Annotated in this window: 48 protein-coding genes (2 of these 48 cut by a window edge); 32 read left to right on the forward strand and 16 right to left on the reverse strand. The window is 59.1% G+C overall.

The genetic code is table 11. From position 1 onward, the window contains the following. The 6 genes from IB248_RS04915 to IB248_RS04940 all read left to right on the forward strand — a co-directional run. Positions 1–27, forward strand: partial view of an ABC transporter ATP-binding protein gene (locus IB248_RS04915; protein WP_169680834.1) — the 3' end only. 1,053 nt of this gene lie to the left of the window's left edge; the window shows 27 of its 1,080 coding nt (coding positions 1,054–1,080); its start codon lies off the left edge, out of view; its stop codon occupies positions 25–27. Between the two features lie 115 nt (positions 28–142). Next, complete coding sequence (locus IB248_RS04920; protein WP_025659149.1) at positions 143–1,009, forward strand: TauD/TfdA family dioxygenase; 867 nt, start codon at positions 143–145, stop codon at positions 1,007–1,009. A 22-nt stretch (positions 1,010–1,031) separates the two neighbouring features. Next, complete coding sequence (locus IB248_RS04925; protein ID WP_192240430.1) at positions 1,032–1,685, forward strand: RraA family protein; 654 nt, start codon at positions 1,032–1,034, stop codon at positions 1,683–1,685. Next, positions 1,682–2,536, forward strand: a complete 855-nt coding sequence (locus IB248_RS04930) for a carbon-nitrogen hydrolase family protein (RefSeq protein WP_025659151.1) — start codon at positions 1,682–1,684, stop codon at positions 2,534–2,536. Before IB248_RS04925 ends, IB248_RS04930 begins: the two co-directional genes overlap by 4 nt. A 111-nt stretch (positions 2,537–2,647) precedes the next feature. Further along, entirely contained in the window at positions 2,648–3,730 is a 1,083-nt protein-coding gene (locus tag IB248_RS04935; protein ID WP_192240431.1) for an ornithine cyclodeaminase, read from the forward strand. An 18-nt stretch (positions 3,731–3,748) separates the two neighbouring features. Further along, on the forward strand, positions 3,749–5,104 hold the full coding sequence (locus IB248_RS04940) for an MmgE/PrpD family protein (RefSeq protein ID WP_192240432.1): 1,356 nt from the start codon (positions 3,749–3,751) through the stop codon (positions 5,102–5,104). Between the two features lie 66 nt (positions 5,105–5,170). Here the strand turns inward: IB248_RS04940 and IB248_RS04945 are convergent, their stop codons facing one another. Then, positions 5,171–6,529 carry an amidohydrolase family protein gene (locus IB248_RS04945; protein ID WP_192240433.1) on the reverse strand — a complete coding sequence of 453 codons (1,359 nt, stop codon included), beginning with the start codon at positions 6,527–6,529 and terminating at the stop codon, positions 5,171–5,173. Next, the gene (locus IB248_RS04950; RefSeq protein WP_192240434.1) at positions 6,511–7,209 is read right to left on the reverse strand and encodes a response regulator transcription factor; all 699 of its coding nucleotides are present in this window, start codon (positions 7,207–7,209) and stop codon (positions 6,511–6,513) included. Before IB248_RS04950 ends, IB248_RS04945 begins: the two co-directional genes overlap by 19 nt. A gap of 792 nt (positions 7,210–8,001) precedes the next feature. On the opposite strand from IB248_RS04950, the gene IB248_RS04955 reads away from it, so the two are divergent. Together IB248_RS04955 and IB248_RS04960 are read left to right on the forward strand one after the other, a co-directional pair. Then, entirely contained in the window at positions 8,002–8,634 is a 633-nt protein-coding gene (locus tag IB248_RS04955; RefSeq protein WP_192240435.1) for a response regulator transcription factor, read from the forward strand. Positions 8,635–8,853: 219 nt separating this feature from the next. Then, complete coding sequence (locus IB248_RS04960) at positions 8,854–9,570, forward strand: autoinducer binding domain-containing protein (RefSeq protein ID WP_018856392.1); 717 nt, start codon at positions 8,854–8,856, stop codon at positions 9,568–9,570. A gap of 120 nt (positions 9,571–9,690) precedes the next feature. On the opposite strand, the gene IB248_RS04965 is transcribed toward IB248_RS04960, so the two are convergent. Further along, a complete protein-coding gene (locus IB248_RS04965) occupies positions 9,691–10,314 on the reverse strand; it encodes an acyl-homoserine-lactone synthase (protein ID WP_192240436.1) in 624 nt (207 codons plus the stop codon). A 592-nt stretch (positions 10,315–10,906) separates the two neighbouring features. On the opposite strand from IB248_RS04965, the gene IB248_RS04970 reads away from it, so the two are divergent. The 8 genes from IB248_RS04970 (at position 10,907) to IB248_RS05005 (ending at position 20,780) form a co-directional block, all read left to right on the forward strand. Continuing rightward, complete coding sequence (locus IB248_RS04970; RefSeq protein ID WP_192240437.1) at positions 10,907–11,875, forward strand: 3'-5' exonuclease; 969 nt, start codon at positions 10,907–10,909, stop codon at positions 11,873–11,875. A 167-nt stretch (positions 11,876–12,042) separates the two neighbouring features. Continuing rightward, positions 12,043–13,335 (forward strand): DUF882 domain-containing protein, encoded by a 1,293-nt coding sequence (locus tag IB248_RS04975; RefSeq protein ID WP_169680820.1) that lies wholly within the window; start codon positions 12,043–12,045, stop codon positions 13,333–13,335. 598 nt (positions 13,336–13,933) lie between these two features. Next, a complete protein-coding gene (locus IB248_RS04980; RefSeq protein ID WP_169680818.1) occupies positions 13,934–14,824 on the forward strand; it encodes a substrate-binding domain-containing protein in 891 nt (296 codons plus the stop codon). A gap of 105 nt (positions 14,825–14,929) precedes the next feature. Beyond that, positions 14,930–16,447 (forward strand): sugar ABC transporter ATP-binding protein, encoded by a 1,518-nt coding sequence (locus IB248_RS04985; RefSeq protein ID WP_192240528.1) that lies wholly within the window; start codon positions 14,930–14,932, stop codon positions 16,445–16,447. Next, complete coding sequence (locus IB248_RS04990; RefSeq protein ID WP_025659163.1) at positions 16,444–17,406, forward strand: ABC transporter permease; 963 nt, start codon at positions 16,444–16,446, stop codon at positions 17,404–17,406. The genes IB248_RS04985 and IB248_RS04990 overlap by 4 nt, the downstream gene beginning before the upstream one ends. 19 nt (positions 17,407–17,425) lie before the next feature. Then, the gene (locus tag IB248_RS04995; RefSeq protein WP_025659164.1) at positions 17,426–18,370 is read left to right on the forward strand and encodes a sugar kinase; all 945 of its coding nucleotides are present in this window, start codon (positions 17,426–17,428) and stop codon (positions 18,368–18,370) included. Between the two features lies 1 nt (position 18,371). Further along, positions 18,372–19,652 carry a D-tagatose-bisphosphate aldolase, class II, non-catalytic subunit gene (locus IB248_RS05000; RefSeq protein ID WP_025659165.1) on the forward strand — a complete coding sequence of 427 codons (1,281 nt, stop codon included), beginning with the start codon at positions 18,372–18,374 and terminating at the stop codon, positions 19,650–19,652. Positions 19,653–19,766: 114 nt separating this feature from the next. Next, positions 19,767–20,780 (forward strand): LacI family DNA-binding transcriptional regulator, encoded by a 1,014-nt coding sequence (locus tag IB248_RS05005; protein WP_025659166.1) that lies wholly within the window; start codon positions 19,767–19,769, stop codon positions 20,778–20,780. Positions 20,781–20,988: 208 nt separating this feature from the next. Here IB248_RS05005 and ugpC read toward each other — a convergent pair whose 3' ends face one another. The 9 genes from ugpC to IB248_RS05050 all read right to left on the reverse strand — a co-directional run bounded on the left by ugpC (position 20,989) and on the right by IB248_RS05050 (position 30,640). Beyond that, a complete protein-coding gene (ugpC, locus tag IB248_RS05010) occupies positions 20,989–22,056 on the reverse strand; it encodes a sn-glycerol-3-phosphate ABC transporter ATP-binding protein UgpC (protein ID WP_192240529.1) in 1,068 nt (355 codons plus the stop codon). A 61-nt stretch (positions 22,057–22,117) separates the two neighbouring features. Further along, positions 22,118–23,410: a D-tagatose-bisphosphate aldolase, class II, non-catalytic subunit gene (locus tag IB248_RS05015; RefSeq protein WP_192240438.1), complete on the reverse strand. Its 1,293-nt coding sequence runs from the start codon at positions 23,408–23,410 to the stop codon at positions 22,118–22,120. After that, entirely contained in the window at positions 23,407–24,360 is a 954-nt protein-coding gene (locus tag IB248_RS05020; protein ID WP_192240439.1) for an SIS domain-containing protein, read from the reverse strand. Before IB248_RS05020 ends, IB248_RS05015 begins: the two co-directional genes overlap by 4 nt. 12 nt (positions 24,361–24,372) lie before the next feature. Beyond that, on the reverse strand, positions 24,373–25,230 hold the full coding sequence (locus IB248_RS05025) for a carbohydrate ABC transporter permease (RefSeq protein WP_037215255.1): 858 nt from the start codon (positions 25,228–25,230) through the stop codon (positions 24,373–24,375). Beyond that, complete coding sequence (locus IB248_RS05030) at positions 25,230–26,147, reverse strand: sugar ABC transporter permease (protein ID WP_025659171.1); 918 nt, start codon at positions 26,145–26,147, stop codon at positions 25,230–25,232. The genes IB248_RS05025 and IB248_RS05030 overlap by 1 nt, the downstream gene beginning before the upstream one ends. Further along, complete coding sequence (locus IB248_RS05035) at positions 26,144–27,400, reverse strand: sugar ABC transporter substrate-binding protein (protein WP_192240440.1); 1,257 nt, start codon at positions 27,398–27,400, stop codon at positions 26,144–26,146. The genes IB248_RS05030 and IB248_RS05035 overlap by 4 nt, the downstream gene beginning before the upstream one ends. Continuing rightward, positions 27,393–28,391, reverse strand: coding sequence for a BadF/BadG/BcrA/BcrD ATPase family protein (locus tag IB248_RS05040; RefSeq protein ID WP_192240441.1), 999 nt, complete (start codon positions 28,389–28,391; stop codon positions 27,393–27,395). The genes IB248_RS05035 and IB248_RS05040 overlap by 8 nt, the downstream gene beginning before the upstream one ends. Continuing rightward, positions 28,384–29,181, reverse strand: coding sequence for a DeoR/GlpR family DNA-binding transcription regulator (locus IB248_RS05045; RefSeq protein ID WP_192240442.1), 798 nt, complete (start codon positions 29,179–29,181; stop codon positions 28,384–28,386). Before IB248_RS05045 ends, IB248_RS05040 begins: the two co-directional genes overlap by 8 nt. Before the next feature lie 145 nt (positions 29,182–29,326). Continuing rightward, positions 29,327–30,640: an alpha-glucosidase/alpha-galactosidase gene (locus tag IB248_RS05050; protein ID WP_192240443.1), complete on the reverse strand. Its 1,314-nt coding sequence runs from the start codon at positions 30,638–30,640 to the stop codon at positions 29,327–29,329. Between the two features lie 101 nt (positions 30,641–30,741). Here IB248_RS05050 and IB248_RS05055 point away from each other — a divergent pair, with 101 nt between their 5' ends. Further along, the gene (locus IB248_RS05055) at positions 30,742–31,635 is read left to right on the forward strand and encodes a helix-turn-helix domain-containing protein (protein ID WP_192240444.1); all 894 of its coding nucleotides are present in this window, start codon (positions 30,742–30,744) and stop codon (positions 31,633–31,635) included. Positions 31,636–31,750: 115 nt separating this feature from the next. On the opposite strand, the gene IB248_RS05060 is transcribed toward IB248_RS05055, so the two are convergent. From IB248_RS05060 to IB248_RS05070, 3 genes are read right to left on the reverse strand one after another with little or no spacing between them, the layout of a single operon-like run. After that, positions 31,751–34,231 (reverse strand): ImcF-related family protein, encoded by a 2,481-nt coding sequence (locus IB248_RS05060; protein WP_192240445.1) that lies wholly within the window; start codon positions 34,229–34,231, stop codon positions 31,751–31,753. A 44-nt stretch (positions 34,232–34,275) separates the two neighbouring features. After that, positions 34,276–35,184 (reverse strand): M15 family metallopeptidase, encoded by a 909-nt coding sequence (locus tag IB248_RS05065; protein WP_246779209.1) that lies wholly within the window; start codon positions 35,182–35,184, stop codon positions 34,276–34,278. Next, on the reverse strand, positions 35,181–35,939 hold the full coding sequence (locus tag IB248_RS05070) for a protein phosphatase 2C domain-containing protein (protein WP_192240446.1): 759 nt from the start codon (positions 35,937–35,939) through the stop codon (positions 35,181–35,183). The genes IB248_RS05065 and IB248_RS05070 overlap by 4 nt, the downstream gene beginning before the upstream one ends. A gap of 116 nt (positions 35,940–36,055) precedes the next feature. Between IB248_RS05070 and IB248_RS05075 the strand changes: the two genes are divergently transcribed. Beyond that, the gene (locus tag IB248_RS05075; RefSeq protein ID WP_192240447.1) at positions 36,056–36,814 is read left to right on the forward strand and encodes an OmpA family protein; all 759 of its coding nucleotides are present in this window, start codon (positions 36,056–36,058) and stop codon (positions 36,812–36,814) included. Positions 36,815–36,845: 31 nt separating this feature from the next. On the opposite strand, the gene tssH is transcribed toward IB248_RS05075, so the two are convergent. Then, a complete protein-coding gene (tssH, locus tag IB248_RS05080) occupies positions 36,846–39,572 on the reverse strand; it encodes a type VI secretion system ATPase TssH (RefSeq protein ID WP_192240448.1) in 2,727 nt (908 codons plus the stop codon). Between the two features lie 164 nt (positions 39,573–39,736). On the opposite strand from tssH, the gene IB248_RS05085 reads away from it, so the two are divergent. From IB248_RS05085 to tagF, 14 genes are all read left to right on the forward strand, one after another. Beyond that, positions 39,737–41,833, forward strand: a complete 2,097-nt coding sequence (locus IB248_RS05085) for a serine/threonine-protein kinase (protein WP_192240449.1) — start codon at positions 39,737–39,739, stop codon at positions 41,831–41,833. Positions 41,834–41,927: 94 nt separating this feature from the next. Then, positions 41,928–43,091, forward strand: coding sequence for a type VI secretion system ImpA family N-terminal domain-containing protein (locus IB248_RS05090; protein ID WP_192240450.1), 1,164 nt, complete (start codon positions 41,928–41,930; stop codon positions 43,089–43,091). Further along, positions 43,088–43,624 carry a type VI secretion system contractile sheath small subunit gene (tssB, locus tag IB248_RS05095; RefSeq protein WP_018856378.1) on the forward strand — a complete coding sequence of 179 codons (537 nt, stop codon included), beginning with the start codon at positions 43,088–43,090 and terminating at the stop codon, positions 43,622–43,624. Before IB248_RS05090 ends, tssB begins: the two co-directional genes overlap by 4 nt. A 3-nt stretch (positions 43,625–43,627) precedes the next feature. Further along, positions 43,628–45,136, forward strand: coding sequence for a type VI secretion system contractile sheath large subunit (gene tssC, locus IB248_RS05100; protein WP_018856377.1), 1,509 nt, complete (start codon positions 43,628–43,630; stop codon positions 45,134–45,136). 28 nt (positions 45,137–45,164) lie between these two features. Continuing rightward, complete coding sequence (gene tssD, locus IB248_RS05105; RefSeq protein WP_025659184.1) at positions 45,165–45,614, forward strand: type VI secretion system tube protein TssD; 450 nt, start codon at positions 45,165–45,167, stop codon at positions 45,612–45,614. Further along, positions 45,601–46,362 (forward strand): type VI secretion system baseplate subunit TssE, encoded by a 762-nt coding sequence (gene tssE / locus IB248_RS05110; protein ID WP_192240531.1) that lies wholly within the window; start codon positions 45,601–45,603, stop codon positions 46,360–46,362. The genes tssD and tssE overlap by 14 nt, the downstream gene beginning before the upstream one ends. Positions 46,363–46,364: 2 nt before the next feature. Continuing rightward, on the forward strand, positions 46,365–48,239 hold the full coding sequence (tssF, locus tag IB248_RS05115) for a type VI secretion system baseplate subunit TssF (RefSeq protein ID WP_169680788.1): 1,875 nt from the start codon (positions 46,365–46,367) through the stop codon (positions 48,237–48,239). After that, positions 48,203–49,264 (forward strand): type VI secretion system baseplate subunit TssG, encoded by a 1,062-nt coding sequence (gene tssG, locus IB248_RS05120; protein ID WP_192240451.1) that lies wholly within the window; start codon positions 48,203–48,205, stop codon positions 49,262–49,264. The genes tssF and tssG overlap by 37 nt, the downstream gene beginning before the upstream one ends. Next, entirely contained in the window at positions 49,261–50,523 is a 1,263-nt protein-coding gene (gene tagH, locus IB248_RS05125) for a type VI secretion system-associated FHA domain protein TagH (protein ID WP_192240452.1), read from the forward strand. Before tssG ends, tagH begins: the two co-directional genes overlap by 4 nt. After that, a complete protein-coding gene (gene tssJ, locus IB248_RS05130; RefSeq protein ID WP_025659188.1) occupies positions 50,523–50,984 on the forward strand; it encodes a type VI secretion system lipoprotein TssJ in 462 nt (153 codons plus the stop codon). Before tagH ends, tssJ begins: the two co-directional genes overlap by 1 nt. Positions 50,985–51,000: 16 nt before the next feature. Further along, positions 51,001–52,335, forward strand: a complete 1,335-nt coding sequence (gene tssK / locus IB248_RS05135; protein ID WP_169680781.1) for a type VI secretion system baseplate subunit TssK — start codon at positions 51,001–51,003, stop codon at positions 52,333–52,335. Positions 52,336–52,339: 4 nt separating this feature from the next. Continuing rightward, a complete protein-coding gene (gene icmH / locus IB248_RS05140; protein WP_192240453.1) occupies positions 52,340–53,662 on the forward strand; it encodes a type IVB secretion system protein IcmH/DotU in 1,323 nt (440 codons plus the stop codon). A 1-nt stretch (position 53,663) separates the two neighbouring features. Further along, positions 53,664–57,191 carry a type VI secretion system membrane subunit TssM gene (gene tssM / locus IB248_RS05145; protein ID WP_192240454.1) on the forward strand — a complete coding sequence of 1,176 codons (3,528 nt, stop codon included), beginning with the start codon at positions 53,664–53,666 and terminating at the stop codon, positions 57,189–57,191. Further along, positions 57,173–57,671: the 5' portion of a type VI secretion system-associated protein TagF gene (tagF, locus tag IB248_RS05150; protein ID WP_169680775.1), read on the forward strand. 47 nt of this gene lie beyond the right edge of the window; 499 of the gene's 546 nt are visible here — the first part of the coding sequence; it begins with the start codon at positions 57,173–57,175; its stop codon lies off the right edge, out of view. The genes tssM and tagF overlap by 19 nt, the downstream gene beginning before the upstream one ends.

The raw sequence follows: 57,671 nt of genomic DNA on the forward strand, positions 1-57,671 counted from the left end.
TGTGCATTGAAACTCCTGGCCGACTGAGCAGCGATCGATAAAGCAGCCGCATCAATGCCTCGGGGTTCATATTGGAGATCTCCCAGGGGCCCGCTCTAGGATCACCGTGACCTAATCGAGAAGGTCACTATAGGAGATGAAAATGCTTACAAAGGAGCGGCTTAAGGCCATTCAGCATTCCAGCAACGTGTGTGCTGATATCGAGGGTTTTGATTTCGACCGATACGACAGCCGCGACATCGAGGCGATCCGAAGGTACTGGCTGCAGTATGGGGTAATACGGTTCAAGCAGACCCGCATCACAGACGCGCAGCAGGTGGCATTCTCCCGGCATTTCGGCGAGTTTGTCATCCACCCGAAGCAGTTGCAGGAAGGGGGACATCCAACGCACAGGGAAATTCTTGTCATCAGCAACGCAATGACCGACGGCAAGCCCAGTGGAGCCATGGGAAACAGTGAGGCCACCTGGCATACGGACACATGGTTCTACGAGAAGCCTCCGGCTGGGGCGATTTTGCGTGCAGTTCAAGTCCCTCCTTCAGGCGGTGATACCTACTTCCTGTCGACCTATCTTGCCTACGAAACACTGCCGGCGACACTGAAAGCAGCCGTCGATGGACGGCAGATCTTCTTCCAGAACGTCTATGACAAAACGGGTAAGCTGCGGCTGGGAAAATCGACCCCGAAGAGCCAGGACTATCGCGAGTGGAGCGGCGTCGTGCACCCACTTGTGCGCACTCACGGCGAGACGGGTCGCAAGGCGCTTTATCTCGGCGGAACAATTGACGGCGCATGGATCGTCGGAATGAGCCGCGACGAGAGTGAAGCGCTGTTGGCGGAGCTGTGGGATCACACTACCAGCACCAAGCAAGTCTTTGTGCAGCAGTGGGACGAAGGAGACATCATGATGTGGGACAATCGATGCACGATGCATCGTCGCGATTCATTTGATCCGGCCTTCATCCGGATCATGCACCGTACGACGACCTCAGGCGAACGGCCAGTCTGATCCCAAAAACGAAGAGCTATCCGTGACAATGTTCTATCAATTGATGGATCGCCATCCACCCCTGAATCCTGACCTGATCGAACTATTGTCATCGGTAGAGACGGCGACGATTGGCCACGTGGAGCATGTGGGATTTGTGGGAAGTCAGGTCCTTCCGCTGTTCCCGGCTCATGCGGCCGGAGTTGCCGTAACCGTCGCGGCCCCCGGCCGCGACGGTTCTATCATCTACAAGGCGATCGACCAGCTCATGGCCGGCGATATGCTTGTGATCTCTCGTGTCGACGGCGATGACATCGCCTGCGTGGGAGGCGGGGTGGCGATGGCTGCCATGGCGAAGGGCGCCGTTGGCATCGTCGTGGACGGTCCATGTACTGATGTCGAGGAGATCGTGGAAGTTGGGCTGCCGGTCTGGTGCCGGGGTGTGTCCTCCAAGACCACCAATCGTCAATTCAGCATCGGTGGTTCCTTGAATGTTCCCGTCGCCTGCGGACGTACCGCCGTGTTGCCTGGCCAGGCCGTACTTGCCGACCGCTCCGGAGTGTTCGTCGCCGATGCCAACCGGATGCGCCAAATCGCTGAAGCAGCAAGGCAACGCCAGCAAAGATCGGTCGCCGTGCGAACGCATCTGGCGGCAGGCAGATCGATTTTTGAATTCCAGCCGGAGACCGGATCGTGAAAATCGCGTTGATTCAAATGAACTCGCAACCGGACCGCCGCCGGAATCTGGTTCAGGCCGAGCGGCTGATGAACGAAGCGATGCGCGGAACTCCCGACCTGATTGTTCTACCTGAGCACTTCGATTGGATGGGAGGAACCGCAGATGACAAACGGCGCGCCGCCGATCGCGTCCCCGGGGGCGAGGCCTACGGTTTCATCGAGCGTTTTGCGAAGGACAATTCAGTCTGGATACATGCCGGCAGCTTGCTGGAACGGCAGCGCAACGACGGACCCGTGCACAACACGACGATCGTGTTTAATGCGCGCGGCGAGCAGGTCGGCCGCTATCGGAAGATACATATGTTCGACATAACGGCGCCGAACGGGATGACATACGCGGAATCGTCGGTTGTGACGCCGGGCGATGATCTTCTTATCTACGAGTTGAATGGATACAGGATCGCATGCGTGATCTGCTACGATCTTCGTTTCTCGCGCCTGTTCGATCGGTTGGCCAGCGAGATGGTCGATATCTTCATTCTCCCCGCTGCGTTCAACCGCCAAACCGGACGCGCGCACTTTGAGGTCCTATGCAGGGCGCGGGCGATCGAGTATCAGGCTTACTTCGTCGCATGTGGTCAATGTGGCAGTTACCCAACTCCCGGCGGCCCGCGCCGGGAAACGTTAGGCCGTTCTCTTGTTTGCGACCCCTGGGGAACGGTGATTGGCAAAGCCGGCCACTTTCCGGCAGTTCTCCAGGTCGAAATCGATCCGCATCGCCTTGCCGAAGTACGGCGCCTGATTCCGATGTCAGAGCATCGGGTGCTCCTTGATGGCAAGCACCTCCACATCAAGCCGGAACGCATGTAGCGCCGGCGTTTCGCAAGCGCTTTGCTTTCCCAGGAATTTATCCAAGCTTCACCCTGCCGTTTCCTCCGGATCGCTAGGTTCTTCCGATTGGCGAGAAGGAGAAACCCGTCCATGCAGGAACAGAACATTCAAGCTAGTCGCGACGTGAAATTTCTCAATTGTGAAGAAATCCGCGCCGCAGGCGCCGACCTGACCACGCAGGAGCTTCTGGACGCAACAGATGCGGCTTGGCGGGACATCCGGTCAGGAAAATCGTTTGGTGGCAAGTCCGTGCTGTCGCTGCCAGAGGAAGCCTTCTGGGAGGTCGAAAGCGTCGCTCCATTCAAGTCCCAGTTTGAGAACGAGCGGTTGGGATGGAAATTGTCGTGCCTCTACAGCGTCAATGATCAATTCGGCGGCGTCAAGATCATCGGTGCCAACGCGTTCAACCGCAATCTCGGCTTTCCGCGATCGACCTCGACCGTACTGCTGCTGGAGAAGCGAACCCTGCGCCTCGTGACGGTTCTGGAAGGAACCGCAATGTCCGCCCGGCGCACGGGCACCTATGCAACGACGGTTCTGGGCATGTTCACGAATCCAACGGATAAGCTATCAGTCTTTTTGTTCGGGTCGGGCCCAATCGCCCGCAGCGTGATTGAGTGCCTTGATTTCCGTTTCGCAGACAGGATCGAAGAGATCGTGGTGCGTGGGCGTAGCAGGGAAGGCCTTGAGGCACTGATGGCAGACATCGCGGGTTGCACGACGATCCCAGTCATCCCTGCAAGCGACACCACACGCCTACCGTTCTGCCGGTTTGTGATCACGGCCACGAATTCCAGAACACCTCTGTTTGACGATTGCGCCCTTCATCGACGCGCCATATCGCTGCATCTCGGTGGAGATGAGGTCCCAGAGACCTACCTCCAGCGAGCACTTCGATCGGGTCTTGTCGTCTGCGATGACGTAGCGACCGTCTCTCGCCGGAATTCGCAAAGTATTGCGCTGCATTTCTCCAGGCGCGGCCTTTCCCTCGAGCAGGTCGGCCCGTTGATCGGAGTTGCAGAGCTTTCGGGCTCCGGTGATTTGCACGTCGAGCAGGAAGGTCCGACCTGCGTTACCTGCGTTGGCCTCCCGATGCTCGATCTCTATGTCGCACAGGCAACCTACAAAAAATACCGTGCGTACAACGATCACATGCTGGCAACCCGGACTTGATGGAAGGGAGGCGGTTCATTGTACCTTTCCGAAATACTCGCCGAACATATCTCGGCTGTCGCCGCTCGACCTCCCCTTGCCGAGACGCGCAACATGGCAATCCGGTGTGTTCTTGATCTTATCGGTGCTGCCATCGTCGGTCATTCCTCCGACAGTGCAACGGCAGCGCGCCGATCCGCAGCTACCCTCTTTGGCAAAGGCGATACGCCGATATGGTTTTCGGGACAGGAATTGGCCGCTGTCGGCGCCCTTTTCTGTAACGCAGCAGCGGCCTGCGCCCTTGATATCGATGACGGTCACCGGGCAGCACGAGGCCATCCCGGAGCCTCAGTGGTAACGACTGCCCTTACCATCGGCTCGATGCAACAGCTTGGCGGCGACGACATCATCGCTGCAATTGTCGCAGGCTACGACATTGGAGTGAGGACGGCAGCGGCACAGAACCCGCAAACTATTTCCACGCGGCAGTCGGGACGCTGGGCTGCCATCGCATCCGCCGCAACCGCGGCGGTCTTGCTCAAGGCTTCACCAGGGGTGACTGCTCAGGCGCTTGCCATTGCCGGCGTGCTTGCCCCGAACCAGCAGGCAAATGGTAGCTCGGGTTACTCGAAGATGACCGGCAACGACGTCAAGGAAGGCATCCCGTGGAGTAGTGCCACGGGGCTTATGGCTCTCGAGCTTGCGCGTCGCGGTTTTACGGGTCCTTCTGATCTGTTTGATCACCCTGACTACTACGACCCAAGGCTGCTACTCGGAGAACTCGGTCACCGTTGGGAGATCCTCGGCACTTACTTCAAACCCTATGCGTGCTGCCGCTACATACATCCGGCTCTCGATCGGCTTCTTGAGCTTGTTGAACGCTATGGTCTGACGTCAGAGACCCTCATCTCGATCGATGTCGAGACGTTCGGCTGGGCGCTCCGGCTTGCAAATCGCACCTCGCCGGAGAACCTCGTCGATGTCCAGTATAGTCTTCCCTACTGTCTCGCGATTGCCCTTGTTGACGGCTCCTCCGGATTGTTGCCGATAACAACCAAGTGCCTTGCACGCCCGGATCTCGTTGCTGCTGCAAAGAAGGTTCAGCTCGTGGTTCATCATCAGAGCGACCGCCTCTTTCCGGCCGAAACCCTGGCACGCGTCACTGTTCAAACAAAAAATGGCAAGTTTGTTTCCGACTTGGGTGGCCCACTCGGAGATCCCGGCTTGCCGCTGCTGTGGCACGGTATAGAGGAGAAGTTCTGTCGATTGACAGCCGCCAGGCTTACGCCGGGGAAGCGACAAGCCATTGTCGACGGCGTGCTGGCACTGGCGCAGGGCGAGGCAGGACCGCTATTTGCGGAAATGCCACAGTATTTGGACATGCACGAGGATTGACAGGGTTCATCGCAATGTGAGCGCCTCATGTGGGCACACTACGTCCTGATGCTGGAACCGGACGCTTCATGGGTGCTTGGGGATTTTGTCGCTTCTCGCACCGTTCCAAACGGCGATCATCAGGTGCCGCACGCGAGCAAGGTTGTGGCTTTCGACAATCGCAACATCGGCACGCTTTCCAGGAGCGAGAATGCCCCTGTCTCCCGCAAACTCGGGGAAAATCCGAGCAACGTTGCCGGTTGCAAGCGCTATCGCGCCAGGCAACGTCGTCTGCTCTCGTTGTACCATGCGGTTGATCGCTGCAAGGATGCTGTCCCAATCGCCGCCGGCAAAATCGGTAGACAAGGTATCGACAAGCCCCTCACGGACCAGGAGGTCGATGTTGGTCGCGTCGTTGCGCCAGCGGGTTGTAATGCAGTCGAGTGTTGAAACGTCGATGACGACGCCACGCTTCTTGAGTTCGCGTGCGGAGGCAACACATTCATCCGGACGAAACGAGGGATGGTTGGCGTGAGCCGCCACAACGCGGGCTGATGGATATCGCACTGCCAGGTTCAGTAATGTTCGTGCTGTTGGGAGCGCGTGGTGGAATATGCCTGGCAGGCCATAGTGCGCACTGGCTGCGGCAATCTCCTCCAGTCCTCTCAAGGAGAGCGCGACAGGGGGCATGACGGTTTTCGTTATCAGCTCTACAAGTTTCTGGGCGGACATGATCGATAACAGACCGCATTCGGCGAGAAGTGCTTCGATCAGTTCAATTGGAGCTGCGTCCTTACCGTCGAGGGTGCGTCCAAGGACGGCTTCTTTGAGACTTCGCGCCCATTTCGGGGAGAGCCTGATGCCCGACAATGCAAATATCGCGTCCGGTATGAAGCGATAGTCCTGGGCCCCTCCCCCAAGCGTTTGACCACCGCCGGCTTCGCCAAGCGCTCGCACCCCAGCACCAATCATCGTCTCGATGGTCGCTGCATGATGACGGTCGCTGAGACCGGCGCCGTCAATTGCAAGTGCGGCACGAAGGTTGCTCGGCGTATGCGCGCTCGTGATATGTATGTCGAGAGGATGGTTGTTTCGCCCATCGTCGATTTCATCGGCCAGTGCGAGGCCGCAGACATTCAGGAGAGTAGAGGTGCCGGAAAGCAGGTGTCGGTTGCGAAAGTAATCGACGTCGCTCGACCGAAAGGGCTTGGACCCGCTCGGCATCGAGGGGCCGTGCACACACCCATGCGCATGCGCGTTGATAATGCCGGGAATGATCGTGTAGCCGTCGGCGTCGATGACAAGCGATCCCGCGGCGGCCGCAAGCTGACCCTCCGCGACCTGAACAATCGTTCTGCCGCGAACACGGACGGAACCGCGGGTGTGAACTGTTGATCCATCTCCCGTGACAACGCGGCCATTGAGGATCAAGGTTTCGTACGCCATCGCGCTCTCCTTTCGGGCAGGGAGACGGAGCCGATGCCATAGCCGATGCCGCGCACCGTACGAATGGGGTCAGGGGCTCCCTCAATCCTCAGACACCTGCGCAGTCGCCCGATGTGGACGTTCACCGTCTTGCAATCGACGTATATTCCACTTGGCCAGCACTGCCTGATGATCTCCCTGCGGTCGGAAATCCTGTCGGGCTGAAGAAGGAAGTAGCGCAGGATGGCAAACTCGATCCGTGGAAGGTAGACGGGGCAATCGGCACGCCACACGCGCCGCGCCGCCACGTCCATCTCGATGTCGCCATATCTCAGGCGCTGTGTCGTGCCTTGCATCATCAATGCCCGAAGCAGATGACTGGGCGGAACCGGTCGGGTAAAGACTTCATCGGCGCCCGCGTTGAGGAAGGCGAGACCCTGGCCATGCGCCCCCGGGTCAACCAGGGCGACAATGATGATCGCGCTGCCTGCTCGAAGATCGCAAATCTGCGCACAGGCCGAAACTGCGTCCCTGACCCGGCCGTCAATCAGAAGCGCACAGACGCTGTCTTGGCGCGCGGCGATAACGATGTCATTGGCTTCTGACTGCAGGCTCGTCGCAAAGCCGGAATGCTCTAGAAGGTGGCGGGCAATGAAGCACAGATCGCCGTCCCCTGAGCCGATAACAATCGTCGGTCTCATGGCATACTGTCGCTGTTGTTGTGTTTTGGCACCCGTACAATCTCACGAGAGAGGGTGCGCTTCAAACATTGATGTCCAACGCTCGATTAAGAAATATTTCTACGATGTTCACACGACATCTAAGAACGGGACGAAGCAGACGGCACCTGTCGGACATTACGCCTTGGTATCCCCAAGTGCTGGTTTTCCATTGATATGAATGGCCAATGAATTGATTTGTCGTGAAATTGGAGGCTGCAAAGGAACGGCTGCATAATTTTGTTCTCACCTCGTCCCCTCCGGAGAACCAGATGTGTACCCCTTTGGAAATGTCGAACTTGTCGTCGGAAGAAAGCAGACTGGAGGATGAGGAGCACTGCAATGATCCCCATGTGGCAGCAAAACCCCTACCCTGCCTGACCTGTCGCAACCTCTCCTGTAAAGGACGCAAGGCTCAGCCGCAGCTGGACGGCACCGCCAAAGGCACGGCCCCAACGAATGAGCCCATCGAGTGATAGTGCCGATCATCTTGAGTTTAGTCTTCTCGACATAAGTAACACGCAAAGGTTGCAAATTGCCTTTAAAGATTAAATCGAAATGCCTGAGAAGGCGGGATTAGCAATTATGCGAGTTGGCAAGAGTAAATATTGACCGCAACCTTAGAGGGATTATCGTCGGACCTGTCATACGCTTCCGACATGGCATTCAATCCATAAGGGCAGGCGGAGAGAACTCATTCAAGCGAAGATCATCTTTGCGGATAACGGCGGCACGGATGCTCATCCAGTCATTGCTGCAATCGAAAAGGAGGCGATGGCTGTGTCGGTGGTACACTCCATCCTTCAACTGCGAAGGCATCTCTATCGATCGCAATATGACGCGGTGATCGTCGATGCCGTTTCATCGCCAAACGAAGCAATCGACTTCTGTCGGCAAATCAGGACCAGCAGCGCCATCCCGATCTTCCTTATTGTGGAGCCCTTCAAGGCGGATCTGATCGTGTTGGCGCTAGAAGCCGGGGCCGATGATTGCATGTCACCTCCCGTCTCGATCCCTGAATTTGTCGCCAGGATCAACAACCTTCTGAGACGGGCCTCACACGCCCGCATTCCCACACATCGGCAACCGCTAGCATTCACCTTCGCCGGCTTTCGTCTCAGCGTTCTTGAACGCCAGCTTTGGGGTCCGGACTGCCAGATCGTTGATCTCACCTCTGCAGAATTCGATCTGCTGCTGGCACTGTGCCGGAACCCGGGAAGGCTGATGCGACGCGAAGAGTTGCTGACATCGACGCATGCCGGTGTTGCAGGACCCGTGACGCGCAGCATCGACGTCCACATCAGCCGTCTGCGTCAAAAGATAGAACACGATCCGCCGAACCCTCGCCTGCTCAAGACAGTGAGACTTGGAGGATATGTTTTCACGGCCTACGTGATGGCGGGCTAGGCCATGTCCGCGAACTATTAAGTTTTGTTTCCGGACACCGTTCCAATTGATGCGCGAGAACCATGCAACTAATCGTATGCACGCCTGATCGTCATGGACGGGCTGAAAGCTGGGTTGGCGTCGCGCAGGCGACGACGGGGTTCATTGAATTGCGCAAGGGTGGTCGTCGACATCAGCGTCCACATGGAGCTTTGCGCATCCTGGGGGAGCTTATCGGCTATGAATATGCGTACTCTTTTTCACGAAATGATCGATTCGACCGCGACAACGTCCACCGAGGATTCGCTTCGCGCCGCCGTTGCGAGGATCACCACCAAGCATGGTTTCGAGCGCTTCGCATATCTCAATCTCGACGCCGTAAGCGCCAGGAGCTTTGCCGTATCGAACTATCCGCAGGACTGGCAGGCGATGTATTTCGGCCGCTCATACATGGCGCTGGATCCCGTCGTCACTATGGGCAAACGGATGATGCGGGCGTTTCAGTGGTGCGTCGATGAGCAACGACGACGGGCGACGAAAGACGAGCGCGGTTTCTGGGACGCGGCGTCGCAGTTCGGCATTCGCGCAGGGGTGACTGTGCCGATACGCGTGTGCTACGGGCAGGTTGCAATGCTGACCCTGGCTTCCTCTCAAAATTTGCGTCCAAGAGAATTCTGCGAAACCGAATGCGCCGTCGCCGCAACCTCGGCGACGTTTCTGCATTCGCGTCTCGTCTCGACGAATTGTCCGACAACCCAGCGTCAGCCAGGATTGTCCGACCGCGAGGCGCTGTGCTTGGGATGGATAGCCGCGGGGAAGTCGATGCAGGACATCGCCGAGATCCTTGGCTTGAACTACCACACCGTTCGCTGGGATCTCGACAACATCCGCGCGAAACTCAACGTAAAGAACCTGAAACAGGCACTTTCCCTGGCGCTGCAACTGGGTTTGATCTGACAGTTCCTATCGAAGAACCTGTTCGGCCACCGCGGCCGAACAGTCCTTTGTCGTCTCTTGATGGCGAGATGAATACATCCCTCAAGTGCGGATGCGCCGGACGCCGATCCAATGTCTGCCTTACGCCACCTTCACCCTTTCGACGAATTCAGAATGGTAGTCGGCGGGACAGATCCGTTCGAAGGTTGCCTGGTCGGCGGCGAGAACACCCGCAACACTTGGCGTTTCGTTGATGAGGCGAGGTTCTCCCAGACGTCTCATCGGCCAACCGGAGCGATTGAGAAGTCGCTCGAGCCGGACATCGGTTACTGTGACGATCTCGTTGTAGCCGTTGAGAAAGGACCATTCCGCAATTGCGGCAAACATCGTCCGGGTCGCCAGGTGCAGCGGACGCCCCTCCATTCCGTGACAATGGTCGATGTCGACACAGAAGCGCGAGCTTTCGATCATGGACGCATGAGGGCGGAACGTGTCACCACCCCCAAGCAAGCATGAAAATAGAGTTTGCAGCATCGTTGGGCCACAGGCAGGAAGAAGGCGCGCGCAGCCAACGACATTGCTTTGCTCATCGATTGCCAGAATGTAGGTCGGCTCAAGCGCGTCGAATTCGTCGCACTCGCGCTCGCCCTTACACGCGACCCAGCCTAAGCGTTGCGCAAAGACACGGGCGCGCAGACGATACATTTGTTCAAGGAGATCTAGGTCACGGGATGTTCGGGGTTGACTGAGTGCGACTGCCTGCATGATCAAAATCCTCCGCAATTTGGGTTACGCAATCAGCGTGAACGGAGGTGACAGAGATTTGAACTCGCAGATTTGCGGGTCGAGACAAACGGCTGCGCCGAGACGGGAACCAACACTGCACGGTCCCGACATATGGCGCCGGAGTAGGAGCGATGAACTGCGTTGGCACAGACGCTGAGATTAAAATGCTGTGATCGAAATGGCCGTTCATTCTGTTGCTGGACGACGTAATCACGCCCATTGCAAAGCGCGTAACCTGTTGACGATCTGTCGGACCGTCAACATTCTGGTCGCTCCGGCTGATCGCCCGGAATAGGTCAAGAGTAACTGGATCTGGCCGGGCGCGAATGTGATGAATGCCGGAGTTCACCGAATTTCGCTCAAGGACGGACCGAAGCTGGTTGCATACGATGAGCACGGGAATTCGCAGGCGCGATCCCATTGGACGGGCCCGGTGCCCCCTGGAGGTGACCCCGTTCCATGCAGAAAAGGTGGGGATACTGTCCGTCATCGAGAAACACCTGGCTTTGCATTGATGTAATGTGGGACGGCGCCACGTTCTAAAATGCGGCTGAGCTGAACGAAGGACTGAATGACAAAACAACTCGATATGTTTGCTTCGACGCTGGCGGCCAGCGAACTGCAAATCGAGCGTATTCGCCGAACCGATCGGAAGTCGATCGGTTGGAGTGCAGAGGAAATTGTTGAATGCCTGGAGGCAACCGGGGACTACCGCGTGTTACGCAGGCTTGCTCCCCGTTCCGCTCCCACACGTCGCCGACCGGAATTTGGACGCCTGGGCGTTCTCATCGACACCGAGACGACCGGCCTTGATCACCGCAAGAACGAGATCATCGAGATGGGTGCGGTAAGCTTCACGTTCGATGACGAAGGCCAAATCGGGGACATCGTTGATGTCTATTCTGGACTGCAGCAGCCACAAACCGCGATTCCCCCGGGGATTACCCAACTGACGGGGATCACCGACGAGATGGTGGCGGGGCAACAGATCGATATGGCGTCGTTGCGGCGGATTATCGAACCGGCAGATCTCATCATTGCCCATAATGCCGGCTTTGACCGCCCTTTCTGTGAGAGGTTTTCTCCGGACTTCAAAGACAAGGCCTGGGCGTGTTCGGTCTCTGAGATCGACTGGAGCGCGCGCGGTTTCGAGGGCACAAAGCTCGGCTACCTTGTCGGTCAGGCAGGCTATTTCCACGTTGGCCATCGCGCCGTTGACGATTGCTTCGCGCTGCTGGAAGTCCTCGACCATCAGAAAGCGGAAGCTGAGAAGCCTTTCGCCGAACTGCTCAGGGCCTCCGAGCGATCGCGCGCTCGTCTGTTTGCCGAACACAGTCCTTTCGACATGAAGGATCACCTCAAAGCACGGGGATATCGTTGGTCTGACGGGAGCGACGGTCGTCCGAAGTCCTGGTGGATCGAAGTCGACGAGGATCTTCTGGCAGACGAACTTCACTTCCTGCGAACTGAAATATACCGTTGGGACGATGCCGACCCGCCGGTCCAGCACCTGACTGCGCTGGAAAGGTATAAGGCGTAAGCTTCCACGCCGGGTCACTTCCTCTACCCGCCAAGCATGCAGCAAAATGCGCATCCCCTTGGATGCGTCAACAGGTTGTTAGGACTTTGTTGACCATAATTGCCTCTCGCATGCCTGGCTTTGCAAACCGTCTGCACGCCTGCCAGGCCAAAGGGTTGAGGTTGGCCATGTCTGATGATCCGGAAAGGCGGTTGACGCCGTGCATCTTCGGTGCTGTCGGCAGAGCGCTATGGTCAATCGCCAGACGCGCTCGGCAAGCGGCGATCGCAACACTCGCCGTTCTCCTATCAGGAATGACCGCCGAGGCAGAGGATCGTGCCTTGAAGCTCTTTTTTACGCACACCGGAGAGCGAACCACGATCACGTTCAAACGCGACGGAAGATTTGATCCGAGAGGGCTCGCGCAGATCAATCGCTTTTTGCGTGACTGGCGGAAAAACGAACCCACGCGGATGGATCCGCGTCTGCTAGATCTCGTCTGGGAGGTTTATCATCGCAGCGGTGCGCGTGACTATATCCACGTTGTATCAGCTTACAGATCTCCGACGACGAACAAGATGCTGCGCTCGCGTTCTCGAAGCTCCGGCGTTGCAAAGACAAGCCAGCATATGCTTGGCAAAGCGATGGACTTCTACATCCCTGGTGTGAAACTGCAGACATTGCGGGCGCTTGCCATGCAGTTGCAGATCGGCGGTGTTGGATACTATCCCCGTTCCGGGTCCCCCTTCGTGCACCTTGACGTCGGTCGAGTAAGGGCGTGGCCGCGGATGTCGCGGCAGGAACTCGCAAGCATATTCCCGAATGGGCGCACCATGCATGTCCCGGCTGACGGCAGACCCCTTCCGGGCTACGCCCAGGCTGTCGCCAACCACAACAAGCGCATTCAATCTGGCTCGATCGAGAACGCTGCAACAGCCGACGAGGAAGATGCTGTCGAACCCGGCCAGGCGAGCCCTTCGGCCGGCCCCATTGAGGTCGCACTCGTTCCAGTCCCATCCAGCCGCGCCGAGAGGGCCCTTTCCCACCAGGCAGGCCCAAATTCGGTCACTGCCCGGGCGAACGGCCAGGCGCCAATCGCGGATCTTTCCTTGTATGCCGTTCCGATCCCGAATCTCCGGCCTCCGGAAGAGGCGGTGGGTGCAGCGATTGATCAAATTCAGACGGCATCTATCGGTGCCGCGGAACCGGAGCAAAATACACGAAAGTTCCTCCCTTTGCTCAGGGAAGGTCCGACGTCTGGCTTCACGCTGTCCGCACGGTCCGCTGCCTCGTTGCCAATGTCCGGATCGTCGGAACTTCAAGCTGGTATCGGGAGCGTTTCGGCAAGGCGGCTTTTAAGTTGGGCTCTGCATTTGCCGGACAGGGCGCCGGGCCTTTCTGCACCGTATGGTCATCGACGCCTGATCATTCTCGACTCGGATCGAGGTCCATACAACGCCTCTCTTGCGACCTCACCTTAGTTTGAAAGTGATGGTCCCAAACGTCGGGCTGCCAAGCATTTTCGGCAGCTTTAGCGAACGACGGTCATCATAGATCCCCTATTCCGTCGCCGTCTGGATGAGGACTGAGCGCGCATCGCTGGCGGACGAATTTCCGTTGATGTCAGACATCCCCTGACGACGACGATGTAGTCTTCACCATCGTCGATTGGCCAGGCGGCCGGCAAGGCCTCGGCGACTTCGCCAGGCGTATTGACCAGCCTCTATTTCGAGGGCCAGGCAAGCGTCATGTGTTGCTCCTGCGACAACAATAAGGCCGGGATCGTCAGCATTCCATGCATGACAAGCCGTCAATATCTGCATGTCGAACTCCCGACTGCCGTGGTGACGCGACGGTGCCGCTGCAACTCATGGATATCCCATGTATTGGCGCGAGGTGGTTGCCAAGGTGATGTCGCGGAAAGCTGTCAAGGAGAGCAGCTTTGTACATATGTTATCGCGCGTATCTTTTAAAGTTGACGCGCGTTAATTTTGAAAGTATCTCTCCCGCCATCCGCCGACGACAGGAGGCCCGTCTCGCGGATGTGGCTCAACGGCCTTCGTTACACTGGGGAGGATCATGTCTCTTTCTTCTTTCGCAAAATCCCTGCTTGCCGGCGCAACCTTTGCCCTTGCGGCCGCATCTGCGCATGCTGACGGAATTGGTGTGTCACTGCTGACGCAGCAGCATCCGTTTTACAACGAGCTGGCAAAGGCGATTACCGCCGAAGCCAAGGAAAAAAACGTCAACGCCGAAATCGCCATCGCCAACCAGGATCTCAACAAACAGCTGGCGGACATCGAAGACTTTATAGTCAAGGGTGTCGACACAATCATCATGTCGCCGGTCGACAGCAAGGGCGCTTTGGCCGCTGTCATGCGTGCGCAGACCTCGGGCATCAAGGTTGTCACTGTCGACGTTCCCGTCGAAGGCGCCACGGTCGCCTCCTACATTGGCACCGATAACTATGCTGGCGGCGTCAAGGCCGGCGAACTCATGGCCGAGCAGCTGGGCGGCAAGGGCAATGTCGCGATCATTGACTACCCGCTCGTGCAGTCTGTCGTGAATCGCGTTAACGGTTTCAAGGACGCCATTGCCAAGCATCCCGACATCAAGATCGTTTCAATTCAGACCGGCATTACCCGCGCAGAAGCGCTGGCCGTCGCACAGAACATGCTTCAGGCCAATCCCGACATCAACGGCATTTTCGGCTTTGGCGACGATGCGGCACTTGCCGCTTCTGTTGCCGTTAAGTCGGCAGGCCTGACCGGCAAGGTGAAGGTGATCGGCTTTGATGGCATGCCTGAGGCAATCAAGGCGGTCGACAGCGATCCCGATATGGTCGGCGTGATCCAGCAGTTCCCGGACCAGATGGGCAAACTCGCGGTCGATACCGCGGTAAAATTGAAGGCCGGCGAAACCGTTCCGGAAAGCCAACCGATCGTCCCGGGCGTCTACGTCAAGAAGTAACACTCCTCCTCCCGAGACGGCTTTTCCAGAGAAAAGGACCGCTCACTTCCGATGGCCCACGCCTTGCCGTGGGCCATCGTAACGCTCGACCTGAAGGATGACGTCATGGACGCCGCATGCGGTAGTACAATCCTCGAAATCAAGGGTGTGACCAAGGTGTTCGGCGCCGTCTTGGCGTTGAAGGACATGCAGCTCAGCGTGCGACGCGGCCGCGTACACACCATCCTCGGCGAGAATGGAGCCGGCAAATCGACGTTGATGAAGATCCTTGCCGGGGTTTACCAGCCGACGTCGGGTACGATTGTCCTCGACGGTGCGCCCTATCATCCCGCCAATCCCCAGGATGCGGCCCATGCCGGCCTAACCATCGTCTTTCAGGAACTTAGCCTTTGCAACAACCTGACTGTCGCGGAAAACATCCTCGCCACGCGCGAGCCCACACGCGCCGGCTTCATCAACGACAAGGCGCTCGTGCGCAAAGCCGCCGAGCTCGTAAATGAACTTGGCTTGCCGGTCTCCGTTACCGATAAGGTCGGGGACCTGTCGATCGCCCAACGCCAGCTGGTCGAGATCGCCAAGGGCCTCAGCATCAACGCCAAGGTCGTCATTCTCGATGAACCGACCTCATCACTCAGCGACAGCGAGGCGGAGATCCTGTTTGAGATCATCGCGCGCCTGAAGTCGCAGGGCGTCGCCATCATCTACATCTCCCACCGCATGGAGGAAATCATGCGGTTGAGCGACGACATAACGGTTGTTCGCGACGGCAGCTATATCACCACCCGCGACAAAACCGAGACGACGATCGACGAGCTGATCGCGCTGATGGTCGGTCGCGACATGAACGAGATCTATCCGCCCCGCGCCGTGCCCGCGCCCGCAATCGACGTGAAGCCGGTGCTTGCGGTCAAGGGTCTGTCGCGCGAGGGTGAGTTTCAGGACATTTCCTTCGATGTCAGACCCGGCGAGATTCTTGGTTTCTTCGGCCTGATCGGCTCCGGACGATCCGAGGTGATGAACACGCTGTTTGGCGTGCACCATTCATCGGCAGGCTCGATCGCCATTGACGGTGCGGAGGTGAAAATTGCCTCGCCTGTCGACGCGATCAACAGGCACATCGGCTTCGTCACCGAGAACCGCAAGGAGGAAGGCCTGGTTCTCAGCCACAGCGTTGAAAGCAACATATCGATGGCGGCGCTCGATGAGTTTGCTGGTCGGCTCGGCTTCCTAGCGCGCCGGCGAGAGCGGCTTGCCGCTGCCAGCGAAATCGGCAGGCTCGCGATCAAGACCACCTCGCTTGAGACGACAACTGGCTCACTTTCGGGCGGCAACCAGCAAAAGATTGTGCTCGCCAAGTGGCTTTTGACCAAGCCGAGAATTCTCATCCTTGATGAACCAACACGCGGCGTCGACGTCGGTGCCAAATTTGAAATCTACAAGATCATCCGCCAGCTGGCGGCGGAGGGCACAGCAATCTTGCTTGTCTCCTCCGAGCTTTCCGAAGTCATCGGCATGAGCGACCGAACTGTGGTCATGAGTGAAGGCCGCATGACGGCGATCGCAGACAAAAGCCAGATGACGCCGGAACAGATCATGAGCTTTGCGACGGGATTCCTATCATGAATGACAAGCTCGCGGCCAACGCCGCCTTCATGCGCGTAATGAAACAATATGGCGGCATCTTCCTGTCGCTGATCGTTCTCTGCGTGATCTTCTCGATCACAAACCAGCGCTTCATGTCGCTGGCGAACTTCCTGAATGTGCTGCAGCAGGTCGCTGTGATCGCCATTGCGGCCTTCGGCATGACCTGGGTGATCCTTCTCGGCGAGATCGATCTTTCGATCGGTTCCATCATCGCGGTTGCCGGGATGGTCGGCGCGCAATGTTTTCTATTCGGCCTCGGCTTCGTGCCAGCGGTCTTGCTAACGCTGTTCGCCGGCGCGTTTCTCGGTTTCGTGAACGGCGTGCTGACGGCGAAATTTCTTTTGCCGTCCTTCATCGTGACCGTCGCGACCATGGGCATCTATCGCGGCCTCGTCAGCCTGCCGACTAATGGCGCGCCAGCCATGATCATGGATCCGAGCTGGACTGCGATTGGCACCCAGAGCCTTCTCGGCATTCCCCTTGTCATCTGGTTCGTTGCCGTGCTTTTCGTCTTCAACCACATCCTTTTGTCGAAGACGACCTTCGGGCGCCGTGCCTATTTGACCGGCGGTAACCGCGAAGCGGCCCTTTATTCCGGCATCAAGGTGGACCGGCTGAAGATTGTCATCTTCATGATCTCGGGGATCATGGCGGCGATCAGTGGCATCCTGCTTTCCTCCCGCCTGTTCTCTGCCCAGACGAATGCAGGCATGAGCTACGAGCTTGATGCAATCGCAGCGGCTGTTCTTGGCGGCACAAGCCTGTCGGGTGGGGTCGGCACCATGATCGGCACGCTGATTGGCGCGCTCATCATCGGAGTGCTCAACAACGGCATGAACATGCTATCGGTTCCCTACTTCTACCAGCTCATCGTCAAGGGCCTGGTCATTCTCGTGGCCGTCTATCTCGACGTGCGCGCGAAGCGGGCGAAGCAATAAGAAAAGGGAAGCACCCGGCATGTCCAAGATACTTACCATTGGCGAAATTCTCGTCGAGATCATCGCTACGCAACGCGGCGATGGCTTCCGCGAGGCTGTTCCACTCATCGGACCTTTTCCGTCCGGCGCACCAGCGATCTTCATCGACCAGGTCGGTAAGCTCGGCCAGGAATGCGCGATCATTTCCCGCGTCGGCGATGACGACTTCGGCTGGGTCAACATCGACCGGCTAGAGGCAGACGGCGTCGACATCTCCGGTATCGAGATCGTGCCGCAGGGCACGACAGGCAGTGCTTTCGTGCGCTATCGCGAGGACGGGAGCCGGGCGTTCGTTTTCAACATCCGTCACAGCGCCTGCGGCACCATCGAGTTGTCGGACAACACGCTCGCCCTCATCGATACCTGCACCCACATGCATGTGATGGGGACGGCGCTCTATGCTCCGAGCGTCGTCAAGAGCATCCTGACGGCGACCGAAAGGGTCAAGGCCCTTGGCGGAACGGTATCCTTCGATCCAAACCTGCGGCCCGAAATACTTGATGCGCCTGGCATGCGCGAGGCGCTGCAAGCCGTGCTCGCAAAGACCGACCTCTTCATGCCGAGCGGCGAGGAGCTGTTCCTTTTTGCCGAGGCCAAGACAGAGAAGGAGGCCGTGGCCGAACTGCTTGCCAAGGGCATCAAGGCGATCGTCATAAAGCGCGGCGACAAGGGGGCCAGCTATTTCGACAAGGATACGTGGCTCGATCAGTCGGGCTACAAGGTCGAGGAGGTCGATCCGACCGGCGCCGGCGACTGCTTCGGCGCAGCTTTCGTGACCTTCTGGCTCGCCGGCTTGGAACCCGCAGCAGTCCTGCGCTACGCCAATGCGTCCGGTGCACGCGCCGTGACCAAGGCAGGCCCGATGGAGGGCGCCTCGACCCGCGCAGAACTGGACGCGCTCATCCAATCGCAAGGGAATGCGTAACATGCAGAAAAGCTACCTATCCGATATCGCAAAGTGGCGCGGACGCGACGGCGTCAAGGGCATTCCCTCTGTATGTTCTGCCCATCCTGCCGTCATCGAGGCCTCGATGCTGCATGCGCGGCGCCGCGGCGTGCATCTGCTTGTCGAAGCGACGTGCAACCAGGTAAACCAGGACGGCGGCTATACAGGAATGACGCCCGCCAACTTTCGCGCTTTCGTCGAGAATATTGCCGCTAAAACGGGCTTTGATCTTGGAAGGCTGATCCTCGGCGGCGACCATCTCGGACCCAATCCGTGGAAACATCTGCCAGCCGACGAAGCAATGGCAAAGGCATGCACGATGATCGAAGCCTATGCGAAGGCCGGCTTCACCAAGCTGCACCTGGACACCAGCATGGGCTGCGCCGGCGAGCCAGTGGCCCTCCCCGACGCAATCACGGCTTCTCGCGCTGCCCGACTTGCCGCCGTTGCCGAAGAGGCATTGGACGGCATCAACGGCATCAAGCCGGTCTACATCGTCGGCACCGAGGTTCCAATTCCTGGCGGTGCGATGGAGGAGCTTGATGTACTGGACGTGACGAAGCCGGAAGCTGCGCGCGAGACGATCAGCGTCCATCGGGATGCCTTTGAGGCGGCCGGTGTCCCGGACGCCTTCTCCCGTGTTGTCGGCGCAGTCGTGCAGCCCGGCGTCGAGTTTGGCAACGAGAACGTCATTTCCTATGTTCCGGAACGAGCCGCAGCTCTTAGCGCCGCCCTATCCGATCTTCCGGGTCTGGTATTCGAGGCGCATTCGACCGACTACCAGACGCAAGATGCTCTGCGTCGCCTCGTGCTTGATGGCTTTGCCATCTTGAAGGTCGGGCCGGGGCTGACCTTTGCACTGCGCGAAGCTTATTACGGGCTGGACCGGATCGCCGAGTTCCTGTTTGCCGGCAAGCGCAAGGAAACGCTCGTGGCTACCATCGAGCGCGTCCTCACAGCCGAGCCGAAGAACTGGGAAAAATACTATCATGGCTCCGAGGCCGACCGGCATATTCAGCGCCATTTCAGCTATTCGGACCGCGTCCGCTATTACTGGCCCCATTCCGAGATCGACGCCGCAGTGACTGCAATGTTCACGCTCCTCGACGGCGTTGATATTCCGGAGACTCTGATCAGCCAGTACCTTCAGGCAAGCTACGCTGGGGTGCGCGCAGGCAAGGTCAAGCCACGGGCGCAAGATCTGACTATCGCCGCAATCGATCACGTGCTGGATGACTACTTCGAGGCCTGCCGCGCCTAGCCAGTGCGACGGTTGCGCGACGGGCAGACATCTGCTTGAAGTGTTCCTATAGTTTAAATCGATTAAGCATGAACGAGGGTGGGACCGGCTTTGACAAGCAAACCGATCAGGACCATGGAGGATTTCTCCGAATATGTCGGGTTGTCCCGCCCGACCGTATCCAAATATTTCAACGATCCAAGCTCGGTCCGCATCAAGACCCGCAACATCATCGAAGCGGCGTTGAAGGAAAGCGGGTTTCGCCCGAACATCTTCGCTGTCAATCTGAACCGTCGCCGCAGCAACATCATCGGGATCATCATCCCGGACTCAACCGATCCCTTCTACATGGCTTTGACGCGGCGCGTGGAATTTATCGCAAATGCCAGCGGCTTTCTGGCCTTCATTCTCTCCTCTGACGGCAACCCGGAGCTGGAAGCTCGGGCAATTGAGACGTTGAAGTCGATGAACGTGGCCGGTGCCATCATTGCGCCACTTGGTGTTCAGTCTCATCAGGAAACACTGCTGACCCTTGCAGCCGCGATCCCACTGGTTTTCGTCGACTCTCCACTTGATGACATTTCGCCCTTTGTCGGCACCAACAACCGCAAGAGCTTTCAGCTTATCGTCGACTATCTTTGTCGGTCCGGGGAGCCCCCATGCTACCTCGGAATGCCGCCAGTCAACACCAATGCCCGAACTCGTGCAGCGGCCTACGTGGAAGCGATGCGCGAGTTGCAGATGGAGCCCGTCGTCCTGCCCCTTTCCGAGAAGGCGGATTGGGACTTCGAGCGCATCGGTTTTGAGGAGGCGCTACGCTGGATTGACGGGGGCGGTTTTCCAACCAAGACCGTGCTTTGCGCAAACGATCGCATCGCCTTTGGCGCTATAGCCGCTGCCTATCAGCGCGGACTGAAGGTCGGCCGAACGGCAGACAGCGATCTCAGAATCGCCGGCCACGACGATCATCCCCTTTCACGCTACGCGTGTCCACCGATCACGACCGTCGCCCAGAATTTTAACGAGATCGGCAGACTGGCAACGAAGCTTTTGTTCGAGATGATTGACCTCGACGGCGAAGTCGCAGCCACCTCTGACAAAGAGCGGGTACTCCTCAATGCGGATCTCATCTTGCGGAGCTCCGCCTAACGCCTCGGCCCCGTTCAGCTGCGAGCGTCCGATAGGACTGTCCCAGTTTTCTGTCCGATTGAGCTCAAATGATAACACGGCGCGACCATCACCCCTGTCGATGTCCGGCAAATACGCAACAACAATCGATCGAAATGTGAAGATAGCGTCACCGATCAGGATGCAGCTATTCCCTTTTGGTGTCCGCGATACAACGGCAGAGCGCCGTCTAGTTTGAGTGCAAGCGCTTTTCCGTTCTGGCGTCGAATAGATGGATCTTGTCCAGGTCTGGTGCCAGCAGCAGTGAATCGCCCGGACGGACGTCAAGTCGATCCCTTACCGATACGATGACATTGTCGGAACCGAGCTTGGCCGTGAGCTGCGTTTCGGCCCCTGTGGGTTCAGTCAGGATAACCTTTGCAGCGGAACCGGCACCGATCGAGAGGTGCTCGGGCCGAACCCCGTAAATGATGTCGGATCCAGGCTTCACACTGACATTTTGGGGCAAAGGCAGCCTCGCACCACCACGAGCGATGAACTCAAGCGGACCCGATGAATTAACTTTGCCGTGAATAAAATTCATCCCCGGGGAGCCGATAAATCCGGCTACGAACAAGTTTGCGGGGCAGTCGTAAAGATCGAGTGGCGAGCCAATCTGTTCAACAGATCCGTCGCGCATGACTACAATCCGGTCGGCCATGGTCATGGCTTCAATCTGATCGTGGGTCACGTAAATAGTCGTTGTCTTTAGCCGCTGATGCAGTTGCTTGATTTCGGAGCGCATCTGCACGCGCAGCTTCGCGTCCAAGTTCGACAACGGCTCATCAAACAGAAAGACTTGCGGGTTTCTCACGATCGCGCGGCCCATCGCTACACGCTGCCGCTGTCCACCCGAGAGATTTCGAGGGTATCTTTCCAGAAGTGACTCGAGACCAAGTATTTGTGCCGCTTCCCGAACACGTCTCCTTGTTTCTTCCTTCGGGGCCTTCGCAAGCCTGAGCGAAAACCCCATGTTGGCTTCAACGGTCAAGTGCGGGTAAAGCGCATAGGATTGGAACACCATTGCGATATCGCGCTCTTTCGGTGCGACATTGTTCACGATCTTGCTGCCTATGGAGATCCTACCGCCCGAGATCTCTTCAAGCCCTGCAATCATTCGCAGGAGGGTTGATTTGCCGCAGCCGGACGGACCGACAAGAATAACGAACTCGCCATCCTGGATATCAATATCCACCCCGTGCAGCACTTCAAAATGACCATAGCTCTTTCGGGCATTCGCGACTGTTACTGACGCCATCATGTTCTCCGGCAGTTATCTCTGTTCGATAGTCGTCTCGTTCGAGGGTCGGTACTGATCGTTACCTGCTCGTTGCCATTGAGTAAGGGGCAAGCGCTGCATCGATCGCTGCCAGGCACAAATCGCGAGCGCTCGCACCGATCCGCTCTGAAACGACATCGGAGTAGACCCGGCCGAGGTATTGGCTGATCAAGGTCTGCGGGATATCGCCGTGAAAACGGCTGAACAACTCGTCTACCGCGGCGCTCGCTCGCGGATCTGGCCAGTAATAGCGGATTCGATCGCTGTAACTGAAGTGACGTTGAAGCTTTATTTCTTCGGCGGTTCCACCGTAGTGCCCCGCCCAATTCAAAGGCCGATCCAACATGATGGATTCCATGGATTCGACCAGTGTCGTTTCGCGGTCTCCGCAAGTAATCGAGGCAATGGCATCGAGGCCATACAACGCCTCCCGAAGGGCAAAGGTGAGACCAGGCCCAACCTTGAGGATAGCAAACCCGCCGTCAACAAGGGCAGCCAGGCCCTCGGTTGTCTGGTAGTCGGTGGAATGTGCTTCGAACAGCAACCCGGGCATTTCATCCAGGGCCGAAATCAGGCTCTTTGCTCTTTCGGGTTTGTAGAGCACAACATTTGAATTGCCGAATTCGACACCGGGTTGGACCACGATGCCGATAACGCGAGCGATCGCCGTAGCTATTCCTGCTTGCGCAAAGGACTCCTGATGGACCTTCAAAGTCTTAAGAGCGGCGTCACAACGTGTGATGTCGATGTCCGCGATTTCATGGGTTGCTCCACCGGGTGGTGGTACCTCAGTTCCGATGATGTAAACCGGCGGACGACGATTTGAACGAAGAGCAGCTTCCTCGGCTGCCTTGGCCAGCCGCGCGGCGCGTGCAGCTGTTAACTCGTCGTGAAGAGCGATTGGTTCACCCGCGCAACCCATCGATGTGTCTAGATGAATCTTCTCAAACCCGGCCTCTACATAAGCGACGACCATCGCCTCGGCGCGCGCCATGGCTTCTTCGGCCGCCAGGAATTTCCAGGGGTTTGGGCCGAGATGATCGCCGCCAAGGATGATCCGTTCAGTCGGGAAATCCAGTTCCGTAGCGATGCCCTCGATAAATCGACGAAAGCCCGCCGGTGTCATTCCGGTATAGCCGCCCTCCTGGTTTACCTGATTGCACGTGGCTTCTATGAGAACTGGTTGCTCTTCGGCCCCGGCGCGCCGAAGCGCGGCCTCGATGACAAGTGGATGCGCCGAGCAAACCGAAGTGATGCCGCGGGGAATAGGAAGCGATCTTCCTCCGAAAAGCTTTCCAAGTGCGGTCTGCCGGTTTTCTTCGATCCGTGTCATGCGAGCTTCACGACTTTGGTCAGGTGTCTGGGAGAAACGGTATCGATTTGGCGAGCCTGAGCGACGCGCTCGCCGAGGATCTGCAACGCTGGAAGAATAATCAGTCCTGTCAGCGAAAGGTCGACGTCAATGGGCAGCCCAACGTCTCCTGGTCCGCCAATTCCGATGACAGCCGCGCCCTTTTCCCTCAATTCCTCGACCAGCTTCACCTCAGCCTCCTTCTGGTCTGAGCTGTAAAGCATGACCACCGCGGTCTTTTCGTCGACGAGACTGATTGGGCCATGGCGATACTCCAGCGGATGAAACGCCTGTGTCATCGTCTGGCTCATTTCCATGAGTTTGAGCGCACCTTCCAGAGCGACACCAAACAACGGTCCGCCGCCGAGAAAGACGAAATGCGATCGGTCTGCAATAATTGTCGGAAGGACTGCATCGAGTGCATTGGCGAGCTTGCGGGCGGAAGCGCCAATGGAGCCGGGGATTGGCTGCCCAATTGCCTGCATACCGAGGAGGACCATTAGACTTGCCGAAACCGTCATGACGATCCCCTCCTGCGGATGAGTCTCGGATGTCACCAACCGATCGCAGTTCCTTGCGAGCGAACTTTCAGCCTCTACGGTTATAGCCGTCACGAAGGCGCCAGCTTTGCGGCTTGCCTTTGCGGCTGCGACGGTCTCGGTTGTCTCGCCACTGCGCGATAGGGCGATGACGTGTGTCGCTTGCCAATCAGGCCAGAAGGCGGACGGTCGGCTCTGCCATTCCGCGCCGGGCACGGCTATGGCTTTGCGACCTGACATGTTGGCATACGCCGCGAGCGAGAGCGCGAGATTATAGGACGTGCCGCAGCCAACGAACACCAACAACTCGGCACCCTCTACGGACGTGTTGGCGCCAATAGCCTTTTCCCAGTAGGGGAACTGTTCGAAAATAACCTTCTCGGTCGTGTTCATGTGGACTCCGATTTATTTGACTGAGCCGGCCAGCAGGCCGCTGACCAGGTAACGATTCAGGAAAATGACGACGAGAGCGGGGATGACGATTGCAATCGATCCGCTTGCTGTGATGAGGCCGTAGTCGATGAAGTTCTTGGTGACGAACTCGGGAATGAGCACCGTCATTGGCTTCGTTGCCTGAGGCGAGAAGATCAGCGGCACCAAATACTGTCCCCACGCGCCAAGGAAGGTCAAAATCGCCGCTGCCGTCAATCCAGGGCCGGCAAGGGGCAACACGATGTTGAAGAAAATGTAGAGTCGCCCTGCCCCATCGAGTTGGGCTGCTTCTTCAAGCGCAATCGGAAGGGCTTCGAAGACACTGCGAAGTAGCCACAACGACAGGGGCAGAAAGGCAGACACATAGATCAAAGAAACCCCGACATATGTATCAACCAGATGCAGTTTGATCATGATCTGGTAAAGCGGGATCAGAACGGCATAGGCAGGGACCGCCAGGGTCGCAACAACCGCCACAAAGAGAACTTTGCGACCGGGAAACTGTAGTCGTGTGAACGCGTAGGCTCCGAGCGCCGACACCGCCACGCAGAGCAAGGTGGCAGCCACCGACGTCACCACGCTGTTGATCAATGCGGCTCGGAATTGTTTGAAGACCTCGACCCCACCGATCCGGGCAATATTAATACCGAGAAGCCTCGAATAGTGATCGAGGGTGAAGTGCTGTGGAAAGAAGCGGATCGGCCGGGTCGAAAAGTCTTCGGTTGGCGTCACAGAACTCGCAACTGTCCAGTAAATCGGTCCGAGGGACCAGAGCAACAGCGCTGCAACGCCGACCCAAATCATGATGCGGTACTGAATTGTGGGCTTCATCAGTCGAACCGTGTGTTGCGATAGACCCGAAGGACGTAAACGAGGGAGATGAGCAGTGATACAAGCGTGATCACCACAGAAAGTGCCATGCCGTATGAGAAGCGCAGGTTCTGAAAGGTCTCGAGGTAGATCTGGACGAGAATCGGCCTGGTTTCCAGGCTGGCACCGGCGAGTACCCAAGCCTCATCGAAGAGATTGAAGGCGTTAACGGTGGCGTTGGTCATGGCAACGGCGATTGCGCTGCGAACAAGCGGAAGCGTGACCAATCCAAACATTTGCAGGCGAGTGGCCCCGTCGATGCGCGCAGCCTCGTAAAGATGAGCGGGTATGCTCTGCATCGCGGCGAGAACAATCACGACCGTCAATGGCATCATGCGCCACACGTGAACGACGGTCACAGCGATGATGGCACTTGTGCGATCGTTGAACCAGACATGATTTTCGAACGGAAGGCCAAGCGCTGACAGAATGCCGTTGAGCAGGCCTGCACCAGGCTGGTAGATCCAAAGCCATATTACCGAGTTCACGACACCGGGAAGTGCCCAGGGAAGAATGACGGCCGCCAGCACCCACTGGCGCCCCACCTTCACCTGGTTGATCAGCGCCGCCGCAAGGACGCCGAAGACAGTTTCCGCTGCCACCGCAAGGACGACGTACATGAGCGTGTTTGCCCACGTCGTTCCGAGCTGCGCGTCTGACAGCATCCGCGTGTAGTTCTCCAACCCCACGAACGGAGTTCCGGCTTGCATGGGGTTGACCCTGTGCAGGCTGTCCCACACGGTTCGACCCATCGGGTAGAAAACCAGGGCGGCCATCGTGATTGCAATCGGAGCCACCAGTAACAGGCCGAGTGTGGTGTCGGCGTTAAAGCCGACCCCACGCTTGCTGGTCACATCTTGCGATGCAAAAGCGGTCATTGCGCCATGGCCTGCTTGGCGGCATCGGCGATCGCCGCCACCGCTTGATCGACAGTCATCTGGCCCTTTGCTGCGCTATTGATCGCGGTATTTACGCCGCTGGAGAACTGCGGGTACCATGGAGGCGTTCCCTGCGGGAACAGCGGCTCAACTGTCTTGGATTGCGCAACAAGTGCAGCTCCGCTGTTCAGCTTTCCAGCATCGTTGAGCTCCGACAGGGCCGAAGTGCGTGTTGGCAGAAACCCATTCACGACATTCTTCTTTTGGAAGTCCTTGCTGGTAAACCACTTCACGAAGGCGATGGCGGCATCCTTGTTGGCAGAGACGTTCGGTATAGCAAGCGCCTCCGGCAGACCGAAACTGCGTGTCTCACCACTTGCCGTGGGCACCAGGATTGCTTCAACCTGACCGGCAACCTTCGACTGCTTCGGATCATTCATTTGCCCGAGACGACCGGGCTCGCCGGAAATCATGATACTGGTGAGACCCTGCGAGAACATGCTTTCGTTGATCTGACTGTCTTTCAGACCGGTCGACGCCGGATCAACCAGCCCTTCCTTCAGAAGCATCAATTCGAAGGCAAGCGCCTTGTAGCCAGCCGAATCCGGCTTCGTGAAAAGTGGAGTGAAATCCTTGTCGAAGAGTTCGCCACCAAAGGCCTTCGTCAACAGGTACCAGCTGGTCGAGGCGCCCTCCGTCGCGGAGACGGGAAGGCCGATCGGATATTCAGAGATGCCCTTTTCCTTGATTTTACGGGCGACCGAAACCAATGCGTCAAGCGTCTTCGGCATTTCCGTAATGCCCGCATCGGCGAAGTGCTTCTTGTTGACAAGCATGACGCGGAAGTCGTTGGTATAAGGAACGCCAAGAAGGTTTCCGTCGACCGTGAAGATTTTCGCGACGCCAATATCCTTCACGGTATCTGCATCAATCACGTCGTTCAGAGGCAGGAACCAGCCAGCGGCACTGAACTGCCCCGTCCACGACCAGTCGAATTCGGTCACGTCAGCAGGCGCAGTACCCGCCACCAAAGCAGTGACAAGCTTCGGTCGAATGTCGTCCCACGAAAGTGTCTGGAGATCGACATGGATTCCGGTTTCAGCTTCGAAGTCTGCCGCGATGTTCGGGCCCTGCGGAGAGGGCATCAAAACCGTAATGGACTGGCCGGCGAGTGGCTTGGCGTCATCGGCATGAGCTGGCGTTACGATCGCCAGGGCCGCCGAGGCGAGTAATGGCAAGATAAACTTATGCATGTTCCCATCCTTCATTGTTCTTAATGCTCAGTTTATTCGCAGACGTGCCAACGCTGTCGGCGGTGGCAGCGACTTGCCCGAACCAGCTCTCATCAGGGAACCAGTCGAGAAGTTGGGCGGCGGCAAGTAGCGCGCCACCAATGGGGGGAAGCTTCGAGGGGACTGGGGACTTTCCTATTCGGCGCGCCAGAGATCCCAGGAGCAGCGAACTATTGAAACTGCCTCCGGCATAGGTCCACGATGCGTCGTTGTCACAATGTCCAGAGATTGCACTGTGATGCCTGGCGAGCTCGTCAGCGGCCTGTTCGATCAGCCCGATCGCCACCTCGTCGCCACAACGAGCAGCCCTATCCACCAATGTGGAAATCGCTGCGATACCTGCTCTTCGATTGGGTAGCAGGGTTACCCAGTCGCCCAGCGCATTCATCGGATCGGCCGCTTCGATCTGCAATTCATCGAATAGAATCGTGGAAAGTGCTGTCGGGGGAGCCCGACCATCCAGGCTCTTGCTGATTGCACTCAGCGCGCTCCTGCCAATCCAGTAACTGCTGCCTTCGTCTCCGATTTGATCGCCCCATCCGCCGATCCGTGCAGATTGGCCAGAGGCGTTGCGCGCCCAAGCCATTGACCCCGTTCCCGAGAGGACAAGGATACCGGGCTTTCCGGCGAACGCACCAAGGTGGGCAGCGTCGACATCGTTGAGGATGTGCCGGCGCGCGTTGGGAAACAGGCGCTCAATGGCCTGCTGCTGCAGTTCCGACAGGCGAGCAACTTCCCCGAACGCAGGCAGGGCCGCGGCCACTGCGGCCACGTTTTGGTGATTGAGGAACGGTCCAAGTTGCTCTTCCAGTTCCTGCAGCCAGTTTGGATTATCCATCGGGTTAACGCCACGACCGCGAGACGACTTCACAATACGTCCGGACCTGTCAGCTAACGCGACCAGGACCTTGCTGCCCCCGCCATCAATTCCCAGGACAAACTCGTCACTCATTCCTTCCCCCCAACTCCGCGATCGTGGTCGCGACGCCGAGCTTTGCGAGATCGTCTCGCCAATGAACCGCTAGTCCGGAGTCAGTGATAACCTGTGCGACATTCAGCGGCGCGACCTTGTAGGTGGCCATTGTCCCGAACTTTGAGGAATCGGCGAGGACGAAGCGATTCGCCGATCTGGCGAGCATGTGGCGGTTCAAGCTCGCCTCGGCGCTGTCAACGCTGTAGATCGCGCCATCAGGACTAATGGCGCTGACACCAAGGAAGAGCTGATCGAACCATATGCCGTCCAGCATCGCCTCGGCCTGGGGGCCCACGAGCGAAGCGTTTTCACTCCTCAACTGGCCACCAAGCAAGACCACTTCGAGGTTCGGGATATTCAGGAACTCCTGGGCGACGGTCAGGCCGTTGGTGAAGATCCTCAATGGCAGCGGGTTAATGCGGATCAGGCGAGCAAGCTGAAGGACGGTAGTGCCCGCATCGAGGAAGATTGCGGATCGCGGATGAAGCAATTCATAGGCGGCCGTCGCGATGACCCGCTTGGCCGAAAGGTGCTGCTTTTCCCGCTCCTGAAATGCAATCTCTATCGACGATCCCTCGGCAATGCGGGCCCCCCCATGCACCCGGTCGATCGCACCCTCTTCCTCAAGGATCTGGAGGTCCCGCCGAACGGTCGCAAGCGATGAACCGGTTGCATCAGCCAGCGCCTGGATCGTCGAAAATCCGTTCGCATACAAATGGCTGCGAATAGCATCCAGACGATCGACCTTAACCCCGATTGGTTGGCTCATTCACATCTCCGAGGATACAATATCAATCACCTTCCCACCGCAATTAATCAGAGTCAATCACATTTCTGATCGTTTCTGATGTTTTTGCGGTGAAAAGCAGGGCAGTGGGAACTGCGCACGGTCAGCCCCTGAGCGGCAATCCCATTCAGTGATATGTCGGCAGGAGGTCTCCGTGTGCCTCGATCAAGTCGTTGACAAGACTCCAGATCTGATCGGGAGAGAGTTCCGCGGAGGTGTGGGGATCAAGCAGGGCCGCCTGGTAGATGCGATCTCGATTTTTTGTCAGCGCGGCTTCAACGGTGAGCTTTTGAACGGAAACGCTCAGGCTCATGACGGCCGCAAGCTGCGAGGGTATCCGCCCTATCCTGATCGGCTGAATTCCATTGCGATCCACATGGCAAGGCACTTCGACAATGCAATCGCTCGGCAGGTTCTCTATCAGTCCGTTGTTTGGAACGTTTCCATAAATCAGGGCTGGAATGCCCGTTGTCGCCGCGTGAATGATCCCTGCGGCATACTCATTGCTCCGGCAAACCTCGATCGGCTTGTCGCCTTCAAGGTCCCTGCGCAGTGCGTGCCAATCAGCTATCTGAACTTCACAACGACGGATGTATTCGTCGAGAGGAATGTTGAGTTGATCAACCAGATCGCCCCTTCCTTCCTTGATGTACCAGGATGTGTATTCGGAAAAATGCTCGCTCGACTCTGTTACGAAGTAACCGAGCCGTTTGAGCACGTCGAAGCGAACGCGGTCATCCGCCGGAACACGCCCCTCAGCTGCCAGGGATTTGAGGCGCGGGTATAAGTCTTCACGGCGCCCATCTTGATGAACCTTCTCGTAGCGCAGGAAGAACGCGACATGATTTATCCCGGCCGAAACGTAGTTCACGTCTGCGACGTCTTCACCGAGACATTTCGCCAGGTGTCCGGCCGTGTGCTGGACGCTATGGCACAAACCCACACTTCGGATTTCCGGGGCTAGTTCCTTGATCGCCCAGCAGTTGATGGCCATGGGATTTACGTATTGCATCAAGATTGCCTGCGGGCAGACCTCTTGCATGTCACGGCAAATCGCTTCCAGCACTGGTATAGTGCGCAGCCCCCGGAAGATGCCACCAACTCCAAGTGTGTCGGCGATCGTCTGCCTTAGTCCATATTTTTTTGGAATTTCGAAATCGGTAACCGTGGCTGGCCGATAGCCGCCAACCTGCATCATCAGGATCACGAAGTCCGATCCGCGCAGAGCCACCCGCCGATCCAGCGTCGCCTCCACCTTGACCCCGACGAGTTTGAGGGCATCGCAAATCCGGCGCGCAACAATTTCCGATGTCTTTAAACGTTCTGGATCGATGTCGAACAGGCTGATCGTGAAGTCGCAGCCTTGCGATGAAAGCACGTCTCCAAGGATATTCTGAGCAAAAACGGTGCTGCCGGCACCGACGAGGCAAATCTTCGGCATTGCAATCTCCTTTCAGATCATGCTTCGTAATGCGCTTTAAAATTAGGGATTTCCTCCTTCGAAATGCCAATTTACTCCGAGAATCGAGCGCGAAAGATATTATGAAACGCAGAGGTGAGCGCGGGGAATGGACAGGATCCAGAGGCGTCTTTTTGGTGGAGCGTCATACCGCGGACGCTATGGCCTCCGCTCACTGGCACGACCACTTGGAAATTAATCTGCTATTGGAAGGGCAAATGACCTACCTTTTCAATGGGCGACAGGAAGTGGTTGAGGCGGGCAGAATGGTTCTCTTCTGGGCCGCTATTCCGCACCAGACGATATTGGTCAGCGATAACGCGCCGCTTGTTTGCGCTTATCTTCCGCTCGTTGATTTTCTGGCTCTGCCAATAGACAAGGACGCCAGACGATTGATCATGCAGGGGAGATTTCTCGCAGATCAGCTATCGGATGGGTCAGATGCGATCGCCTTTCCGCGATGGGAACGTGAATGGCAAGATGCTGCTGCTGTTCGGCAAAGATTGATTGTGGACGAGGTGAAAGTCCGAATTCGGCGATTGATATTGGATAATGCGGATGCGGCGACTTCGACCCGACATACTGTCGGCACCACCACGAAGGGACACGCGGTTCGGCACGTTGAAATACTGAGCGACCTGATCAGTTCGCAGTTTTCAAATGCAATCAGCGTGCCGGACCTCACGAAGATCGCGGGTATGCATGAGACCACCGCCAACCGGGCGTTTCGGGATGTTCTCGGGATGTCCGTCAACGAATATCTGACCCGTTACCGCATCGCCCGGGCGATGCAACTTCTCACTGATACGGACCGGTCAGTCTTGCAAATTGCGTTTGATTGCGGATTCGGCTCGAGCAGCCGGTTTTACGAAACCTTCAAAGAGCGCACTGGGACGACTCCCCGTCAGTTCCGAATATCGATGACCCCGATAAGTCCCTTTGATCGCTTGAACAACGACCGGGCGCGATCCTTCTGACCGCTGGGAGCTCAGCGATCTTCCAGACGAATTTTGTGGCCGTGGGCCCGACGGCGTCGCACTCTTCAAAATCGCACGAGGCTTCGCCCGCGTGCGAAAGATACGATAGTGAAATTCACAATGTCAGCGGACAGGTCAGACCGCGCATCAGCGAGCGCGCCGACACCGGATTGGCAGGCCCGGCGAAGGACATCTGCAGATAGGCGCGCGCTCCCTTGGCGCGCACATCGACCAGGAACCGCCGGCCGGCGTCGCGGGGTCGCAACCGTGATCCGTCCAGGAACCGCAGGAGGCCCCATGGTCCGGCTTCACCCTTCTTGTCGACTGCAATGCCGTTATCGAAGGATATCTCAAATCCGCGCGCTGGTGACGCTCCTGGCCATTTCAAGGTCACTGCCTCCCCCGACGTGACGACCGGAGCATGAGCGCCGCCGATTGAGACGGTCGCAGCTCCCCGTTGGGCGAGCGCCTCCAGCACGATCGGGACATTGGGCGGTGTTCCCTGTTGGAACAGAGCCTGCCCAAGGGCCACTGCCCGCTGCAAGAATGCTGCGCTTTCCGGTGTATAGCCGGAAAGCCGCGCCTCCGGTCTCCAACGCCAGGGCGTCGTCGACGTGTCCATCAAATGCGCCAGTTGCGCCCGAAAATACTTTTCTATCGTGCCCTCCGGCGCGAAGATCCGTGCGACCTCCGCCATGTCCGCGTCAGGCCCATCGAAGAACGGATAATGGCCATTCACGGCGGCCCGGCAGGCGGCTGAAACCTGGGAACCCCAAGGTGACTGGGACAGGGGCATGGACTGGGACTGGGACTGGGGCACCTCCTTTGCAACATGATCCGTTGCAACGTCCGGCGCCTGATCCAAAGCTGGCTCGGCGGCCCTCGGGGCAGCCGTCTGGGAAATCACGTCCTCGACGATTTGCACGACGAGAAGAGGTGCTTGCTGCAAGGCAACGATGGAGTTTGCACGCTCCTGTGCGTCCATGAGGGATTTCTTGCCGATCTGTGCATCTGCATCGAGAACAGCAAGAGCGACGTTCAACGATACGAAAAGCTGAGAGATTTCCGACATCCGCCCCTGCTCGACGAACTGGATCGCCGGGCCCAACGCCGCCGCGATCCGAAGCTGATTGGCGTGGCTTCGTCCACGATCCGTCCCGCCCGACTGGCGCCAGGCCTCACGGATAAGTGCCGAGAGCGGCGAGTTGCGTGCGCTTAGCGCACCGCTGATCACGACCGCCGTTGGCTGGTCGGTGAACGGCCTGACACGTAGCTCACCCAGATACTCCGTCCATACGTCAAGCGTACGCTTTTGAAGCAGATCCATCACCGCGTCTTCGGTCGTCGTGCCATTGGAGGCAATAAGCGTAGCGGCCTCGGACCTTGCCTTGCGGATCGCCTCGCTTGCACCGTCCGACCGCGCGTAGCTCCATCCAGCCTCCGTATAGAGGCCGGCGATACCGCGCCCGATCGGTACGCCTGACCGGTGGATCAAGATCGTCTCGAGACCTGGCACTGCCAGGGAAAGAGACCAGGCAGGAAGTGCTGCGGTCTTTTCGGCACGGGTCAGTTCGAGCAATGCGCGCTCGCTTGCCGAGCCTTCAGCAGCGAACTGCCGTGCCTGGGCGACCGTTTCGGGATCCGGAGATGGAAGTCTCGGCTGTGGCCCGGACATGGCGGCGACATGCTCGGCCAGCAAGGCAAGTTCGGGAAAGGCCTCGGCTCGGTCGGCAACCCAACCAGCAAGAAACCGAGGCTGCCAGTCAGAAGTGCCCTTCAGGATCGACCAGGCGCGCAGGGAATCGTAGAGTGCATTGGCCTCGCCTTCGGTGGCAAGCGCAACACCGAGTGCCTCGGCGAGTGGCTCGGCAACAAGGGATTCGGCCGCCTCGCCATAGCGACGACGTGCAGCCGCTGCCGGGTCGAGCATCTCGATATGATGAATCAGGCCAAGCGGAGACTGGCCCGCGTCCTGCTCGACAAGCTGGACTGCCGCCAGGAACGCATCGAGTTGGGCCGCCCGCGCAGCCGGCGTAGCGGCCTTGCCAGCTTCTACAACGCTTCCAACGGCTGGCAATTGCGCCAACAACCGCTCGCGAAACCGCCATTCCGCCCATCCAGCCCAGCCGACGAGCATTGCGAAAAAAAGGACAATCGCAAGAAAGACGAGTCCACGGTCTGCCCGCGTTCTATGCTGCTCCGCCTTCGACTGCGCGGCTTGCACTGCCTCATTGCAATGTCCGAGAAAGCGGGCCAGATCGCGCCGCGCCAAGCCCCCTTTCGCGGCCTGGGCAGCGCGTTCGGCGAGCCCATCGACGCCAATCATGTGGCCAATTGGAAGGGCGGCCGCAAGAGCACGTTCCCATCGCTTGGCCGGCAGCGCCGGATTGCTGCGAGCCCGCACGTCAAGCAGCGCGACGAGCGCGTCGCGTGCATCCAGGAGCCAGTCAGGGGGAACGTTCCTGCGGCGTCCTTCTTTCTCGAACTCGGCCACAAGGAGGCGGGCAGTCGCTGCCAGCTCCTGCGGATCGGGCCGCTTCTCGCTTTCGGCGCGCTTGGCGAGGCTCAAAAGCGGCTCGGCCAATGCGGGAAGCATGTCCGCTCCCGTGACATCCCGACCCGGCGGTTGGCCATGGTCGCTCACAGCTTGCCCTCCGCAGCCCATTTGCGCAGCAGCGCCTCGCCGACTTCAAAGTGCATGGAATCTTCGCGACTATAGCCGGCACCCCAGTACCAGCCGGCATCGTTGAAAAACTCCGCAAGCACAACAAGTCCGAACTGCGTGTTGTCATCGCCCATCCGGTCGAGGTTCTTCTTGAGTGTCAGGTCGACGGCCGCGCCCCAGGCGTGCGAGGAGACAGATTTCGTGGAGCCGCGCACATAACGCGCGCAAAGCGCACCGGCCGTTCCGATCGCGGCGTAGATGTCTGGCTCTTCCTTTCGCAGACGCTCCATGATCTGCCCCAAGGAATCGAGCGCAGGCCTGATCATCGTCAGGCGGAAATGCCCTATGTCCCGGCTTTCCAGGGTTCTCAGTAATTTTGGGTTGGTGACCGGCTGGCAGCTTGTGGAATAGACACTTCGTGGCTCGCCAAGGACCTCGCGTAACACTGCCGGGGTCGGGCGTATGACACGCTCGTTGAAGCGCTTCTTCGCCAATTGCATGGGCTCCGTCATGTTTTCGGTTTCTTCCGGCGGCGCAATGCCACCGAACTGATCGATCGAAAACGACTGCGGGCTCACAGGTTCGCCAGGCGGCGGTGAAACCGCAGAGCTTTGCGGGACGGGTTCGGGGCGAGGCGCCTCTGCCAGTTCCTTCACCTTTCCTTCTAGATCGGTCACCCTTCGCTTAAATGAGTTCAGTTCAGCGCGCAGGTCCTGGATTTCCGCATCCTGTTTGGCAAGCTGTTGCGTTGCCCGATCAATCCTTCCCACATTCGGATCAAGCTCGGTATTTCGCAGCAAGTCTCCAACCAACGCGAACGCGACCGCCGCAAGAATGATGCTCATTCCAATGACGACGGCTGCAATCGGATCTAGTGGCCTCAAGGCGCTGCAGCTCCGTCAATCCGAACGACCACCACAGAGACGTTGTCCGGAGCGCCATTATGGAGAGCGGCGGCTATCAGTCGCTGGCAGGCGACGTCGGGGTTTGGCGCGCTCAACTGTGCGATGATCTCCGGCTCGGTAACACAGTCAGTCAATCCGTCGGAACAAAGAAGCAAATAATCCCCCGGCTTGAGAGGGACTTCGACAGAGTCGACATCGAGCCGTTCGGCGGCACCGATCGCGCGGGTAACAACGTGCGCTTGCGGATGCTGCCAGACAGCGTCAGGCGTCAAACGTCCATCATCGACAAGTTCCTGCACGACCGAATGATCGCGCGTGAGCTGCAACAAATCCCCTGCCCGCAAACGGTAGGCGCGGCTATCGCCCACCCACGCAATCGTCGCTGTTCCACCATCAATGAGTGCGACCACCACTGTTGCGCCCATCTGCGCGACATTGGCCGACGCCGCCCAACGACGGATGGCGGCATTGGCTGATTGCAGTGCAGCGACGAGGTGAGCGCCAGAAATGGGAGCGTGCGGAAGGAGGGCGAGCTGTTCGACGACCAAGTCTGCCGCGACATCGCCGTGGCCGTATCCGCCCATCCCGTCAGTTACCGCCCAAAGTGCGCCTGAGGGGTCAATGAGAATCGCGTCTTCGTTGTTTGTGCGCACATGCCCGGTATGGCTCAGTCCCGCTCCTTGCGGCCTGGACGGCCAGCGCGTCGAAGGATTGTCCCGAGAATCCGGGGTCATGATCGGATAACCCCATTGATCGATCCGTCGTGAGCGCAACTGCCGGATCGGTTGCAGCCACAATGATCCTATAGTATTTTCAAGGGGGGCGAAACCTTTTTGCCAAGGAGCCTGAGATGAAGCGCCTGATGACCACAAAGCTGACGGTGTTTCTCGCTCTGTTCTTCGTGACACAAGGTGGTTTGGGTGCACAGGAACTGAACGATTCCGCGCTCAAGGAACGATTCCAACGACAGATCGACTTGTTCAAGGCGGCACGCCTCGGAGCGACGCGCGGCCTGGTTCTTACCAACGGCAACGCAGCGCCCAACGCCCAAGCCGTCCCGGTGACAATTGCAACTCCCGAGACTGAACCGGCCAAGACCGCTCCAGCTCCCTCTTCCCATGCAACCGTTGAGTCCCAAGGCACCCAGACTGCTCCAGCGGCCCCCAATACAGCTCAGCCATCTGCCCCGAAGCCGACGGCGACGTCGTCGGCAACGGCAGCGTCCGCGGCCCCAGCGACCACAGACCCACAGACATACTGGAAGCTCCCGCCTGATGACCAGATCAACGTCCGGGTGAATTTTGCATTTGACTCTGCGGCGATCGCTTCGGAGCAAAGACCAATGCTGAGGCAGCTTTGCGAAGTCGTAAAGGACATGGACATCAAACTCGTCCGTATCATCGGTCACACGGATTCTGTCGGAGGCGCGAGCTACAACCAGCATCTGTCGGTTCTGCGGGCGAAGGAAGTTGCGCGGTTTTTCACGGATGATTGCCATATCCCGCGCGAGCGGCTCGAAGCGGTTGGTGTCGGCGAGCAGTTTCTTCTCAACCAGGAAAACCCGAAGGCCGACGAAAACAGGCGCGTGGAATTCCAGGCGGTGAGCTAACGGCGCTCCCCGGCGACAGCCACGTCTTTGCCTATTCGAATGCGTAAGTGAAGCCTTCCGGGGATGTTCCGATCGTGGCCTTGGTAAGGCGTTTACCCTCGAGGGACCAGTTCAGAAGACCCTGGCTGAGGGTCGGCAGAAGTGTATTGGTCAGGATCGCGTCTATCATGCGCCCCCCCGATTCGACCTCGGTACACCGTGCCTTTATCAACTCCAAGACCCCGTCTCCGATGACCAGCTCGGCGTCATGGTTGGCGCGAAGCCGGCGCGCGATCTTCGCGAAATGATGTTGTGTTATCGCCTCAATCATTGAATCCGAGAGCGGATAATAGGGAACGACAATCACACGTCCGAGGAAGGCTGGCGGGAACACTTTCAACAGTGGTGAACGTAGTGCGCGTTCGAGCTCCTCGGGCGGCGGCCGCCTCTTGCCGCCGTCGGCAAGCTTCATGATAACATCCGAACCGACATTCGACGTCAGCAGGATGAGACTGTTCCTGAAGTCGATCCGCCGGCCCTCGCTGTCGTCCATCATTCCTTTGTCGAAAACCTGGAAGAAGATTTCGTGCACATCGGGATGCGCCTTCTCCACTTCATCGAGCAAAATGACGGAATAGGGCCGCCGGCGCACGGCCTCGGTCAGCACGCCCCCCTTGCCATAGCCGACATAGCCGGGAGGCGCGCCCTTAAGGGTCGAGACCGTATGGGCCTCCTGGAACTCCGACATGTTGATGGAGATCAGGTTCTGCTCGCCGCCATAGAGGGTTTCGGCGAGAGCCAGCGCCGTTTCTGTCTTGCCGACGCCCGACGGACCGCATAGCAGGAACACGCCCACCGGCTTTTCGGGAGAGGCCAGGCCCGCACGGCTGGTTTGCACACGCCGGGCGATCGATTCCATTGCGTCCTCCTGGCCGACGACACGCTCGCCCAGAGCCGCGGCAAGCTTTAGCGCCTTTTCGGTCTGGCTGGTCAGCATCCGACCGACAGGAATGCCCGTCCAGTCCTTTACGACAGAGGCAACAGCGTTCTTGTCGACGGAAAGGAGGACCAGCGGTGCCTCGCCCTGGACCCCGGCAAGCTCCGCCGTCCGGGCCTTGAGCCGTTCAAGCTCGGCGCGTTGATCCGATGCATCGGCGGCCTCCCGCCCGGCACGCTCTACGTCGGCGGCACCCGGCAATTCCCCGCCTGCCTCCGCTTCAGCAAGCGCGGCATCGAGCGCAACTCCTCTTCCTCGCAGGCTAGCTCGCAGACCAAGGATCTCGTCGACCATCGACTGTTCGCTTTCCCAGCGAGCCTTTGCAGCAAGCAACGCGGACTCTATTTCGGCGAGAGCGGCTTCAACTTTGGACTGGCGCTCGGCGACTTCAATGCCGATTGCCGCTTCACGCCCGATAATGCCCTGCTCGATCTCAAGGGACTGCTTGCGCCTCAGAAGGTCTTCAACCTCAGCCGGCGTCGCATGCTGCGATACCGCCACCCGCGCGCAGGCCGTATCGAGCAGGCTGACTGCCTTGTCCGGAAGTTGGCGGGCGGGAATGTAGCGATGTGACAGGCTGACGGCCGTCTCGATCGCTTCGTCCAGGATCTGCACCTGATGGTGTTTCTCCAATACACCGGCCACCCCACGCAGCATCAGGATGGCAGCTTCCTCATCAGGCTCTTCAATCTTGACCACCTGGAACCGGCGGGTCAACGCCGGGTCTTTTTCGATATGCTGCTTGTACTCTGCCCATGTCGTTGCGGCGATTGTGCGAAGCTCGCCACGCGCCAAGGCTGGCTTGAGAAGGTTCGCAGCATCTCCCGTTCCCGCTGCCCCGCCTGCCCCGATCAAGGTATGAGCTTCGTCGATGAAGAGGATGATCGGCGTCTCCGATGCCTGAACTTCGTCGATGACCATCTTTAGCCGCTTTTCGAACTCACCCTTGACGCTTGCCCCCGCCTGCATCAATCCGATGTCAAGCATGTGTAGCGCCACGCCCTTCAGCGGAGGCGGGACATCTTCTGCTGCAAGGCGAAGCGCAAAACCCTCGACCACAGCTGTCTTGCCTACGCCGGCTTCACCAGTCAGGATCGGGTTGTTTTGTCGCCGTCGCATGAGAATGTCGACAATCTGGCGGACCTCGGGATCGCGGCCGACGACCGGGTCAATTTTCCCATCGCGCGCTCGACGGGTGAGGTCCGTCGCATACTTCGCCAATGCGGAGTCACCGCCTGCCGGGCGTTTTTTCCGGGGCTGTTCTTGGATCTCGGCCTTGCCGGCATTTTCAAGCGATCCGGCAAGCAGGTCATCCAGCCGTGGAAGTATCGAATCCGCCTCGATCCGATCGAATTCGGCGCTGATCTTCAACAGAAGGCCGTCAAGCACCGCAACCTTTCTGCATGCCAGGAGCACATAAGCCCCGCGGACTTCTTCGGATCCAAACTGCAGGCTTGCCAGGCTCCAGGCTTCCTGGATGGCATGAAATATGTGATCGGAAAACTCCTCGATAGAGGTCGCGCCATAAGGCAGCTTGTCTATTGCCCTTGCCATGTCGGCAGCAAGCCGGCCAAGATCCACACCGGCATCGGCAAAGAGAAGCTGAAAATCCGCACGGTCCACCAGAGCCAGCTGTTCGACCCAGTGAACAAGTTCGACGTAGGGATTGCCGCGAAGCTTGGCCGCGTCCGCCGCCGCCTTGAACGCGCGCAGGCAAACGGGATTAAGTTTTCCGACCAGTTCCTTGCGCTTGAAGCTCTGCGAAGACATGTTCTGCTCCATGTCGATCGGCTCCTGCCCAGGTGATCTCAAAGAGGTCCCGAGCCTCGTCTTTGATCGCTGGTCACAGCGTGCCACATTAGAGTATTCTTGACAAATATTCAGGGCCACGTGTTCCTGGTGAACAGTCTCGCGTAATTTCCACTGGGTGCGCTGGGAGGCTCCAGATGATCGATCCGCTGCCTGGCGACATCTTTCGCAAAGCTCAGGTGCTTAACAACACCTACGAGATCGAGGGTATCCTCGGTCGCGGCGGCACAGGTGAGGTCTACAGGGCAAGCAACCGGATCACAGGCCGTGTGGTGGCGCTAAAGGCGCTGAAACGCGAGCTATCGGGAAACGCCGGGTATCTGGAGCTCATGAAGCGTGAGGAGGAGATGCGCAACATCTCCCACGATGCGGTTGTGCGCTACACCGACTGCAGCCAGACCGCAGACGGCCACGTCTATCTGGTGATGGATTACGTCGCCGGCACACCTCTCAGCGAGTGGCTCGAACGTGGCGGGGCGTCGCCTCGGGATCTGCTGGTCGTGGCCCACAGAGTGGCCGAAGGCCTTGTCGCGACGCACGAGCGCAAGATCGTTCATCGCGACCTTTCCCCTGACAATATCATCCTGCGCGACGGCAGGCCGGAGGAAGCCGTTATCATCGACTTCGGTATCGCGAAGGACAGCAAGACAGGGGCCCGTACAATTGTCGGCAAGGAATTTGCGGGCAAATACGAATATGCGGCGCCGGAACAGTTGCATGGGCAGGCGGAGCCACGCTCTGACCTTTATGCCCTGGGCGCTTCGCTGCTTGCCACCTTTCGAGGAAGGATTCCTGACGTGGGACCCAGTCCCGGCGAGGTTGTCCGTCACAAGGAACGGCGACTTGATACCTCGGGTGTTCCTGAACCGTTGAAGACGCTGATCGACGATCTCACCGGGCCGGACCCTGCCCAACGCCCTCCGAGTGCTGCCGCAGTCGTCAAGGAAATCGGCAGATTGCTGCAGCCTGGTCTCGCCAAGGCACGGCGGGAGACCGGGCATCAAGCAAGGCCCAGGTGGCAGCCATGGCTCGCGATCCTGCCCCTGGTGGCGCTGGCGGCAATCGCCGGGCTTTGGTTTTTCGGGGTTTTTGAGCATTTGTCCCCGACTGCGCTTCCGATCGCAACCCCTTACAAACTCACGGCCGGGGTGGATGCCCAAAGCCGCCCCATGCTTGCGGGTTTTGCTCCGGATGCTGAGCAGCAACAGGCAATCCTGTCGACCTTCAACCGAACGGTCGGGCTTCCTCCGCCCAATGGCGCTCTGACGCTTGCCCAGGGTGCTCCATCTGAACGCTGGGCGCAGGACATTGACGCCTTGTTTAAAGCCGCCGCTCCACTCGTCGAGTGGAAGCTCGAAGTCGCTGATCGGACAGCTCGCCTCACCGGTCTGGCGGCGGACAAAGCTGCACGCGAAGATGCGGTCACCCGCTTTGACGCTGCGGCAAAGTCGACCGGTTACCAGAGTATCGTCCGGATCGCGGCCGGTCCGCGGGACCTGTCGCCGGACCAGTTGAAGCCTCTTCTCGTGCCACTTCAAACCTGCGGTCCGCTCCTCGTTCAACCTCCGGCGAGCGGCAGCTTTCCTCTCGGCTCGACGCTGGTCGTCCGTGGAAATGTCGCGTCCGGCGATGACGTCGAAGCCCTGAAAAAGACGCTCGCCCCTCGTGTCGGAGATCGCGAGCTACGCTTCGACGCCACAGTGCTCAACAGCCAACTGTGCGTTGTTCAAGAGCTGCTGCCAGATGCACCGCAAGGTCAAATGTCGATCGTTCTCGGCTACGGCGACAGGACCGAACCGAACATGGCAGGCGTCTATTCGGTCGGCGACAACCCGGTCATTGACGTAATTGCGCCGGCCTCGCTCGACAAGGGATACCTGTGGGTCGTTATCGCCGACGTCACCGGCAATCTTTTCAATGTTCTTCCGAATATAAAGAGGCCCGATCACGCCCTTGCCCAAATTGGGTCCGTGTCGGGTGGCATGCGCACTATCCGTGTTGCCTACCCTGCCGCAGAGGGTGCAGCCGATCCTTCCAAGCTCTCCTTTTCCGTCGACGCCACGTTCGGCAGAAGTCTGATAATTGTCATGCAGACCGACCAGCCACTTTTCTCACAGCTTCGACCAACGACGGAGTCCACCAAGTCGTTTGCCGAAGATTTACGCGCTGCGATAGCTAATGGGCATGTGTCAATTCTCTCGATGAGCACCCGGCTGATCGACACCCGGAATTAATTAGAAGCCGGACATACACGGCATTAGTATAGACCGGGAAGTTGTGGTAAAAAGCAAATTGCAAGGGAATACTAGTCGGTTAACGGGGGTTCGGTTGTTCGACTCTGCTCTCTGGTTAAGTCCGCTGGACGGTGTGAACCCGTCAGGTGAAAGCTTGCGGAATGACGGACGGTTTCACGAGCTCGAGCGCCTCGTGCAACCGCAGATAGAAATTAGCCGTGACGAGCGCAATAACCCCGTTTTACGGACCGAGGTCCCGGTCGACTGGTCGACAGTCCTTCGAAAATCTGAAGAGTTGCGCCCCCATGGACGGGATCTGAGGCTCCTGGTGATCGTGACGCGCGCGCTTGCCAACGAACAGGGTCTTGCCGGGCTCGCTGACGGGCTGAACCTGATCACTGGAACCTTCGACATGCATTGGAAAACGATGCATCCGGAACTTCGCGAGGGCTTGCCACTCCGCGACGCCGCCCTACGTCGGATCAACGCTCTTCTACAGCTTCAGAACGACAAGGATGGCTTGCTCGGCGATCTTCGCAAGATGACCTTTTTTACGCCGCGGGGCGTCGGCCCTGTCACAGGGCGCGATCTGGATCGCGGGGCGATCGACACCCGAACCGTTCTCAGCGAGGCCGCACCCGGACTGAGCGAGGCCGAGAAGGCGTCGCTTGTAAGCGCCCATGACCAGTTGCTGAACCGTGTAAGGATCGGTTGCGCTGCCTTTGCAGACCAAACCCCCGACGAGGCGATAGCGCTTTTCGAGAGCGCAAAGGCTGCGGCGGCTGCAATGGAGGCGCTTGAAACATCGCTCAATCGGCAAATCGGGGAGGATGTACGTGTCACATTGCCGGATTTGAGCCGGTTCCTGCAGCGAGCGGTTTCCACGCTTGAACGAGTAAAGCCGAGCCCCAGGCAGGAAACCGCAAGCGATGAAGGCCTCGACCGTGAGGGTGCGCCCGCAATAGCCACCGCCCCCGCCGCTCCGACTTACATCGGAGCACCGGCAGTCTTTCCGTCACGGCTTACATCGCGCGAGGATGTCACAAAGTGCATCGACCTGATCATCGCCTTTTACGACCGTACTGAACCGTCGAGCCCCATCCCCCATCTGGCGCGCAGGATCAAACGCATGGTGCCGATGGATTTTCTGGAACTCATGGAGGACCTGGCGCCCTCCGGTTTGAAGGAATTCCGGCTTCTGGCCGGCGTGCCGGAAAGCAAGAAACCTGTCCCTGGGACGAAAGGTGACCATCAATGAGCGAAACTAAGGCCAAGGTAATTGAAAGAAACCGGGCGCCTCGCGTCCAGATAGCTTACGAAGTCGAAACCTACGGCAGCCCGACAACCATTGAATTGCCGTTTGTAATGGGCGTGATGGCCGATCTCGCAGGCGCCTCCCAGACGCCGGAGGCCAGCAAGTCCGTCCGGGACCGCGCCTTTGTCGAAACGGACGCAAACAGGTTTGGCCGCTTCATGGAAGCGCTCAGTCCACGTGTGAAAGCTCGCGTGAAGAACACCCTTCCCCAACCCGAGGGTGAAGAGCGCGATGAAGAGCTTGCAATCGACCTGACCTTTACCAGCATGGCTGATTTCGCGCCCGATCGTGTGGCCGAACAAGTCCCGCAGCTTGCAGAACTCTTGAGAATGCGCCGCCAACTCGAAGAATTGCTCGGCTTCATGGATGGACGCGTCGACGCTGAAAAACGCATCGCGCAACTTTTGAACAATGAGCCCCTGCTAGCAAAGATCGCCGACCAGGCGCTCGACGATAGCAGCAAGTCGGAGGTCTGAGCCATGGCCGAACAGGAAAAAGCCGCTACCGCTGGTGTCGCGGAAGCCGAGGGAGTCGACCTTCAGGAATTCAGCGGTCTTCTGGAGAAGGACTTCAAGGTCAAGAAGGATGACAGCGACAAGCTTCAAACCTTGGTCAGGAACCTGGCGCTTGCTGCCCGCGCCCGCGCGGAATCGACGGTCATCTCATCGAACGCGATCAAATCGATCAAGTCCCTGATCGGTGGCATCGACAAGCTGCTGACCGAACAGACCAACGAAATTCTGCATGCGCCTGAAGTGCTCCAGATGGAAGGGACATGGCGCGGGCTGTGGTACCTCGTCAACAATACCGAGACGGATCAGAAGCTGAAGATCCGCGTCATGAACATTTCGAAGGAGCAGCTGGCTGATACGCTTGAGGATTACGAAGGTCAGATGTGGGATCAAAGTCCCATATTCAAAAAAGTCTACACCGACGAATACTCGATGCTTGGGGGTAATCCGTTCGGCTGCCTGATCGGCGCCTATGAATTCTCGAACCACCCGAAGGATGTCGGTCTGCTTCGCAACATGTCCGGCATCTGCGCCTCGGCGCATACACCGTTCATAGCAGCAGCCGCCCCTCGTCTCTTCCGCATGGAAAGCTGGCAGGAATTGCCGAACCCGCAAGACCTCCAACAGATCGTCTCGTCGCCGGCCTATGCCTCATGGCAGTCGCTGCGCGAGAGCGAGGATGCCCGTTACATAGGCCTGACGATGCCGCGCGTGCTGGCAAGGCTGCCTTATGGTGCAGAAACCGTTCCGGTGAAGGGCTTTGCATTTGAGGAAGAAGTCCAGGGCGATCATCATAAGTATGTCTGGATGAACGCGGCCTTTCCGATGGGCGTCAACATCAACCGCAGCCACAAGCTGTTTGGCTGGGGCACGCAGATCCGTGGTGTCGAGAACGGCGGGGCAGTGATCAATCTGCCTGTCCACAATTTCCCGACCGACGACGGCACGGTGGCGATGAAATGCCCTACCGAGGTCGCCATTGACGATCGGCGAGAGGCCGAGCTCGCCAAGCTGGGGCTGATGCCGATCCTCCATCGCAAGAACACCGATATTGCCGCCTTCATAGGCGCCCATTCACTGCAGGACGACGAAACGAGGGCCGGCCGGCTGGTCGACCCGGACGCTCAGGCCAACGAGAGATTGAGTGCGAACCTGCCTTACCTGTTCCCGGTTTCGCGGTTCGCCCATTACCTGAAGGCGATCGCCCGGGACAAGATCGGCTCGTTCAAGGAACGTGCCGACATGCAGATCTGGCTGACGGAGTGGATCAACCGCTACGTTCTCGCCAACCCTGTCTTTGCCGACGAAAAGGCCCGCGCAAAACGTCCCCTTGCTGCTGCCGAGGTCCAGGTTGACAGTGTTGAGGGCCGTCCCGGCTGGTACAATGCCCGGTTCTATCTGCGGCCCCACTACCAGTTGGAAGGTATCAACGCTTCGCTCCGGCTGGTTTCGGAGCTGCCGTCCATGAAGTCATGAGCAACAGATAGCTGATGGGAGGTTATTCATGAAAATTGACGGATTTCTCAAAGTACCTGATATCACGGGACCCAGCGTTCGCGATGGCCACGAGGAAGAAATCGAGGTCTACGGAGTGGAGTTTGAGATGGTGGCTCCCTTCGACCCCAATTCATTGTCGCGCAGAGGCCGCGTCAGCTTGGGAATGGTCAACTTCATCAAGCATTACGACAAGTCCTCGCCCTATCTGAAGAAGGCTCTCTTCGACAACACGCCTCTGGACGAGGTCAAGTTTTCGGCGCGCAGAACGATCGAAGGCGAAACGAGCGACTACCTGGTCATCACGCTGAAGGAAGCTTCGGTGACCAACTACCACATGAAGCCAAGTGCCGATGAACCAGACGTGCTCGAAGAGCGGATCGGTTTCGCCTACAAGAACATCACGTTCAACTATGACGACAAGGACGAGGTCGAAATGGATGTCTATGTCGGCAAGTGACAGCTGGCAAAAAGGATTGGGACGGGAGGCAAGACCGCCCGGAGGTCACCCGCGGGCAACTCGCGAAGCGATCCAGCCGTCCCTGTGGGATCGCCTTGTGAACGACCTGCCGGGGCTCAGTTCGGAAATCCATCAACTCCGGCAGGCGATCCAGAACGAAATGGACGAGGAACGTCTCAACGCGCTGATTGCGGGAGGCCTCCATCAGATCGACGCTGCCACGGATATCAGTTCCGAGCAGAAGAAAAACATCCACCGTCTGCTCTCTCTGGAGCGACGGCAGACGGAACTGGAAAGCCGTGGCGTCGTCGTCTCGATCAATGTGCTGCGCGAAGCAGTGCGACGCGACATAGAGGCGCTTTTCAATGCGCAACGCTTCGAATCCTCGCCACTCTTGACCGACTTCGAAGCCGATCAGGCAGGAGACGACCCTCCATCGCTCGAGGACTTCCCGGAGGTGCGCCGCAGCGTGATCAATTATGGCGTCCCGCCTTTTTCCGGCCGTTCCTCGCGTGACTTCGACCGCGATGAACTGGCCAAAGAGATCCGAAGCGTGCTCGCTGCATTTGAACCCCGGCTCAAGGAGAGCGCGACGAAAGTCACCGTCAGTCTTGGCGACAGGGCAGCCGGTCTCAGGATCGACATCGACGCGCTGCTGCTTACCTCCCCCGCACCAGAGCGGCTGCTGCTGCGCACAATACTCAACCTCGATAACGGTTCGGCGCGGACTGAGCTGAAGGACACCTGACCATGGACCGGGTCTTCCTGGAGTATTACGAGGAAGAACTCACCCACATTCGGGCACTCGCCTCCGAGTTCGCGGGAATGCACCCCTCGATCGCGCGCAACCTCTCCCTGGACACGATCCCGTGTCCCGACCCCTTCGTCGAACGCCTTCTTGACGGTGTGGCCTATCTTGCTGCGCGCACTCGCCAGAAGGTCGATGCCGAGAGCTCGCGTTTCGCACGAAGCGTGCTCGAAAATTTCTATCCGGACCTGATCGCGCCTGCCCCCGCGACCGCCATGGCTTTGCTGAAGCCGGGCCAACAGGTCCAGACGATGCTCGCAGGGCACCTGGTAAAGCGAGGAACCCGACTGGTCTCGAGCGTCCGCCCTGGAGTACCCACCCGGTGCATTTATACGACGGCCCAGGACGTTACCCTTTGGCCGCTCGCGATAAGCTCGGTCTCCTATATTCAGGATCGAAGCGCGCTTGCAGCGGCCGGGATAGCCCCAATTGAAGGGGCAAGCGGTTCGGCGGCGCTGAGCGTCATCGTCAATCGAACCGGCAAAGGCAAGCTCAGCGAGTTGTCGCTCGACTGTCTGGATCTGCATTTTGGCGACAAGAGCAAGGCGCCCCTGCTTTTCGATACGCTCTTTGGCGCTTGCGCGGCCGTCGGAGCCCGCCCTGAAGGGCGCGATAACATTCTGAGCGCACTTCCGGATCCAGAGATGGTCGGGATTTGCGACGACGAAGCACTTATGCCGCGCACGCGCCAAACATTCGAAGGCTACAGGCTTTTGCGCGAATACTTCATGGCGCCGGAAAGATTTCACTATGCGCGCGTGAGAAGCCTGAAACCGGTCGTTCGGCGCTGCGGGAGCGGCTTGGAATTGGTCTTTCTGTTACGGCGTCCCGTTCCAGAGCTTGCGAATATCACGACAAAGGATTTCGAACTCTTCGTAACGCCAATCATCAATCTGTTCGAGCGCAGCTGCAACGTCATTGAACTCGATACACGCCGGACCCGGCAAGTACTTCACGCTGATCGCACGCGCCCACGAGACTTCGAAATCTATCGCACAATCGGCGTCGAAGACGCCGACGCCGAAGGCCCTGATGCGGAAATACCGGCACTCTTTAGCTTGGGCCAGAACCGTGGAAACGGCTGGGTCTATTTCGCCGAGCGCCGTCCGCGGCGGCCGGGTGAGGACGAATTGCGCCAAGGACAAACTCGGACATCCTATACCGGCGACGATGTCTTCCTCACGCTTTCGCGCCCTGCCAAGTCGACAGCGGCCCGGCAACTGAAGCGGATTGAGGTTACGGCGCTTTGTACCAATCGCGATCTGCCTATCCTGGACGACACACCGTCCCTCTCGCTCGAAAGCGGCGACCCGGTCGAGAGCGTCCAGCTCCTCGGGGCGCTGCGGCCGCCGTGGCCTTCGATTCCAGCGACGCTTCCGGCTGGAGCGGTGGAAGGCTCGAGGGCCGATGAACTCGCCTGGCGGCTCATCGCGCAACTTTCGCTGAACTTTCTTAGCCTGGCGGAAGAAGGTCGCGGCGTGGATCCGCTTCATGCGCTGCTTGAACTTTACGCGCACCGTGGGGATCCAAGCCTGAGCAGGCACGTTCGCGCGATCGCCCGCGTCGAGGCTCGGCCCGTGATCGAGCGCCTGGCAATTGCCGGGCCGATGTGCTTTGCGCGCGGCACTGAGGTTACGCTTCACATCGATCAATCTGTGCTTGCCGGGCACAGCACCTTGTTGCTTCCAGCGCTGCTGTCGAAGCTTTTTGCGCGCTATTCGGCAATCAACGCATTCGTGCGCACCCGCACGCGCATCATACAGAAACAGGAGGATGTGCTATGGCCGATAGCGCCGGGCAACCGCTTCCTGATCTGACGAAGGAAGCCACTCCATCCCTTGAGGCATTCGACTTCTTCGAGCTCCTGCGACACCTCGAAGACGACGGACAGCTCTTTGGCCAGGCCGGGCGACCGGACCGGGAGCCGGCCCGGCTCGGACAGCACGTGCGGCTTGGTTTTGCCGTGCAGGATGTCGCAAAGGTCGAGCCGGCCACGGAAAGCGCGCCGGCCCGTGTCACGGTGGCAAATATCGGCTTGCTCGGGCCAGAAGGCCCGATGCCCCTCCATCTGACGCGCTGGGTGCTGGACCGACTTTCGCAGCGGTGGTTCGCAAGGGCGGACATGCGGGAGGTCTCCGATACAACATTCGTCGATTTCGTGAACATTCTTCAGCATCGCATGATCGCACTCTTTTATCGGGCCTGGGCCGACGCTCATCCGCCGGTTCAGGTCACACGCAACGACGGCGGCCGCATTCGCGCGATGTCGGCAGCCCTGGCGGGTCTCGGCTTGTGCGGAACGGGGCCCGAGCCCTCGGAAATCGACGCCACCAAGATCTCCCACGCGTCGGCCCTCGCCCATCAGGTGGATGGACCAGAGAGACTTACGCTGTTTCTCGCCGACCTGCTGAAAGTGCCGGTTCGGCTTCGCGAATTTGTCGGCTCCTGGACGTCAATACCGCCAGAGCTTCAGTCACGGATTGGCGGCGGGCATGGGCAACTCGGACGAAGCGCCACGATTGGACCGAGGTCGTTCCAGCGACAGCAGAGGATAGAGCTCTCGATCGGCCCGCTGACGTTTACCGACTATGTCGCTTTTCTGCCGGGCGGTGAACGGCGCGAAACCTTGCAATCCGCTGTCCGCGATCTGGTGGGAGACGGGCTCGACGTCGATGTAAGGCTGGTGCTCAAGAGGGACGACGTTCCCGCGGCCAGGATCGGAGCCATGCGGATCGGACACATCGCATGGCTTGCTCGACCGAAAGACCGCGGTGACGCGGATGACTTGTGCATGCGCACCATCATTGGCTGGCGGCCAAAAATGCCGGAGGCCGCGGCATGAGCCTGATCCTCACCCTTGAACACTCACCCCGACCCCAGGCTGTTCGCCAGATGCGGCTTGTTGATGGCGAGCTCGTCATCGGCCGCAGCGCAGACGCTGGCTGGCGGATCGACGACCCCGACATGTATATCTCACGCGCTCACTGCACCATCGGTTTCGTTCGCGGCCGGTATGTGGTGACTGACACCTCCAGCGGTGGGCTTTTCATTGACGGCTCGCGCACGCCGCTTGGACTGGGGAATTCCGCCCCGCTGCATGACGGAGCGCGCCTGCAGCTTGGAAATTACGTCGTCCGGGTTGAGTTCCAGACAACACCGTCGGAGCGAGCTTCCGAACAGACGGATCCTCTGCCACAGGGTGGGCTCGAGCGGGACGACTTCTTCGCCGAGCGCAAGGAGCCGACAGTTCCTACCCCGCGGCCGGTTGGACTACCGGACCCGTTCGAACAGCCAGCCCCGGGTGCGTTTGTCGCGTCGGACAGGGGCGAGACAGCAAAGAGGGCACCGGTATTCGACGATCCCTTCAGCCTCGATCCTCTGCCAGCGTCAGACCAGGGCAAGCCCGCCTGGGATTTTTCCTTGCCAAGCACGCCACCGCAGCCCGTCTCCGAGCCCACGCCCGAACCTCGTTCTTCCCCAGTACCGCAGGCGACGCCGACGACGAAAGAGACCGGACAATCCGAAACCGTCTTGCGCGAAGCCTTTCTGCGCGGACTGGGGCTTGGCGCTGAAGAGTTTGCCACATCCGATCCGGTTGCCCAGATGGAGAATTTCGGTCGGGAATACCGGCTGATGCTGGAAGGACTGATGCACCTCTTGCGCAAACGAGCCGAAGAAAAGGGCGAAGCAAGAATCGCCCAGACTGTGGTTGGCGCATCCGAGGTCAACCCTCTCAAATTCCTTCCCACCGTGGATGATGTAATCGCAACCTTCCTGGCTCAGCGCAACGCAGGCTTTCTTTCTCCGCAGGCCGCCATCGGCAATTCCATCCGCGATCTCGCCCACCACCATGTGCGAACGTGGCGTGGCGTCCAAGCAGCGCTTGCCAGGATGATAGACCGCTTCGACCCGGCGGCGCTGGAAAGCGAACTGAAGTCGCACTCAGCGTTGGATGCCCTGTTTGCCGGTGGACGGCGGGCGAAACTCTGGGAGCTCTATGAGAACCGTTATCGCGAAATCGCCAAGAGCGCGTCGACGCGCTTCCTCGGCGAAATCGGGAGCGACTTTCGGGATGGCTATGAAGAGAGGGAGGACAATTGATGCTTAACCGACGCGGTTTTCTCATTGTGACCGGCGCGACAGGCCTGCTTTCCGCTTGCATGGGCGGTCCACCCAAATCCTCGACCGTAATCGTCAGGGCGACGGGACAGGCCGGAATGAATGCTGCCGCCGGTGGCGGGGAGCGTCCCGTAACCCTCCTCGTTCTCCGGCTGAAGGATGTCGGGAAATTCAACTCGGCTGACATTTTTGCCCTTCAGTCAGATCCGTCCGGTGCGCTCGGCGCAGACCTCGTCGGATCCGAGCAATTGACGGTCGCTCCCGGTGCAACCGCCTCAAAGACGGTGGCGTTCCCGCCGGAGGCCACTTTCCTCGGGATTGTCGCGCTGTTCCGGGAACCCGGCAGCCGTACGTGGCGAAGGAGTGTTCCGATCAGGCCGGAATCGACGGTGACGGCGAATGTCGTACTCAGCCGCGGCGGTATGACGCTCGCGCTCGCCTGAATGGAGGGCGTTTAGCATGACCGATACCAACAAGGTTCTTTGGTCCGAGGGGCTCTTTCTGCGAACGCAGCATTTCCAGCAGCAGGACCGCTATACCGAAGCGCTGATACGCGGCTCGCTGCAGGCTGGACGGTTGCAGACCTTCGGCTTCAAGTCCCTGATGCTGGATGCCGCGCAGTTGGAAACCGGACGGATAGCGGTGACGTCGGCCCGTGGCATTTTCCCGGATGGCACCCCGTTCGCAATACCCGAAACGATGGACGCCCCCACCCCGTTGACAATCACCAACGACATGGGCGCCGGCGCTGTTCAGCTCGCCCTGCCGCTCGAACCTCCGGGAGGTGCCAGCTTCGATCCCGCCCACCGGGATCCCACCGGTGCGAGGTATAGAGGAAGGATCGAGTGGGTTCGCGATGCCGTGCATGGCGGCGCTGATCCCGAAGAGATCGAGATCGCCCGTCCGCAAGCCCTGCTCCTTTCCCCGGCGCAGGCGACCGGTGGCTACACCGCAATGCCGGTGACCAACGTTACCGGGCTCCTGTCCGATGGCAGGGTGGCGATCTCCGAAAACTTCCTGCCGCCCGCACTCGCAACCGGTACCGTGCTGTTTTATGGCCAACTCCTGCAGGAGGTCATCACTGGGCTTGACCGCATAGCTGAAGCCCATGGCAAGATGGTGCTCGGCGGCCCCGGCCGCAGCGTAGAAAATCTGCTGGTGCTCGATCTTGCCAACAGCGCCCGCGCCCGATTGGCGCATATGCTTCCTCAGGAGGTTTTTCATCCGGCCGAGCTCTTTCTGGAGCTCAGCGGTCTGGCTGGCCGGATGGCGACCTACGGGTCGGGCTCTCGGCGACTGAGCGAGCTTCCCATCTATGAGCACATGGCGCCTGGACCAGCTTTTGCTGCACTCGCCGACACATTGCGCTCACTGATCCTGAGCCTGCGCTATGTCGAGCCGAAGTCGCGGGCGCTGCCTGTTTTGAAACACGCCACCAATGTCTGGAAGGTCCGCATCGACAATCCCGAACTTCTGACGGCCAGCCGCATTGTCGTGCGGGTCGGATGCGACATGTCCGACGAGGCGCTGCGCAAAATCTTCGTCAACCAGGTTACTGTGGGTGCTGCGGACGAATTCGAGGCGCTGTGGAAGTCTCGACTGCCCGGTATCGGCCTCAAACCTCTTCACTCTCAGCCCCGCGAAATTCCCTACGACGGAGATCGCCTCTGCCTCGAACTCGATCAACGCAGCGAGCACTGGGAGTCGCTTCTACGCTCGCCCGGTTTTGTGATTGGAGTCTCCGGTGTTTTGCCCAACGAACCACAGATCGACTGCTACTCGGTAAACAGGTAGTACCATGTCAAGTGAGGATCCATTCGGCCTATCGGAAGATCAAGGTCGTACGCGTATCCGCCCCGTCCCCCCGGGCGCAATGCCGGTCATTGCCACCGGCACACTGGCTCGACGCGCCCGATCCCATCCTAATCCATTGGTCAATGCCTTCGCCAGGTTGTTCGAATTTGCCCCCGAACTCGAGAATGCATTGCCACCCGGCAATCCGGAAGCATTGCGAACCAGGCTGATGGAGGAACTCGTTTCGGCACGCGATGCGGCCGTGGCGTCTGGCGAAAGCCTGGCCCGCGCTGATGCGGCCGCCTGGGCTGTCGCCGCACTGCTTGACGATCTGGCACTGAACACGCCCTGGGGTGGATCCAGCGCATGGCCGCGCCAGCCGCTGGTCGTCATGCTACGCGGCGATGTGGATGCCGGGGAGCAGTTCTTCGCCAGGCTGGAGGAGCTGGAACGCCATCCCGGTCGCGATCGTGAATTGCTGGAGCTGCAGTATATGTGCCTGGCGCTTGGGTTCCGCGGCAAATATCGGGTGCCGGGGCGTGCCGGCGATCGCTCCATTAACGCCGTTCGTGCTGCGGCCGCGCGCTTCTTGCGGGACGTGGATGCCGAGGGTGCGCCGCTTTCGCCGAGGTGGGAGGGCGTTACGGCGAAAGACGAGCCTTCCGGCTTTGCCATTCCGATCTGGGTACTCGCTGTCGTGGCGGTCGCACTCGCGACGGCGATCTACGTGCTGTTATCGACGCGGTTGGGCTCCAAGGCGGAAGAGCTTGCGACGCTCGTTCGGGCGCTACCACCGCCGGAGCGCGCCGAAATTTATCGCCCGGAGAAACGCACACCGCCGCCGGGCGCGCCGCCAGTCGAACCCGTCGTCCTTGCGCTTTTACCAGAGTTCCGTGCCGCCGCGCCTCCTGCGCTTCTTCCGGCTTTGAAAGGCAATGAAAACGCCTCTCGGGTCACACTCCTGCTTCAGTCGAGCACTCCGGAGCTCTTCCCTTCTGCCCGGGCCGAATTGACAAAAAGCTTCGAACCCCTCGTCGCATCGATTGCGGCTGTGCTCAAGGACAACGCCGAGCTGATCAGAAGTGTCACGATCGTCGGACACACCGACAATGTTCCGCTCCAGGCCACCAATCCCCTGTCCAACAATCAGCGCCTCTCGGAGGCGCGCGCTGCAACGATTGCCGCCTTGTTGCGTGCCAGCGGCCTGCCGCCGGATCGCCTGAGGTCGGAAGGACGTGCAGCAACGCAGCCTCTGGTCGGAAACGACAGTCGCGAAGGCCGGGCTGCCAACCGCCGCATCGAGCTCCTGATCGAAAAGGGGCTCTGAGATGGCGGTCTTCCGATTCTTCTGGGCAATCCTCACCTCGCGCTGGCTCTGGACCTTCATCGGGCTCGTGCTGCTGTCCCTGATCATCTGGATCTTCGGCCCAATCATCAGTGTCGCAGAAAGCGCGCCATTGGCTTCTGAGACGGTACGACTGGTTGTCATCGGCCTTCTCGTCGTCCTCTTTCTCATCTGGTGGATCGCGGCGCAACGCCGGGCGATCAAGGCCAATCGCATTTTCGTTTCCGAGATCGCCCCCCCACCGGAAGCGCCGCCAAGCCCGGCGGAAGAAGGGGTCGCCTCTGTCGGCGCAAAGTTCCGAGAGGTGATGGCGGAGCTGAAACGCCAGAAAGTCGGCGGCCGAAAACTTCTACGGGAGATGCCGTGGTACGTCATCATCGGGCCCCCGGCAACCGGCAAGACAACCGCACTGCGGCAGTCTGGACTGAGTTTTCCCATTGATCTGTCGGATGATTTGCATGGGGTCGGTGGGACGCGCAACTGCGACTGGTTCTTCACTGAAGAGGCTGTGCTGATCGACACTGCAGGCCGCTACGTTCAACAGGAAAGCCAGCCCGACGTCGATGCAGCCGAATGGCTTGGCTTCCTCGATCTTCTGAAAAAGCACCGGGGCCGCCGAGCCCTGAACGGCGTCATCGTGGCACTCGCAATTGACACGCTGGCGGAAGGTGACGCGGCCATTCGGGCACATGGCCGCCAGATCCGCAAACGGCTCACCGAACTGCAGGAGAGGCTGGAAATTCGTCTGCCCGTTTATCTGATGCTGACCAAGGCCGATCTCATCAAGGGGTTCGAGACTTTCTTCGCAGGCCTGTCGACGGCGGGACGCGAGCAGGTCTGGGGAGCAACCTTCTCACCCGGCGCTCGCATCGACGGCAGCGAAGTCACGCGGGAACTAGAAGCATTGGCTGGCGTGCTCGAACGACGCCTCATTCCCCGTCTGGAAAGCGAAGAAAACCTTAATGCCCGTGCGGAGATCTTCCGCTTCCCGGCGCAGGTCGAGAGCCTTTCCGAGCCTATTCGCGTGCTGGTAGAGACCATTTTCGGTGAAAGCCGCTATGCAGAGAGCGCCTGGCTGCGCGGTATCTATCTGACCTCCGCCACTCAGGAAGGCACCGCAATCGACCGGCTGACAGCAGCACTTTCTTCTTCTTTCGGCCTGCCCGCACAGCCCGCCACCCCAATGCCTCGGGTTGAAACGCGCAGCTTCTTCCTGAAGGACCTGCTCACGAAAGTGATCTTCAAGGAAGCAGGTCTCGGTACGTTTGATCCCGCGGCGGAGGAACGGCGAATATGGATATGGCGCGGTGCGGCAGTGGCCGCGGCGGCGTTGGTTGTCGTGGCCGGCCTGTTTTTTACGATCTCCTACCGGAAAAACAGCGCCGCGCTGGCCGCACAGGCCGAGCAGCTCGAAGCCCTGCAGATTCCGCTCACTCCGGTTGCTGCGCGTCAGGCGCCACTCGAACCGCTCGATCTGGATGTGGCGCTCGAAGCTGCAACCGAAGTCTTAAATGCCCGTACCGAGCCGCCAGGCGGCATGGCTGCGTTGATCGGCCCTTCCGCGGCAACCGAGATCAGACAGGCGCAGGCCGACGCCTACGATCGCTCGCTGCGCAACATATTGGAACCACGCATGGTCGCGCTGCTCGAAGCGACCATGTGGCGTCAGATCCGCGACCCCGAATACCTGCTAGGAGCGCTGAAGACATATCGCATGATGACGGGCTTATCGCCGATGGATCCCGAATTCGCCAAGCAATGGTGGACCGAGCGGCTGCCCGAATTCGCACCGGTTCCTCCTTTCCGCACCGACATGGCCACCGATCATCAACTTGCGGCAATCGACAACATGGCGGCGGAGCAGGCCCTTATTCAACCCGATGAGGCGCTGGTGAGCGAAGCCTTGCGGGCCATCTGTTCAATCCCACTTCCAGTGCGTGCCTATAATGCACTGCTGTCCGACCCGGAAGTCAGGGCGCTCAAGGAATGGGTCCCGGCAGATCATGTCGGCCCGAATGGCCTCAAGGTACTCGCTCGGCGCTCGGACAAGACGCTTCGGGTAGGCATCAGCGGCACCTTCACCTATGACGGCTTCCACAACGTGGTTCTTGCGCGGCTGGAAGACGTGGCCACGCAGGCTGCGCTCGACCGCTCTGTTTTTGCCGGCGGTTGCTCGGAAAGCGCCACCCCTTCTGTCGCCGCGCTGTCCCAGGACATCCTCAAGCTTTACTACGACGATTACATTGCCAAGTGGGACAGCTTCCTGCGCGACGTAAGGCTCGCTCCACTGACCGACCTGCAGACGGCAAGCGAAAATCTCAAGGATCTCTCCAGCGCAGACTCTGCCATGAAACGGCTTCTGGACGCCGTCGTGCATGAGACGGAACTGACCCGTCCCGAAGATGAGGGTGGCGGCAAAGTCCCTCCTGCGGCAACCTCCAAGCTCCTGTCCAAGCTCGGCAAGATCGGCAAGCTTGCCAAGACGGGCGTGAAGTTGATGCCCGCCGGCTCCAAAGCCGAAGTGGACCTTTCGGGCGCTCCGGTCGCCGAGCACTTCAAATCCATCAAGGGCGCAATTGCCGAGGTCGATGGCCAGCCTCCGGCACTCAATGATGCCGTGGCCGCGATGACTGCGCTTTCGAACATGCTGCAGACAGTATCGGCGAGCCCCGACGCCCAGGATGCCATAAAGCGGCAAGGAGGCTTGGCCGAGCTCACGGGGGCAGTGGCAAAGCAGGCCATAACCCTGCCTGATCCACTGGACGACTGGCTGGCCGGCATCGCTGGCGATACGAGCGGCATTGCGACGAAAGCGGTGACCTCGGAACTCAACGCCATCTGGCGCGCTGATGTGTTGCCCTTCTGCCAGGCAGCGCTGGCGAACCGCTATCCATTCATTGCTGACAGCGCAATCGATGTGAACGTAGTCGACTTTGCACGCGTCTTTGGCCCGGGCGGGCTGATTGACAGCTTCATCAACAATCACCTGATCAACTACATTGACGTGACCCGCCACCCGTGGAAATGGCGAGCGGACATCCACCTCGATTCATCGTCTTTGGCAGCGTTGGAGCAGGCCCGGCTGATCCGCGACAACCTCTTTCCCGGCGGCGCCGGACCGATCCTGACCTTTACGCTCGAACCGAAGGATCTCTCTCCGACCGTCGGCCGTGTGACGTTAAACGTCGACGGCCAGAGCCTCACCTATTTCAACAACCCGACACGCCCGCAGCCAATGACCTGGCCAGGCAAGGACGGGACCGGTGTGATTACCCTTGCCTTCCAACCGCTCGACGGCTCACCGGAAGTGATGGTCAGCGAAACCGGAAGCTGGGCTTTCCTGCGAATGTTGCGTGCCGGTCGTCTGAGCGGAACGGAACTGCCCGAACTCTACAAGTTGCGGCTTGCCGCTCAGGGCCATTACGCCGATTTCGAGCTGCGGGCCGCGAGCGTGGCCAATCCCTACGATCTGAAAATGTTTGCGAGGTTCTCATGCCCGACGAGGCTTTGATCCTGCCAGGCTTCTTTGGAAAGCTGCCAGCGATGGGGGATTTCGTGACGCGCGGTCTGCCGGCAGTTTTCGTTGGCCCGTGGGATCGCTGGATCAGCCGATATCTGGTTCATCGATTTTCTCAAGGTTCGGTGACCTCTCATCCGGCGTTGCGGTTTATCCTCGGATCCGAGGCCTTTGGACCCATGACCGGTATCGTGATGGCAAGTTCCGACCGCGCAGGCCGCCGGTTTCCCTTGACCATCGCGGCCGCGCCGCCGACCTTGACCACCGAAATCGCCGTCTCCGCCGCGGACTGGTTCGATGCACTGGAAGCGGCGGGAAAATCTGCGCGCGACGGCGCGATGGATGGCGATGGGCTCGCTGCCCTTCTTGCGACCCTGCCCTATCCTGCGATCAAGATATCAGGCGGCGCGGTCCGAGGCATGGCATTGTGGACGCAGCCTGGCGAGCCAATCGAGATTGATCCTGGTGCACCTG

The sequence above is a fragment of the Rhizobium sp. RHZ01 genome (assembly GCF_014851595.1).
In the GTDB taxonomy this organism is placed as follows: Bacteria; Pseudomonadota; Alphaproteobacteria; order Rhizobiales; family Rhizobiaceae; genus Rhizobium; species Rhizobium altiplani.

What these genes read in the sequence shown, in the direction of transcription:
- IB248_RS04920 (WP_025659149.1), top strand. Translation starts at nt 143, where the DNA reads ATGCTTACAAAGGAGCGGCTTAAGGCCATTCAGCATTCCAGCAACGTG.
- IB248_RS04935 (WP_192240431.1), top strand. Translation starts at nt 2,648, where the DNA reads ATGCAGGAACAGAACATTCAAGCTAGTCGCGACGTGAAATTTCTCAAT.
- IB248_RS04945 (WP_192240433.1), bottom strand. Translation starts at nt 6,529, where the DNA reads ATGGCGTACGAAACCTTGATCCTCAATGGCCGCGTTGTCACGGGAGAT.
- IB248_RS04950 (WP_192240434.1), bottom strand. Translation starts at nt 7,209, where the DNA reads ATGAGACCGACGATTGTTATCGGCTCAGGGGACGGCGATCTGTGCTTC.
- IB248_RS04955 (WP_192240435.1), top strand. Translation starts at nt 8,002, where the DNA reads ATGGCTGTGTCGGTGGTACACTCCATCCTTCAACTGCGAAGGCATCTC.
- IB248_RS04960 (WP_018856392.1), top strand. Translation starts at nt 8,854, where the DNA reads ATGAATATGCGTACTCTTTTTCACGAAATGATCGATTCGACCGCGACA.
- IB248_RS04965 (WP_192240436.1), bottom strand. Translation starts at nt 10,314, where the DNA reads ATGCAGGCAGTCGCACTCAGTCAACCCCGAACATCCCGTGACCTAGAT.
- IB248_RS04970 (WP_192240437.1), top strand. Translation starts at nt 10,907, where the DNA reads ATGACAAAACAACTCGATATGTTTGCTTCGACGCTGGCGGCCAGCGAA.
- IB248_RS04975 (WP_169680820.1), top strand. Translation starts at nt 12,043, where the DNA reads ATGTCTGATGATCCGGAAAGGCGGTTGACGCCGTGCATCTTCGGTGCT.
- IB248_RS04980 (WP_169680818.1), top strand. Translation starts at nt 13,934, where the DNA reads ATGTCTCTTTCTTCTTTCGCAAAATCCCTGCTTGCCGGCGCAACCTTT.
- IB248_RS04985 (WP_192240528.1), top strand. Translation starts at nt 14,930, where the DNA reads ATGGACGCCGCATGCGGTAGTACAATCCTCGAAATCAAGGGTGTGACC.
- IB248_RS04990 (WP_025659163.1), top strand. Translation starts at nt 16,444, where the DNA reads ATGAATGACAAGCTCGCGGCCAACGCCGCCTTCATGCGCGTAATGAAA.
- IB248_RS04995 (WP_025659164.1), top strand. Translation starts at nt 17,426, where the DNA reads ATGTCCAAGATACTTACCATTGGCGAAATTCTCGTCGAGATCATCGCT.
- IB248_RS05000 (WP_025659165.1), top strand. Translation starts at nt 18,372, where the DNA reads ATGCAGAAAAGCTACCTATCCGATATCGCAAAGTGGCGCGGACGCGAC.
- IB248_RS05005 (WP_025659166.1), top strand. Translation starts at nt 19,767, where the DNA reads ATGGAGGATTTCTCCGAATATGTCGGGTTGTCCCGCCCGACCGTATCC.
- ugpC (WP_192240529.1), bottom strand. Translation starts at nt 22,056, where the DNA reads ATGGCGTCAGTAACAGTCGCGAATGCCCGAAAGAGCTATGGTCATTTT.
- IB248_RS05015 (WP_192240438.1), bottom strand. Translation starts at nt 23,410, where the DNA reads ATGACACGGATCGAAGAAAACCGGCAGACCGCACTTGGAAAGCTTTTC.
- IB248_RS05020 (WP_192240439.1), bottom strand. Translation starts at nt 24,360, where the DNA reads ATGAACACGACCGAGAAGGTTATTTTCGAACAGTTCCCCTACTGGGAA.
- IB248_RS05025 (WP_037215255.1), bottom strand. Translation starts at nt 25,230, where the DNA reads ATGAAGCCCACAATTCAGTACCGCATCATGATTTGGGTCGGCGTTGCA.
- IB248_RS05030 (WP_025659171.1), bottom strand. Translation starts at nt 26,147, where the DNA reads ATGACCGCTTTTGCATCGCAAGATGTGACCAGCAAGCGTGGGGTCGGC.
- IB248_RS05035 (WP_192240440.1), bottom strand. Translation starts at nt 27,400, where the DNA reads ATGCATAAGTTTATCTTGCCATTACTCGCCTCGGCGGCCCTGGCGATC.
- IB248_RS05040 (WP_192240441.1), bottom strand. Translation starts at nt 28,391, where the DNA reads ATGAGTGACGAGTTTGTCCTGGGAATTGATGGCGGGGGCAGCAAGGTC.
- IB248_RS05045 (WP_192240442.1), bottom strand. Translation starts at nt 29,181, where the DNA reads ATGAGCCAACCAATCGGGGTTAAGGTCGATCGTCTGGATGCTATTCGC.
- IB248_RS05050 (WP_192240443.1), bottom strand. Translation starts at nt 30,640, where the DNA reads ATGCCGAAGATTTGCCTCGTCGGTGCCGGCAGCACCGTTTTTGCTCAG.
- IB248_RS05055 (WP_192240444.1), top strand. Translation starts at nt 30,742, where the DNA reads ATGAAACGCAGAGGTGAGCGCGGGGAATGGACAGGATCCAGAGGCGTC.
- IB248_RS05060 (WP_192240445.1), bottom strand. Translation starts at nt 34,231, where the DNA reads ATGCTTCCCGCATTGGCCGAGCCGCTTTTGAGCCTCGCCAAGCGCGCC.
- IB248_RS05070 (WP_192240446.1), bottom strand. Translation starts at nt 35,939, where the DNA reads ATGACCCCGGATTCTCGGGACAATCCTTCGACGCGCTGGCCGTCCAGG.
- IB248_RS05075 (WP_192240447.1), top strand. Translation starts at nt 36,056, where the DNA reads ATGAAGCGCCTGATGACCACAAAGCTGACGGTGTTTCTCGCTCTGTTC.
- tssH (WP_192240448.1), bottom strand. Translation starts at nt 39,572, where the DNA reads ATGGAGCAGAACATGTCTTCGCAGAGCTTCAAGCGCAAGGAACTGGTC.
- IB248_RS05085 (WP_192240449.1), top strand. Translation starts at nt 39,737, where the DNA reads ATGATCGATCCGCTGCCTGGCGACATCTTTCGCAAAGCTCAGGTGCTT.
- tssB (WP_018856378.1), top strand. Translation starts at nt 43,088, where the DNA reads ATGAGCGAAACTAAGGCCAAGGTAATTGAAAGAAACCGGGCGCCTCGC.
- tssC (WP_018856377.1), top strand. Translation starts at nt 43,628, where the DNA reads ATGGCCGAACAGGAAAAAGCCGCTACCGCTGGTGTCGCGGAAGCCGAG.
- tssD (WP_025659184.1), top strand. Translation starts at nt 45,165, where the DNA reads ATGAAAATTGACGGATTTCTCAAAGTACCTGATATCACGGGACCCAGC.
- tssE (WP_192240531.1), top strand. Translation starts at nt 45,601, where the DNA reads ATGTCGGCAAGTGACAGCTGGCAAAAAGGATTGGGACGGGAGGCAAGA.
- tssF (WP_169680788.1), top strand. Translation starts at nt 46,365, where the DNA reads ATGGACCGGGTCTTCCTGGAGTATTACGAGGAAGAACTCACCCACATT.
- tssG (WP_192240451.1), top strand. Translation starts at nt 48,203, where the DNA reads ATGGCCGATAGCGCCGGGCAACCGCTTCCTGATCTGACGAAGGAAGCC.
- tagH (WP_192240452.1), top strand. Translation starts at nt 49,261, where the DNA reads ATGAGCCTGATCCTCACCCTTGAACACTCACCCCGACCCCAGGCTGTT.
- tssJ (WP_025659188.1), top strand. Translation starts at nt 50,523, where the DNA reads ATGCTTAACCGACGCGGTTTTCTCATTGTGACCGGCGCGACAGGCCTG.
- tssK (WP_169680781.1), top strand. Translation starts at nt 51,001, where the DNA reads ATGACCGATACCAACAAGGTTCTTTGGTCCGAGGGGCTCTTTCTGCGA.
- icmH (WP_192240453.1), top strand. Translation starts at nt 52,340, where the DNA reads ATGTCAAGTGAGGATCCATTCGGCCTATCGGAAGATCAAGGTCGTACG.
- tssM (WP_192240454.1), top strand. Translation starts at nt 53,664, where the DNA reads ATGGCGGTCTTCCGATTCTTCTGGGCAATCCTCACCTCGCGCTGGCTC.